The sequence below is a fragment of the Zooshikella ganghwensis DSM 15267 genome, assembly GCF_000428585.1.
In the GTDB taxonomy this organism is placed as follows: Bacteria; Pseudomonadota; Gammaproteobacteria; order Pseudomonadales; family Zooshikellaceae; genus Zooshikella; species Zooshikella ganghwensis.
Genome location: NZ_AUAF01000017.1, coordinates 1 through 57,671, shown reverse-complemented (window position 1 = coordinate 57,671; position 57,671 = coordinate 1). Strand labels below are relative to the sequence as shown.

47 protein-coding genes, 1 tRNA gene and 1 pseudogene (1 of these 49 running past the window's edge) are annotated in these 57,671 nt (G+C 39.9%); 30 read left to right on the top strand and 19 right to left on the bottom strand.

The window, feature by feature from the left end; genetic code table 11:
* From F607_RS0106205 to F607_RS0106195, 3 genes are all read left to right on the top strand, one after another.
* Positions 1–350, top strand: the final stretch of a protein-coding gene (locus tag F607_RS0106205; protein ID WP_027707396.1) for an aminotransferase class V-fold PLP-dependent enzyme. It extends 787 nt beyond the left edge of the window; 350 of the gene's 1,137 nt are visible here — the last part of the coding sequence; its start codon lies beyond the left edge, outside the window; the stop codon is at positions 348–350.
* 83 nt (positions 351–433) lie between these two features.
* On the top strand, positions 434–1,231 hold the full coding sequence (tcdA, locus tag F607_RS0106200) for a tRNA cyclic N6-threonylcarbamoyladenosine(37) synthase TcdA (protein WP_027707395.1): 798 nt from the start codon (positions 434–436) through the stop codon (positions 1,229–1,231).
* A gap of 197 nt (positions 1,232–1,428) precedes the next feature.
* Positions 1,429–1,710: a hypothetical protein gene (locus tag F607_RS0106195; protein WP_027707394.1), complete on the top strand. Its 282-nt coding sequence runs from the start codon at positions 1,429–1,431 to the stop codon at positions 1,708–1,710.
* A gap of 189 nt (positions 1,711–1,899) precedes the next feature.
* On the opposite strand, the gene F607_RS0106190 is transcribed toward F607_RS0106195, so the two are convergent.
* The gene (locus F607_RS0106190; RefSeq protein ID WP_084611128.1) at positions 1,900–2,613 is read right to left on the bottom strand and encodes a DUF4184 family protein; all 714 of its coding nucleotides are present in this window, start codon (positions 2,611–2,613) and stop codon (positions 1,900–1,902) included.
* Between the two features lie 307 nt (positions 2,614–2,920).
* The gene (locus tag F607_RS0106185; protein ID WP_027707392.1) at positions 2,921–4,627 is read right to left on the bottom strand and encodes a SufS family cysteine desulfurase; all 1,707 of its coding nucleotides are present in this window, start codon (positions 4,625–4,627) and stop codon (positions 2,921–2,923) included.
* 208 nt (positions 4,628–4,835) lie between these two features.
* Here F607_RS0106185 and F607_RS0106180 point away from each other — a divergent pair, with 208 nt between their 5' ends.
* Positions 4,836–5,282, top strand: coding sequence for a VanZ family protein (locus F607_RS0106180; protein WP_027707391.1), 447 nt, complete (start codon positions 4,836–4,838; stop codon positions 5,280–5,282).
* Here F607_RS0106180 and ubiT read toward each other — a convergent pair.
* A complete protein-coding gene (ubiT, locus tag F607_RS28375) occupies positions 5,279–5,761 on the bottom strand; it encodes a ubiquinone anaerobic biosynthesis accessory factor UbiT (protein WP_051310984.1) in 483 nt (160 codons plus the stop codon). The two genes, F607_RS0106180 and ubiT, sit on opposite strands and share 4 nt — an antisense overlap.
* A gap of 143 nt (positions 5,762–5,904) precedes the next feature.
* Here ubiT and ubiU point away from each other — a divergent pair, with 143 nt between their 5' ends.
* From ubiU to F607_RS0106160, 3 genes are all read left to right on the top strand, one after another.
* Positions 5,905–6,903: a ubiquinone anaerobic biosynthesis protein UbiU gene (ubiU, locus tag F607_RS0106170; protein ID WP_027707390.1), complete on the top strand. Its 999-nt coding sequence runs from the start codon at positions 5,905–5,907 to the stop codon at positions 6,901–6,903.
* 8 nt (positions 6,904–6,911) lie between these two features.
* Positions 6,912–7,799 carry a U32 family peptidase gene (locus tag F607_RS0106165; RefSeq protein ID WP_027707389.1) on the top strand — a complete coding sequence of 296 codons (888 nt, stop codon included), beginning with the start codon at positions 6,912–6,914 and terminating at the stop codon, positions 7,797–7,799.
* Between the two features lie 630 nt (positions 7,800–8,429).
* Positions 8,430–9,302: a DUF4123 domain-containing protein gene (locus F607_RS0106160; RefSeq protein WP_027707388.1), complete on the top strand. Its 873-nt coding sequence runs from the start codon at positions 8,430–8,432 to the stop codon at positions 9,300–9,302.
* Positions 9,303–9,380: 78 nt separating this feature from the next.
* Here the strand turns inward: F607_RS0106160 and F607_RS0106155 are convergent, their stop codons facing one another.
* Together F607_RS0106155 and F607_RS0106150 are read right to left on the bottom strand one after the other, a co-directional pair.
* Positions 9,381–9,563 (bottom strand): PA3496 family putative envelope integrity protein, encoded by a 183-nt coding sequence (locus F607_RS0106155; RefSeq protein ID WP_027707387.1) that lies wholly within the window; start codon positions 9,561–9,563, stop codon positions 9,381–9,383.
* Positions 9,564–9,709: 146 nt separating this feature from the next.
* Positions 9,710–10,567, bottom strand: a complete 858-nt coding sequence (locus F607_RS0106150) for a MurR/RpiR family transcriptional regulator (RefSeq protein ID WP_038290326.1) — start codon at positions 10,565–10,567, stop codon at positions 9,710–9,712.
* A 311-nt stretch (positions 10,568–10,878) separates the two neighbouring features.
* Between F607_RS0106150 and uvrD the strand changes: the two genes are divergently transcribed.
* From uvrD to F607_RS0106130, 4 genes are all read left to right on the top strand, one after another.
* Positions 10,879–13,053, top strand: coding sequence for a DNA helicase II (uvrD, locus tag F607_RS0106145; RefSeq protein WP_027707385.1), 2,175 nt, complete (start codon positions 10,879–10,881; stop codon positions 13,051–13,053).
* Positions 13,054–13,524: 471 nt separating this feature from the next.
* On the top strand, positions 13,525–14,634 hold the full coding sequence (locus F607_RS0106140; RefSeq protein WP_027707384.1) for a TRAP transporter substrate-binding protein: 1,110 nt from the start codon (positions 13,525–13,527) through the stop codon (positions 14,632–14,634).
* A 116-nt stretch (positions 14,635–14,750) separates the two neighbouring features.
* Positions 14,751–15,032 (top strand): polyhydroxyalkanoic acid system family protein, encoded by a 282-nt coding sequence (locus tag F607_RS0106135; protein WP_027707383.1) that lies wholly within the window; start codon positions 14,751–14,753, stop codon positions 15,030–15,032.
* Between the two features lie 135 nt (positions 15,033–15,167).
* Positions 15,168–15,809, top strand: a complete 642-nt coding sequence (locus tag F607_RS0106130; protein ID WP_027707382.1) for a TetR/AcrR family transcriptional regulator — start codon at positions 15,168–15,170, stop codon at positions 15,807–15,809.
* A 66-nt stretch (positions 15,810–15,875) separates the two neighbouring features.
* On the opposite strand, the gene F607_RS32570 is transcribed toward F607_RS0106130, so the two are convergent.
* Positions 15,876–16,340, bottom strand: coding sequence for a phasin family protein (locus F607_RS32570; RefSeq protein WP_051310981.1), 465 nt, complete (start codon positions 16,338–16,340; stop codon positions 15,876–15,878).
* Positions 16,341–16,728: 388 nt separating this feature from the next.
* Between F607_RS32570 and F607_RS0106120 the strand changes: the two genes are divergently transcribed.
* Both F607_RS0106120 and phaZ read left to right on the top strand, forming a co-directional pair.
* Positions 16,729–18,537, top strand: a complete 1,809-nt coding sequence (locus F607_RS0106120) for an alpha/beta fold hydrolase (protein WP_211233602.1) — start codon at positions 16,729–16,731, stop codon at positions 18,535–18,537.
* A gap of 8 nt (positions 18,538–18,545) precedes the next feature.
* Positions 18,546–19,451 carry a poly(3-hydroxyalkanoate) depolymerase gene (gene phaZ / locus F607_RS28365; RefSeq protein ID WP_211233601.1) on the top strand — a complete coding sequence of 302 codons (906 nt, stop codon included), beginning with the start codon at positions 18,546–18,548 and terminating at the stop codon, positions 19,449–19,451.
* 58 nt (positions 19,452–19,509) lie between these two features.
* Here the strand turns inward: phaZ and F607_RS0106110 are convergent, their stop codons facing one another.
* Together F607_RS0106110 and F607_RS0106105 are read right to left on the bottom strand one after the other, a co-directional pair.
* Positions 19,510–19,989 carry a MaoC family dehydratase gene (locus F607_RS0106110; RefSeq protein WP_038290324.1) on the bottom strand — a complete coding sequence of 160 codons (480 nt, stop codon included), beginning with the start codon at positions 19,987–19,989 and terminating at the stop codon, positions 19,510–19,512.
* Between the two features lie 340 nt (positions 19,990–20,329).
* A tRNA-Gly gene (locus F607_RS0106105) sits at positions 20,330–20,403 on the bottom strand.
* Between the two features lie 141 nt (positions 20,404–20,544).
* Here F607_RS0106105 and F607_RS0106100 point away from each other — a divergent pair.
* Complete coding sequence (locus tag F607_RS0106100) at positions 20,545–21,069, top strand: RDD family protein (RefSeq protein ID WP_027707379.1); 525 nt, start codon at positions 20,545–20,547, stop codon at positions 21,067–21,069.
* 134 nt (positions 21,070–21,203) lie between these two features.
* Here the strand turns inward: F607_RS0106100 and F607_RS28360 are convergent, their stop codons facing one another.
* Complete coding sequence (locus F607_RS28360; RefSeq protein ID WP_084611126.1) at positions 21,204–23,720, bottom strand: glycoside hydrolase family 15 protein; 2,517 nt, start codon at positions 23,718–23,720, stop codon at positions 21,204–21,206.
* Between the two features lie 771 nt (positions 23,721–24,491).
* The gene (locus F607_RS28355) at positions 24,492–25,742 is read right to left on the bottom strand and encodes an FAD-dependent oxidoreductase (RefSeq protein WP_038290319.1); all 1,251 of its coding nucleotides are present in this window, start codon (positions 25,740–25,742) and stop codon (positions 24,492–24,494) included.
* 1,206 nt (positions 25,743–26,948) lie between these two features.
* On the opposite strand from F607_RS28355, the gene F607_RS0106085 reads away from it, so the two are divergent.
* Positions 26,949–27,239 (top strand): MarR family transcriptional regulator, encoded by a 291-nt coding sequence (locus F607_RS0106085; RefSeq protein ID WP_027707378.1) that lies wholly within the window; start codon positions 26,949–26,951, stop codon positions 27,237–27,239.
* 426 nt (positions 27,240–27,665) lie between these two features.
* Here the strand turns inward: F607_RS0106085 and F607_RS0106080 are convergent, their stop codons facing one another.
* The gene (locus F607_RS0106080; RefSeq protein ID WP_027707377.1) at positions 27,666–28,625 is read right to left on the bottom strand and encodes an RsmB/NOP family class I SAM-dependent RNA methyltransferase; all 960 of its coding nucleotides are present in this window, start codon (positions 28,623–28,625) and stop codon (positions 27,666–27,668) included.
* Positions 28,626–28,941: 316 nt separating this feature from the next.
* Here F607_RS0106080 and F607_RS28350 point away from each other — a divergent pair, with 316 nt between their 5' ends.
* From F607_RS28350 to F607_RS0106060, 4 genes are all read left to right on the top strand, one after another.
* Positions 28,942–29,850: an SdiA-regulated domain-containing protein gene (locus tag F607_RS28350; protein WP_038290317.1), complete on the top strand. Its 909-nt coding sequence runs from the start codon at positions 28,942–28,944 to the stop codon at positions 29,848–29,850.
* 93 nt (positions 29,851–29,943) lie between these two features.
* The gene (locus F607_RS0106070; protein WP_027707376.1) at positions 29,944–31,353 is read left to right on the top strand and encodes a carotenoid oxygenase family protein; all 1,410 of its coding nucleotides are present in this window, start codon (positions 29,944–29,946) and stop codon (positions 31,351–31,353) included.
* 148 nt (positions 31,354–31,501) lie between these two features.
* Positions 31,502–32,350: a glutamate racemase gene (gene murI, locus F607_RS28345; protein ID WP_157365387.1), complete on the top strand. Its 849-nt coding sequence runs from the start codon at positions 31,502–31,504 to the stop codon at positions 32,348–32,350.
* Between the two features lie 172 nt (positions 32,351–32,522).
* Positions 32,523–34,022 carry an aldehyde dehydrogenase gene (locus F607_RS0106060; protein ID WP_027707375.1) on the top strand — a complete coding sequence of 500 codons (1,500 nt, stop codon included), beginning with the start codon at positions 32,523–32,525 and terminating at the stop codon, positions 34,020–34,022.
* A gap of 14 nt (positions 34,023–34,036) precedes the next feature.
* Here the strand turns inward: F607_RS0106060 and F607_RS0106055 are convergent, their stop codons facing one another.
* The 3 genes from F607_RS0106055 to alr form a co-directional block, all read right to left on the bottom strand.
* On the bottom strand, positions 34,037–34,717 hold the full coding sequence (locus F607_RS0106055; protein WP_027707374.1) for a TIGR00153 family protein: 681 nt from the start codon (positions 34,715–34,717) through the stop codon (positions 34,037–34,039).
* A 151-nt stretch (positions 34,718–34,868) separates the two neighbouring features.
* A complete protein-coding gene (locus F607_RS0106050; protein ID WP_027707373.1) occupies positions 34,869–36,233 on the bottom strand; it encodes an NAD-dependent succinate-semialdehyde dehydrogenase in 1,365 nt (454 codons plus the stop codon).
* Between the two features lie 196 nt (positions 36,234–36,429).
* A complete protein-coding gene (gene alr / locus F607_RS0106045) occupies positions 36,430–37,515 on the bottom strand; it encodes an alanine racemase (protein WP_027707372.1) in 1,086 nt (361 codons plus the stop codon).
* 299 nt (positions 37,516–37,814) lie between these two features.
* Here alr and lrp point away from each other — a divergent pair, with 299 nt between their 5' ends.
* The gene (lrp, locus tag F607_RS0106040) at positions 37,815–38,306 is read left to right on the top strand and encodes a leucine-responsive transcriptional regulator Lrp (RefSeq protein ID WP_027707371.1); all 492 of its coding nucleotides are present in this window, start codon (positions 37,815–37,817) and stop codon (positions 38,304–38,306) included.
* A 94-nt stretch (positions 38,307–38,400) separates the two neighbouring features.
* Here lrp and F607_RS0106035 read toward each other — a convergent pair whose 3' ends face one another.
* Positions 38,401–38,733, bottom strand: coding sequence for a PilZ domain-containing protein (locus F607_RS0106035; RefSeq protein ID WP_027707370.1), 333 nt, complete (start codon positions 38,731–38,733; stop codon positions 38,401–38,403).
* Between the two features lie 469 nt (positions 38,734–39,202).
* Here F607_RS0106035 and pdhA point away from each other — a divergent pair, with 469 nt between their 5' ends.
* From pdhA to F607_RS0105995, 8 genes are all read left to right on the top strand, one after another.
* Entirely contained in the window at positions 39,203–40,306 is a 1,104-nt protein-coding gene (pdhA, locus tag F607_RS0106030; RefSeq protein WP_027707369.1) for a pyruvate dehydrogenase (acetyl-transferring) E1 component subunit alpha, read from the top strand.
* The gene (locus tag F607_RS0106025; RefSeq protein ID WP_027707368.1) at positions 40,299–41,288 is read left to right on the top strand and encodes an alpha-ketoacid dehydrogenase subunit beta; all 990 of its coding nucleotides are present in this window, start codon (positions 40,299–40,301) and stop codon (positions 41,286–41,288) included. Before pdhA ends, F607_RS0106025 begins: the two co-directional genes overlap by 8 nt.
* Complete coding sequence (locus tag F607_RS0106020) at positions 41,285–42,391, top strand: dihydrolipoamide acetyltransferase family protein (RefSeq protein WP_027707367.1); 1,107 nt, start codon at positions 41,285–41,287, stop codon at positions 42,389–42,391. The genes F607_RS0106025 and F607_RS0106020 overlap by 4 nt, the downstream gene beginning before the upstream one ends.
* A gap of 114 nt (positions 42,392–42,505) precedes the next feature.
* Entirely contained in the window at positions 42,506–44,428 is a 1,923-nt protein-coding gene (locus tag F607_RS0106015; RefSeq protein ID WP_027707366.1) for a PrkA family serine protein kinase, read from the top strand.
* 24 nt (positions 44,429–44,452) lie between these two features.
* A complete protein-coding gene (locus tag F607_RS0106010; RefSeq protein WP_027707365.1) occupies positions 44,453–45,727 on the top strand; it encodes a YeaH/YhbH family protein in 1,275 nt (424 codons plus the stop codon).
* The gene (locus F607_RS0106005) at positions 45,724–47,256 is read left to right on the top strand and encodes a SpoVR family protein (RefSeq protein WP_027707364.1); all 1,533 of its coding nucleotides are present in this window, start codon (positions 45,724–45,726) and stop codon (positions 47,254–47,256) included. The genes F607_RS0106010 and F607_RS0106005 overlap by 4 nt, the downstream gene beginning before the upstream one ends.
* 339 nt (positions 47,257–47,595) lie before the next feature.
* Positions 47,596–48,072 (top strand): hypothetical protein, encoded by a 477-nt coding sequence (locus tag F607_RS0106000; RefSeq protein WP_157365386.1) that lies wholly within the window; start codon positions 47,596–47,598, stop codon positions 48,070–48,072.
* 547 nt (positions 48,073–48,619) lie between these two features.
* On the top strand, positions 48,620–49,630 hold the full coding sequence (locus tag F607_RS0105995; RefSeq protein WP_027707362.1) for a tryptophan--tRNA ligase: 1,011 nt from the start codon (positions 48,620–48,622) through the stop codon (positions 49,628–49,630).
* 70 nt (positions 49,631–49,700) lie between these two features.
* Here the strand turns inward: F607_RS0105995 and F607_RS0105990 are convergent, their stop codons facing one another.
* The 4 genes from F607_RS0105990 to F607_RS28340 form a co-directional block, all read right to left on the bottom strand.
* Positions 49,701–51,491, bottom strand: a complete 1,791-nt coding sequence (locus F607_RS0105990) for an alkaline phosphatase D family protein (RefSeq protein ID WP_027707361.1) — start codon at positions 51,489–51,491, stop codon at positions 49,701–49,703.
* Between the two features lie 196 nt (positions 51,492–51,687).
* Positions 51,688–52,812: an ABC transporter permease gene (locus F607_RS0105985; RefSeq protein WP_027707360.1), complete on the bottom strand. Its 1,125-nt coding sequence runs from the start codon at positions 52,810–52,812 to the stop codon at positions 51,688–51,690.
* 1 nt (position 52,813) lies between these two features.
* The gene (rbbA, locus tag F607_RS0105980; protein WP_051310975.1) at positions 52,814–55,549 is read right to left on the bottom strand and encodes a ribosome-associated ATPase/putative transporter RbbA; all 2,736 of its coding nucleotides are present in this window, start codon (positions 55,547–55,549) and stop codon (positions 52,814–52,816) included.
* 222 nt (positions 55,550–55,771) lie between these two features.
* Positions 55,772–56,746 carry an HlyD family secretion protein gene (locus F607_RS28340; RefSeq protein WP_038290310.1) on the bottom strand — a complete coding sequence of 325 codons (975 nt, stop codon included), beginning with the start codon at positions 56,744–56,746 and terminating at the stop codon, positions 55,772–55,774.
* A 141-nt stretch (positions 56,747–56,887) separates the two neighbouring features.
* Between F607_RS28340 and F607_RS28335 the strand changes: the two genes are divergently transcribed.
* Both F607_RS28335 and F607_RS35970 read left to right on the top strand, forming a co-directional pair.
* On the top strand, positions 56,888–57,412 hold the full coding sequence (locus F607_RS28335) for a DUF924 family protein (protein ID WP_051310973.1): 525 nt from the start codon (positions 56,888–56,890) through the stop codon (positions 57,410–57,412).
* Positions 57,413–57,494: 82 nt separating this feature from the next.
* Positions 57,495–57,671: pseudogene (locus tag F607_RS35970) on the top strand (IS4 family transposase); the annotation flags it as partial.

Below are 57,671 nucleotides of genomic sequence, written 5' to 3'. Positions count from 1 at the left end.
TTCAATCGTTTGCTGTTGCAGCATCTGCAATACGTCAGTTAACGAATATTGGTCTATTAAACATAAGGGCGCATAACCTGCATTTAGGCGATGTGCTCATGGAGGCCATGCAGGCAAACAGCTTTAAAGTAATAACGCCAAAACCTAAGGAGCAGCGTGGGGGAACTATTTGTATTGCTATGGCGCAACCTGACGTCGCGATTGCCTTCTTAAAGCAGAAAAATATAGCTGTGGATTATCGACCACGATTTGGAGTGAGGGCTTCCCCTCACATCTATAATACGGATGAAGAACTAGGGCAGCTAATTACTGCCATTCTACAGCTTGATCCTGCAGTAACAGGAAGATGACTGTGGGTATCAATCGTTAGGGATGACGGTATAATCAGTAGCCAGATAGTTAGCACATAATGCATCACGACCAAAGCTGTATCATGAATAAAGACGTATTTAATCAAAGGTTTTCTGGAATAACTCGCTTATATGGCGAGCAGGCAACTAACATCATTGCTAATGCACATATTTGTGTAATTGGGATCGGTGGGGTTGGTTCTTGGGCCGCAGAAGCATTAGCACGTACCGGGGTTGGCAAGTTAACCTTAATCGACTTAGACGATATTTGTGTTACAAATACCAACCGTCAGGTACATACCCTGCAGGAAACAATTGGCCATAGCAAAGTGGCTGTTATGGCAGAAAGAATACGTCAGATCAATCCTGCATGTCAGGTTGAAGAAGTGGATGACTTTATTACAGAGGAAACACTTGAAGAGTATATATCAACGGATTTCTCTGTCGTGATTGATGCCATTGACAGTGTAAAAGCCAAAGCTGCACTCATCGCGTTTTGCAAAAGACGTAAAATTCCAATCATTGTTACTGGAGGCGCTGGAGGGCAAAAAGACCCAACTCAAATTACCTATGGTGATTTAAGTAAAACATACAATGATCCTTTGTCTGCAAAAGTGCGCTCTCTACTACGAAGAAAGTATAATTTTACCCAAAATCCAAAACGTCGTTTTAGTGTAGAATGTGTTTATTCCTCAGAGCAACTCGTTTATCCACAGGCAGATGGCTCTGTTTGTCAACAAAAGTCATTACAAGAAGGCAGTACACGGCTCGACTGTGCCAGTGGCTTTGGTGCTGTGACTATGGTAACGGCAGCATTTGGTCTGACTGCTGCCGCACGTGCAATAGAAAAAATCTTAAAAAAAGCATCGCTTGCTCATTGAGCGCATTGCTATTAGCTCAGTACTTTAACCTGAAGCACTAAAAAAAATATGGTTGCTATTGTTAAACAGACAGTAGCTGTCTGGAGCTTATGGATATTTTAATTTTTTAATATACTTTTCATACTCTAGTATATTATGTCAGAGAGACGTTCATTAATAGTTATGTTTAATCGCAGTATCAAAATTAGGGTTTGAGCTTGAATAATGAAAAAGTTGTTGCTTGGTGTTACTTCTCAACAGCTTGCATGATATTACTATTAGCAGTGTTTAGTGCGTATATAGATCGATCAGATCCGTCACTTGGTGGAGGGAAAGGTTTATTAATTATGAGCTTAGCTACTGCAGTTGGTGACTTAGTCAAACCACTCTTTGGCTCTTATTCCACTGCTGTGATATTTCTTATTTTATCTGTACCATTTATCTGCATATGGAAAAAGAAATTAAGTGAATATCAGGAAAAACATAACAAAGCCAGTTAGCCTTAGCACACAAAACAAGTGGCTAAGGCGTCTAACACTTTGTTTTGTCAGTTTACTTTAAATTAACCCTAATATCAGTATGATGACAGTTTCTAGCCAAAACACGGTGAATAAAATAGAAATTAGTAAAGGCTTGACTCCCTTTATATAAACTGAATTCATTGATTAATGCACTTAAATCTTAACTGATTAGGGAGTATTTGTTCGTTTCTGCAAATTGACCACGAGCGCATAAATAAACATGCCGACAAAACAACCAGTGATGGCCCCATTAGCAGAACGAACAGCGTAATCTGTAAGCGTACTGGAGCCATGGATAACATTTGCCAGTACTATAAAAAATATGGTGCATGTTCCATAGATGCTGAGACCCAAGGTTAACTTGCCTTGATATTTAGCTTGGTGATTACTAGCCACAGTATATAAATACCAAGAGGACAACGCTATCAGGCCCAGGATACCACTGCCGTATTGATTCCATTTATACAGTGGTAGGGAAAAAAACGCTTTGTTCCAGAATTCACTGTTAATAACAAATGCTCCATCAGCATGGCTTGTTGCATCCCACAATACATGACTGTATGCACCAATTAGCACTCCAAATACAATCATAAAAAAAGGCATTACACCGAATGACTGTGACTCTTTTGGCAATCGCAACAGGTCCAATGTAGGGCCTGCTAACCAGAGGTACCATGCAAGTAACATCAAAAGAGAAGGTATAAGACAATGGGTGAATACTCCGAGCACAGAATGCCCCGGGGCTTCTGTTGGAGTAAGTGCTAACAGATACGGAAAATCTGGTGAAATGCTACCAACAACTAATGCTGCAAGCGGAATCTTTCCTCGCGTCATTACTGATACAGGAAGGCTGATTATTGCATGTGAAAGTGTGTACGGCATTGCTTTATTCAACTATTAATAAACGTTACGCTGATTTTTCAACCTCTTGCTAATTTAAGGCAGTCCTAAAAATAATAGAGGTCACATATATACACCAAGGAAAGCACTAATAGCAATTGCGACTGCATGATAAGACATCAGGTTTAGTAAGTAAGAGATAAAAGTGCAGTTTAGTTTAAATATTGTTTAGGAATACGCCGATCAGCCTATCCGCGAATAGACTGTGTCACTCTCAGTGAACATGCCTGAAAGCAAATATTTAATTCGCACGATAGTCAAGGAAAAATTCTGTTTCACACTTTATTACTTAAATTTCGCTAACATAGTCTCGTGCTATTTGTTGAATAGTATGTACGATACTATTTAAGCCATTGCTTCTTGATGGACTTAAATGGTGAGCTAAATCGAGAGTGGAAAATAACACTTGGAAGTCAGTTGTTAGAATATCTTCAGGAGTTTTATGATTAACATAGCTTATGACTAGTGTTAGTAATCCTCTTAAAATACGCGCATTACTGTCAGCCCAAAATTGAAGCGTTTTACTTTGTTCATCAAAACTTGAAATCAGCCACACCTCACTTTCACACCCTGATATTCGGTTCGCTTCAGTTTTATATTCTGTAGGCAATGGCGGTAATTGTTTGCTATTTTGCATAATAAGTCGATAGCGGCTTTCCCAGTTTTTCTGCTGTAGAAGTTTTGAAGTTATTTGTTGGCTATCGAGTACAAAAAACTGTAAGCCTTTAGGCGGTGTGTTTGGACAATAAATCGGCTTATCCTCTGCATGTTCTAAAATGTTATGCAGTGACTCAATTAGCCAATCAATTTCTTGTTGGGTGTTATAAAATGAAAGTGAAACTCTCAGCGTTCCCGAAACACCTAAATATTCCATAAGTGGCATAGTACAGTGATGGCCCACTCTAACCGCTATGCCTTTTTGATCAAGTAACAGGCCAATGTCTTGAATATGTGCATGAGAAAACGTCAGAGCTGCAATGGGTATTTTATCTGGTTGCTCTACTTGCTTTGAAGACCCGATGACATGTATATCAGAAAAGGTGTTTAATGAATTCTGCAGGTAATTCATTAATTGGTGTTCATAATTTATCAACTGTGCTCTATCATGTTTTTGTAAGTAATCTATGGCGGCTCCTAAACCAACAGCACCTGCGATGTTGGGGGTGCCGGGTTCAAACTTGAAGGGAAGTTGGTTATAGGTTGTTTTATCAAAACTGACTTGCTGGATCATTTCACCACCTGTTTGCCAGGGGGGCATAGCTTCAAGCAAGTCATAGCGACCATAAAGCACTCCTATACCTGTTGGACCATACATTTTATGACCTGAGAAAACGTAAAAATCACATCCTAGTTGTTGTACATCAATGGGAAAGTGCCCGACAGCTTGTGCACCATCTACAATTGTTATGATGTTATGCTGTTTGGCGAGTTTACAAAGAGCAGCAACATCATTGATGACTCCTAGTGCATTGGATACATGCGTCAGGATAAGTAATCGTGTTTTTTCAGAAATGTGTTGTTGTACTATCTGAGTATCAATGTGTAGTGCATTATTAAGTGGCAAAACTTTAAGCTGAGCGCCGGTTTGTTGAGTAACTATTTGCCAGGGAACAATATTCGCATGATGTTCGAGCGGTGATATGAGTATTTCATCGTTTTTTTGTAAGGTGGATAAAGCATAACTTTGTGCAATCAAATTTAAGCTTTCAGTTGCACCTTTAGTCCAGATAATCTCTTCGGGTCGATTGGCATTAATAAAGTGTTGAACTTTGTGACGGGCATTTTCAAAGCGCTGGGTAGCGATACTACTTAGGTAGTGGCTGGCACGATGAACGTTGGCATTACACTGTTGATAAACATCCATCTCAGCCTTTATAACATCTGTTGGCTTATGTGTTGTAGCGGCATTATCAAAATAAACTAAAGGGTGTCCATGCACTGTATGGTGAAGTCCTGAAAAGTCTTGCCGTACTGTGTTAACGTCAAATAAGCTCATAAAGTCTGTCTGTTATTTTCCCTATGGGTTGAAAGGGGGATTAGGTGTTACTTTAATGTGTAGTTGTTGTTTTTGAAAGTATAATCTTTGTTATGAGTAATAATTAAGCAGTAATTTAATTGTTATTTCTATGGTGCGAATCTACTCTTCTGAAATATGCACATCAAAATATTTTTTCGTACCGAAATACATTCAATAATAAATATTCATGATTAAGTTTGGCTTTTTTGTACTTTCTTGCCTAATTGTTTGGATTATTTATTGTGCGGAACAAGGCACTCTGCCTTATGTTCTGTATCGAGTTTATAAGTTTCCTGGGGGGGATAAATTAGGTCATTTTTTAGCAATGGGGTTTATTGTTTTAACGCTGGGTATTAATATTTTGGGTGTTTTAAGAAAGTGGCGTATTTTTAGTGTTTGTTTAGTTGCAGTTATAACGGCAATTTATGCAACGTATGCGGAGTTTTCCCAACAGTATATTTTTTATAGAACGTTTTCTTACTATGATTTAGTGAGTGGCTATTTGGGTATTGTATTCTTGGGAATGATACCAAGTATATTGGTAGCCCAGGCACGTTATGGTAATGAGTGGGCTACCGTGTTTTATTGGCTTAATTTAAGAGTAAAGCTGGTTTTTATTAAGTTGGAGAATTAAGTCTGTGGTTGAGGGAAAGCTCTCGACAGCAACTGAATACCGTGGCTAAGTGGAAAGCCAAGTTGGTCAAGCTCAACAGTGTCGAGTATATTTTTGAAGCCATGACTTAGCGCTGTATTGCCTTCCAGTAAAAGTCGCCGTTGAAAGAATAATGTGTCAGGGTCAACCTGTTGTGTTATCAGTAAGATGGCATCAGTTAATTTGCAGCTGATGCTGGCGTCTGCTGCTCCTTTATCTTGCACAAGACAACGTTGAGCTTGTGAGTTATAGCCTAAAAAATAGCTTAAATCGCAATCTAGCAGCTTAAGTTCAATCCACTGATCTTCAAGAAAGTCGAGCTCCCCTTCATCAATAACTGAACTCAATAAATGGTTGAGAAGCTTCTCCAATACATGTGTTTGTATCATTGTGGGGCACAAGTGCACAGGTTTTGTTAAGAGTGCTGCATGCTTCTCAAGAGCAGTAAACAGTAAGTTCATGGTAAGTAATGGTTATCTTCGTTGTCATCAATAGTGCTTCAATCTAGAAAACCCGTAAAAGAATTGCGTTGATATCAATCAACTGTAGTGTGGGCAGACTATGTTACTTTGCTGAACATTTTCCTGCTGCTTGAGGTATGTATATGTTAGAGCTTGTGTGTCCAGCGGGTAATTTGCCTGCCCTAAAAGCAGCAGTTACCCATGGAGCCGATGCCGTTTATGTTGGCTTTCGTGACCAAACCAATGCACGTCACTTTCCGGGCTTGAACTTTTCCACAGGAAAGTTGGAAGAAGGTATTCAGTTTGCTAAACAGCAAGGCACTAAAGTCTTTCTGGCATTGAATACTTATCCACAAGGGGCACAAATCACACCATGGTTGCAGGCTATTGATAAAGCAGCATCACTGAATGTTGATGCATTAATCATTGCTGATATAGGGCTTATGGCATATGCACATCAGCACTACCCTCACTTACCATTACATTTATCAGTGCAGGGCTCAGCAACCCATCCTCAAGCATTAAGCTTTTATCAGGAGACATTTGCTGTTAAACGAGCTGTTTTGCCCAGAGTACTGTCTGCCAAGCAAGTTGCCCAAGTGGTAGCCAACTCACCTGTTGATATTGAGGTATTTGCATTTGGTAGCTTATGTATTATGGCTGAAGGACGTTGTCACTTGTCGTCTTATTTGACGGGAGAGTCACCTAATAAAAATGGCGCTTGTTCACCTGCCCATCATGTGCGTTGGGAGCCACAGGAGCAACATCTTGATGTTCGCCTAAATGGTGTTCTTATCGATCGTTATCAACCGGATGAGCCAGCAGGCTATCCCACTTTGTGTAAGGGACGCTTTCAAGTCAATCAGGAAACCTTTCATGTGCTAGAAGAGCCAACCAGCTTGAATACACTGAGTTTGTTGCCTGAGCTTTATCAAATGGGTGTGAAAGCAGTAAAAATCGAAGGGCGCCAACGCAGTCCTGCTTATGTGGCCAATGTTGTGCGCATTTGGCGCGAAGCCATTGATCAGCTTAATACTAACCCTGAAAAGTTTTTAGTACAGGAGCAGTGGGCTCAACAGCTATGTAAGCTGTCTGAGGGTGTACAAACAACACTAGGAGCTTACTCTCGGCCATGGCAGTAAGAAATAATATGAAACTATCTTTGTCTGCAATACCTTTTTACTGGACAAAAGAAAAAGTCATCCATTTTTATGAGCAAATAGCGCCAAGTGCCGTAGACGATATTTATCTTGGCGAGACGGTATGTGCTAAGCGTAATGATCTGTCACTAGAGGATTGGCTGGCTATTGGAAAAAACTTACAAGCTGCAGGGAAGCAGGTTTATTTATCCAGTTTGGCATTAGTCTGTGCAAATAGTGACTATAAATTGATTGAGCGAGTCTGCAATGCGGGGATAACGGTTGAGGCGAATGATATGTCTGCCGTTGCTTTGCTCGCACGAATGCAAGTTCCTTTTGTGATAGGTAGCAGTATCAATATTTATAACCATCTAAGCTTGTCTGTATTATTGGATAAAGGGCTGATTCGCTGGGTACCACCAGTTGAAATGTCCGGTCAACAGATTAAAGAGACATTGCTTGAGCTTGATAAGACAGAGCAGGCACGACCTGAAGTTGAAGTATTTAGTTATGGATGGTTACCATTGGCATTTTCTGCCAGGTGTTTTTCTTCAAGAGCGAAAGGTGTACAAAAAGACAATTGTCAGCGTAATTGCTTGGATGATCCGGAAGGGCTGAGCGTTCAAACCAGAGAAAAAGACCAGTTATTTACACTCAATGGTATTCAAACGTTATCAGGTAAAAAGTGTAATTTGTTACCATTAATAAATACATTGGCTGACGTTGGGGTTGATATCGTTAGGGTTTCACCTCAACTCGAAGGTACGTTAGAAGTGATAAATGCTGCGCAACAAGCTTTAAATGGTCGTTTTGATAGTACTGAGACTTTAAGTAATTTGGCTGAAGATGAATGCAATGGTTATTGGTATGGGGAGCCGGGACTGATTGTAACTGGATAAAATATTTCCAATAATTTATACATTGCATGAGTGTAATCGCTAACCATCACACACATATTTTATGTGCAATTCCTTTAGGGTATTCAATTACCTTATTCTTCTAGCAGGCTTTTAAATAAATCATAGGACGCCAAAATAAAACATTCGTTTTATTTTGGCGTTGAAGAATCAGCGAGTAATGTGTCCAAGCCTGGAGTAGTCTAATAGCTTACTTTTATATTGCTTAATCCAGTGTATTCTACCACTGATCTGAGTAGTATGTTTTTTATAATATACGTATAATGTCTTATATATTAAATTTAGCTATGCTTGTGCGAGGTCGTATAAAATTTTTTAAATAAAATAGTGGTAAATATAGGTATTGTGTATCAGTGATGAGTAACCTTGATTCTCGTAGAGAGTAGGGTGAGCTGATACCATATAGCTTTTGAAAGTGGATTTAGATTCACTACTTGACATGGCGTAGTTTATAAGTTGTGCTAGGCTAAGGTGATGATCGTACGAAGTACGTTATGGCTAGTATATAAGTAAAGATCAATAAGAAAAGTAAAAAGGATCAAACCAAATTCTGTTTGCGGATAATATGATCAAATAAAAGCAAACACGCATAAAATGCCAACGGAGGGAGTAATGCTGCTCGTAGCCTATCGGGATAAGATGTCTGCAGCAATAAAAGAAGAGGGGGCAGATAACCTGTATTTTGTATTAGACTCAGCTTGCGAAGCTGAATTACCTGACAAAATATGGGAGCTTGATGATAACTTCAACCCTCAGTGTGAATCTTTATTCAGAGGGACACCTGCAGAAGATTTGTTTGCACAAGCACCTTACCTGATTAAACTGGAGCCAGATAGCACATTATATGAGTGGCTTCTTAATAAGTCATGTCTGGAACCGCTAGGTTTTTTTGCTTTTTGTACAGAAGATATTGCAGCTTATTTTGTACACTTACAACGTGTATTGGAATTTATTTTACCTAATAAGCATTGGATACATATCCGGTATTATAACCCAACTTTATTAAGGTTATTGAGTCGTACATTGGCATGCTACCAGTTTAATCAACTCATTGGTCCTGCCTCTCGGCTCATTGGTGCAGACTTGATGACTAATGAGCTGTTTGATTTGGCTAAGGAAGGTGATAATGCGGATATTTATGAAACAAGAACTTCATTAATTATTAGCCGGCAGCAGTTTTCAATATTAATCAACCAGGCTTTAGCTTATGCTTTAACCCAGTCGATACAAAATAATTTATTGGATGAGCTGGATGGACTGAATGAGGGAAAATCCAGCAAGACAATAAAACTTTTTAATAAATTAAAAAGAGCTGCCACGACGATTGATGCTCAGTCGCTCATTGAGTTTGGTTATATTAATAGTTTAGTAGACTTTTTGACACCTATTAGTGCAGAAGGCACTATTTTGAGTCAGGCAATTTTGAATTACTGGGAAAAAGTCAGTACGAAGGACAGAGGTGTTTTACTCAATAGTGTTGCTTAATAAATATGCGTAACAATAGTTGCCTGTAGGCATCTATTGTTACTAGCTCAGTTTGCGTACTATGGCTAATGTTAGTTTTTAATTACTCTTTCCCCAGTAGTCATCACCAATGAGCGAATTTAATCGTTTGTTTTCAAAGTAGTCTTCAATAGCCCTCCGCGCTAATAAAGAACGCTGAGAAGATTTCTCTCGGTTAGATTTAACAGGGTGTTGCGTTGAAAATTGATTATTATTGTTAGTTTCTGCTGTTTCAATACGCATAGCCGCACCTTTCTGTTGTATCGTTATTGGTAAGATGCAATATTCAAATGACGAAATTATGAAATTAAAGTGACAACCTCATGAAGAAAAGTGGTAAATATCAATGTTTAATACTACTTCCTATGAAACTATTTTAATAGTGTGAATTATTTCTCTTTTTTATTTAATCGTAGCTTTCTTAAGTTTTCTTTAATTTGCTTGAGTTGGTTATTAATGCCTGGTTCTTTAGTCAATGCAACTCCCATTGCTAGCATATCTATGACGACTAAGTGGGCAATACGTGATAACAAAGGTGTATAGCGATCAGTATCTTCTTGAATACCAATATCTAATACCCAGTCAGCCAAGAGTGCTAAAGGACTTTGTTCCGGACACAAACCAATCACTTTGGCTGATGCTTGTTTTACTAACTGTGTCGTTTGTAGTAATGCGTCAGTTCTCCCCGTTTGTGAAATAACCACCACGGTATCATCGGGTCCCAGTGTGGCTGCAGACATTGCCTGCATATGGGGGTCTGTATATGCCGCACAATGTTTAATTAAACGAAAGAGCTTATGCTGGGCATCTTGGGCAACAATTCCTGATGCACCAAAACCGTAAAACTCAACCCGTTCACTGTTTGCCAGCCTGATAATAGCCTGTTCAGCTATAGCGGCAGAAACTGTATTTTTAGCCTTTAATAGGCTTTCAATGGTGTTATCGAAAACGGTTTCTAATGTAGCGGGTGTGTAAGTTTGCTGAATGCGATAGGCACCAAAATTACTGTTTTGAGCCAGATTTTGGGCTAGCTGTAGCTTAAAATCCTGAAACCCTTTACAACCTATCGCTCTACAGAAACGTACAACAGTAGGCTCACTCACTTCTGTGGCTAATGCGAGATCAGCAATACTCAAATGGATCGCTTCAGATGGATGTTTTAGCACATAGCTAGCGACTTTTTGCTCAGACTTTCTTAATGCCGCAAACTGTTGTCTGATTTGATTGAGTAGGCTGTTCGACTGCATTATCAAACTCATTCCTATTAACAATGTATATACCCTTCACGAATCATTTTTAGGGTTTGTTGTCAGCGCTCTTCACCCCAGTCACTTATTAATATAAGCTCCGGGGGCTTCATCGCTTGACGGCCGCCCCTAAAAACCCTTCGTTTTGGGTATAGTAATACTACAAAATTCTTGTATTAAACGACAATTATCACGCTATAGGTCATGCTGCACTCTTTACATAAGAAACTGGTCAATGTGAGTAAAAGAGGCCAAAATAGGCTGATTTCTGGCGATTCAAGCTAAGTAGCTAAAGGTTTTCTCCACCGCTTATGGATATTTCACACATACTGAATGACTTAAACGACGCACAACGTGAAGCTGTAACAACGACAGCAGATACCGCATTGGTGTTAGCAGGTGCTGGGAGTGGCAAGACTCGTGTATTGGTACACCGAATTGCTTGGCTGGTGCAAGCTGTTGGCATTTCTGCCCACAGCGTGTTAGCGGTGACTTTCACGAATAAAGCGGCAGCCGAAATGCGTTCGCGTATTGAGTCGTTACTGAATATTCCAGCGAGAGGCATGTGGGTTGGCACTTTCCATGGTATTGCACACCGTTTATTGCGAGCACATTGGCAGCTAGCGGGTTTATCAGAGCAATTCCAGATTATGGACAGTGATGATCAACTTCGTTTGATTAAACGACTGATGAAAGAAATGGGGTTAGATGACAGCAAATGGCCCCCGCGACAGGTGCAGTGGTTTATTAATAGCAAAAAAGACGACGGTCTGCGTCCAGAAAATATTGAGGATTATGGTGATCTGCAAACTCGTACCTGGTTGAAAGTGTATACAGCTTATGAAGCTGCATGCCAAGCCGGTGGGCTGGTGGATTTTGCTGAGTTGTTGTTACGTTCCCATGAGTTATGGTTAAAGCAGCCGGAATTGCTTAAGCATTATCAGCAGCGTTTTTCCCATATTCTTGTTGATGAGTTTCAGGATACCAATGCGGTGCAGTATGCATGGCTTAGAGTGTTAGCGGGCCAGCAAGCCAGTGTGATGGCTGTGGGTGATGATGACCAGTCAATTTATGGGTGGCGTGGCGCTAAAATTGAAAACATCCGACAGTTTAGTAATGATTTTCCAAGCGCTGTTACCATTCGTCTTGAGCAAAACTATCGCTCTACCAATACTATTTTGAAAGCAGCGAATGCATTGATTGCCAATAATAATGATCGCCTGGGTAAGGAGCTTTGGACGGCAGGTGATGATGGTGACAAGATTAATGTATATGCTGCCTATAATGAGGTTGATGAAGCACGCTTTATTAGTGAGCAGATTCAAGCCTGGGTTGATGAGCATGGTAGTTATAAAGACATCGCAATTTTATACCGCTCTAATGCTCAATCGCGGGTTTTGGAAGAGGCAATGCTTCGTTCCAGCATTCCTTACCGAATATACGGTGGCCAGCGATTCTTTGAACGAGCTGAAATTAAAAATGCCCTTGCGTATCTTAGGTTGCTGAGTAACCCTGCTGATGATACAGCTATTGAGCGGGTTATTAATGTTCCTGCTCGGGGTATTGGGGAAAAAACAGTCCAAGTTCTTCGCGATTTAGCCCGAGAGCAGCAAATACCTTTATGGCAGTCAGGGCAAGAGGTTATTACACGGAAGTTGTTACCTGCCCGTGCACTCAATGCACTCCAGCAGTTTTATTCGCTAATTCAAACGATGCAGCAGGCAACAAGGGGCTTGCCATTACATGAGTTAACAGATCATGTGATTGCTGTTAGTGGGCTTATTGAACACCACCGGAAAGAAAAAGGTGAAAAGGGTCGAGCTAGAATTGAAAACTTAGAGGAGCTGGTGACTGCAACCCGAGAGTTTGATCCTGTAGAAGCTATACCGGATAGTGAAGATGAGTTAAGTCCCCTTGCTCTTTTTCTTGATCATGCGGCATTAGAAGCAGGGGAAACTCAGGCTGCACAATATGAAGACAGTGTGCAAATGATGACCTTTCACTCTGCCAAGGGGCTTGAGTTTCCATTAGTGTTTATGGCAGGTTTAGAACAAGGTCTTTTCCCCCACGCTATGTCACTAGAAACAGCTGATGGAATGGAGGAAGAGCGGCGGTTGTGCTATGTCGGCATTACGCGAGCAATGAAACAACTGTATCTTACCTATGCCGAGACTCGTCGTCTGCATGGTACTGAAAACTTGAATCGACCCTCACGTTTCCTGAAAGAAATTCCAAAAGACTTACTACAAGAAGTACGCCTGGCGACTAAGATTTCTCGTCCTGTTTCTTTAACAAGCAAAACAATGAAAGGTGCAGTGCCCAATACAGAGCTATCCCTTGGACAACGAGTGGAGCATAGTATTTTTGGTGAAGGCGTTATTTTGAACTACGAAGGCCAAGGGGCACAGGCGCGTGTACAAGTAAACTTTGATCGTGAAGGGGTTAAGTGGTTGGTGGTTTCATACGCAAAACTACAGGTGATTTAGGGCCTGTTTACACTATTTGAATTACTACTGCCGTAGGCTATTTTTTCGCCTAGCAAAGCAGAATGAATGCCGGGTAGTCATTCTACATAAATGACTTGTAACACGGCTAGGTGGAAACATAATTACGGCCCGAAGGGTTATGATGGTGATATTCAAATAGTATTAACAGACCCTAGCACGCTATCTTTCGATATACCCAGTACATTGGGTATATCCTTCAGGAAGTTGAAATGTGTACTTCCTGTTTTGTTTTGAGCAAGGTAAATTAATATGAAGTGACGCCAAGGGATAGGAATCTCGTTGGTTAAAAGTACTTGCAGGTTAATAATGCCTGTAGATCAATAATAAAAGTAACAGTGCTGACTAAATAACAAAAAGACGCAAAAATAAAACTGAGTACCCTCACAGCTATAAAAATAACTCATCATTCAGCTAAGGGTATAAATGAGCAGAGTATAGGGAGTCATAAAAATGAAACGTCGTGATTTTATGACTGCAGCCAGTTTAGGTGCAGTTGGGGTTGCTGTTGCGGGCTGTTCTCAGCAGTCTGAAAAAGAGTGCACCCAAGTAGTTAAGCCCGAAGAAAAAAGCACGATACACTGGAAAATGGTAACAACCTGGCCAAAAAACTTCCCAGGCTTGGGCACTGCACCTGAGCGATTTGCAAAAAATGTCAAAATTATGAGCAATGGGCGCCTGGAAATTAAGGTATATGGGGCTGGTGAGCTAGTACCTGCACTAGAAGTATTTGATGCTGTTTCAAATGGTACTGCAGAAATGGGACATGGCGCTGCCTATTACTGGAAAGGGAAAGCTGAAGCAGCACAATTTTTTGCAGCTGTGCCGTTTGGCTTTAATGCTCAGGAGATGAATAGCTGGCTACATTATGGAGGTGGGCAGGAGCTATGGGATGAGGTGTATGCGCCGTTCAATCTTAAGCCTTTTGCTGGAGGTAATACTGGGGTACAAATGGCGGGTTGGTTTAATAAAAAAATTGAGTCAACAGCAGACTTGAAAGGCTTGAAAATGCGTATACCGGGCCTTGGTGGAGAAGTATTAAAACGACTAGGAGGGGTGCCTGTTAATATCCCTGGAGGGGAGTTATTTACTGCACTACAAACGGGTGCAATTGATGCAACAGAATGGGTAGGTCCTTATAATGACCTGGCATTTGGCTTATATAAAGCCGCTAAATATTACTACTATCCAGGCTGGCATGAGCCAGGTACTACGCTAGAAGTCATTCTCAATAAAAAGGCACTTGAGGCATTACCTGCTGATTTGCAGGAAATTGTCAAACAAGCTGTGCGAGCTTCTAATCAAGATATGCTTGATGAATACACGGCTAGGAATAATAGTGCATTAGAACAGTTAGTAAACAAGTATAATGTTACCCTGTTGCGATTGCCTGATGATGTACTGAAAAAGCTAAAAGAGACGTCGGAAGTGGTTGTTAGTGAGATAGCTGAAGCTAATGATTACACAAAACGCATTTATACATCATTCACTCAGTTTGCTAAACAGGTAAAGGATTATCATAAAATTTCTGAGCAAGCATACTACGAAACACGAGCACTATAGTTGAATCATGAATTAGCCTTGTATATTCTTTGCTGTAGATATTCATCAATAGTGAAGGATATACCCTTCGAATGATGCAAAGTGGTTAATGTTGTATTTGAGGATCTAATGGGTCGATGGCTAATATTGAAATAAAACGCACTCATGGCACAACTATTGAGAAAGCGAAACAAGCTGTTCAGCAAATTGCCGATGAAATGCAGTCGTCTATGGGATTAACCTGCCAATGGGATAGCGATTATCACTTAACCTTTAAGCAAACAGGTGTTCAGGGTTCAATTAAGGTGACTGAAGAACGTGTAGAGATTGATGTAAAGCTCAATGCTATTATGAAAGCATTTAAAGGAACAATTGAGCAGCAGATAAATCAACGTCTGGATAAATTGATAAAATCATAGCTCATTTAGCGCTTCTACATTATATATGCTTACCGTTATCTAGGATATTGTATAAGGAAATACTAACGGTAAGTTATACCCTTCATGAATTGAAATCTATTTGCTCTGATTTCTTAACTTAACAAGGCCGTATACATGAAAACCAGGGAGCGGATTTTAGTCACTAGCTTAGCGTTATTTAACCATCATGGTGAACCCAATATAACAACAATCGATATATCCAATGAAATGGATATTAGCCCTGGTAATCTTTATTATCATTTTCAGGGAAAAGAAGAAATTATCACTGAGCTTTATCTTAGATATGAGAGTGAAATTCTAGAGCTCTTAGACTCTCCAAGTAGACACTCATTAGCCATTGATGATTACTGGTTATATTTGCATTTAATTTTTGAAACTATACATAATTATCGATTTCTATATAGAGACTTATTAGATCTACTAGCTAAAAATCAAAAAATAAAACCACGGTTTACGCGTGTCTTAAGTAAGAAAAGAAAAACATTTACAGAGATTTGTGAGTACTTGAGAGATGCATCATATTTAGTAGCAACGGATGAGGAGATTGGGGTATTAGCTGATAATGCAACAGTAGTTGCAACTTTTTGGCTGAATTACGAGGTTATGCGTACTAAGAAAGGATACGACACTCGTTATATCAACCAGGGAATTTATCAAGTTATTTGTTTAGTTAAGCCTTATATGACTGATGATCAACAAGAAATTTTAGAAAAAAGAAGTCAAATTTATAAGTCAACAGTAAACTTTCCGATCTAAAGGCAACCTTTTACCCTTCGTGAAATACTATACTGCACGAAGGGTTTATTATATGATGTTTTTACACTATACAGCAGCAGGTTTTTTAGCTGTTGATGTGGTTGAGCTCTTGGATGTAGATCCGGTGCTGCTGGATGTAGCTGAGCTTTTGCTACCCACAGTGCGGTCAGAACTTAGGGCTTTAACAGCTTGACTTAATTCTTCGATCTGGTGACTTAGCTCTTTGAGTTCATCACGAGACCCACTTGAAAGTTTATCCCGCAACTGTTTTATTCTACTTTCCAAGCGGTCAGTTGTTTTAGATTTTATTTTTTCCTTTACTTCGTCTACTTTATGCTGGGTTCGAGCTTGTACTTCTTCACCATCTTTTACCAGGTTTTCAAATAAACGAATACCTTCCTGGCCAAGCTTTTCATACTGAGCATAAGCGCCAAGCCCTGCTAGCCAGATTTTATGGGCAGAATCACGAATGCCTGTAAGTAAAGATTTTTCTTTATCAGTTGATTTATCAGCTTTTTTTGTGTCTGACATGGTAGCGTCCTCGTTGCTTGGGTAGGGTAACCCTTTGCGATATGTGTCGGGGGTATAATAAAACTTCTTCGGTTTATCATTCATCAATAGCTCGACTATAGCAATGAAAATTAGAATGAACATACTAAATTTGCCAATTACAATAGTCAGAAAGGAACATTAAATTCACTCTTAATTGCTCTTTTGCAGTCATTATTATAAGTCTTCTATAAGTAGTGAATGTGTTGTGTTAGTTCGATGTACGCTATATAAATCACTTGATTTATATAGTTAAAGTTTATAAAACCATTATTCTGTCATCAAAATTTGATACTTTTGAGATGATTGGCTTTAACAAAAATGTAATAAAGCCATGGTTGGTAAACACAGCACAGGGAAATATATATTCATGAAAAATGAAGCTGCGATAAATGACATTAGCCAACGTATAGAAGTATTAAGAGAGACTATTCAGCGGTTAGAGAAAACAGATCGAAGAGCAGCTGAACGGTTGAAAAAAGCATTGCAGAGAGAGTTAGGGGCCGAGCATCAGCCCCGCAAGACGAATGGGCGGTCAAATCCTGATAGTGCTGCAATGGGAACTCCCATTGTAAGGTTACATAGTAAAGATTTATTTTCTACAGCAGGGACGATTGTCAAACAAGCTGTTTCTCATCCAACGGCTGGATTTAAGCAGTTATTTGAATTTGGTAAAGATATGTCTCAAGTTATATTGGGTACCTCAGAGTTTTTACCAAAACGAAATGATCGTCGTTTTAGTGACCCTACCTGGTTTGAAAACCCAATTTACCGTCGTTATATGCAGGCCTATTTTGCATGGCATAAACACCTTAACGACTGGGTTGACGATGCAGAGTTTGATAATGATGATAGTCGTCGAGCTAAATTTATTATTTCTTTATTTGCTGAAGCTGTTGCCCCTTCAAATACATTAGTAAATCCAGCTGTCATTAAGCGCTTTTTTGAAACGGGAGGGATGAGCCTGGAAAAAGGCTTGTTACACTTACTTGATGACATTCGTCATAATGGGGGGATGCCAGCACAGGTTGATAAGTCGGCATTTTCAGTCGGAAAAAATATAGCGACTTCAGAAGGAAATGTGGTTTTTAGGTGTGATATTTTAGAGCTTATTCAGTATAAGCCGACAACAGAAAAAGTGTTTAAAATTCCTCTGTTTATAATACCACCACAAATCAATAAGTTTTATGCTTTTGATTTAAGTCCAGAAAAAAGCTTTATTCGGTTCTGTACCTCCATTGGTCTACAGGTATTTATTGTTAGCTGGCGAAATCCAACTCCAGAGCATAGGAACTGGGGACTAGACCAATATATACTTGGATTAAGTGAGGCAGTTCATGTTATTCACGATATTGCAGAAGTTGATAATATTAACATTTTAGGTGCATGTTCAGGGGGATTAACTTCAGTACTGCTGTCCAGCTATTTACAAAGTCTGGATAAGCCAATAATAAATTCAATTACCCAGTTGGTGAGTATAATTGATACACAGGTTAATTCTGATATAGCGCTCTTTGTTACTGAAAAAACCCTAGAAACAGCTAAGCAAACTTCTGCTGCAAAAGGTGTGTTGGAAGGCCGAGATATGGCTCGTGCGTTTGCTTGGATGAGACCGACTGATTTAATTTGGAATTACTGGGTTAATAATTATTTACTAGGGAAAGAACCCCCAGCATTTGATATTTTATATTGGAATAATGACACAACTAGACTTCCTGCAAAACTCCATGCAGAATTTATTGATATTTATAAAGAAAATAGCTTGATGCATCCTAACACCTTAAAAATTGCTGGCCAGCCAGTTGATGCTAAAGCCTTGAAACAAGATGTATTTGCGGTTGCCGGATTAACTGACCATATTACGCTGTGGGATGCTTGTTATCGGTCTACACTGTTATTGGGAGGTCAGTGTGAGTTTATTTTGAGTAACAGTGGACATATCCAAAGTATTCTTAATCCTCCAGGGAATCCAAAGGCACACTTTTTTACAAATAAAGCACATGTAGAAGATCCAAGTGAGTGGTATCAGGGTGCAACACGCAATAATGGTAGCTGGTGGGAACACTGGCAAAAATGGATCATTGCTCATTCTGGTGAAGAAAAAGAAGCACCAGTGAGTTTGGGTAATGAACAACATCCTCCTCTAGAACCAGCACCTGGTTTATATGTACATGATTAGGTGATCCATTGGAAACAACATTTTCAACCAATATTCGCGAACCCATGCGGGTTCGCTTTAAAACACTGAATATTAACGGCCAGGTAATACGTGCAGCTATTAGGCCTGGTAATGAACCTATATTGCCATTATTAGTTTTCAATGGTATTGGAGCTAATCTTGAGCTTATAAAGCCCTTTGCTGATGAATTGCAAGGTGTTGAGATTATTGCATTCGACGCTCCTGGTACGGGTGGATCATCTACACCAACTTTACCCTATCGTTTTTCTGGGCTATCTCGGCTTATTGGTAAAATGTTAGATGAACTGAATTATGGACAAGTTAATGTTTTAGGCGTTTCCTGGGGCGGTGCGCTTGCACAACAGTTTGCCTATGATCACCCATACCGATGCCGGCGTCTTATTTTGGCTGCAACCTCTATGGGCTCAGTTGCAGTGCCTGCGAAACTCTCAGTGCTATTAAAGTTGGCAAGTCCAAGGCGATATGTGCAACCAAGTTATATGCAGCGTATTGCAGCTTCTATTTATGGTGGTGCATTTCGACGAAATGATAATTTAATTAAGAAGCACTCATTAAAAATCCGTTCGCCTAGTGGGCTAGGTTATTATTATCAGCTATTAGCGGGAGCGGGTTGGACTAGTTTTCACTGGCTTCATAATATTCAACAACCTACGTTGATTTTAGCCGGAGATGATGATCCTATTATTCCAATAGCAAATGCCAAACTTATGGCAAAACGAATTCCTAATGCTGAACTTCGCGTAATACGGTGCGGGCACTTATTCTTGTTGACAAAAACTAAAGAGATTGCGCCTATTGTCAGAGACTTTATAACGGACAATAAACGGCGATTAACCAGTCCTCTTCCGTTGGAAACGGTTTCTTTTGATGTGAGTAATGAAGTTATTGAGTAAACTGTTGAGGCCACACTCCATTTTCATAATGTGAAATGTGACCTTTGATACTTTTTTCTTAGTAGATTAAGCGCACTAAAACTTCAGCAACACAGGCAGGTTTGGATTGGCCTTCAATTTCAACGGTTACTAACTGTTTTATTTGTAGTGTACGTTCATCTTTTAGCTCAGCTTCCAGTAAGGATCTTTGAGCTCGAATTTTAGCGTTTACGGGCACTGGATTCATAAATCGAAGCTTGTCCAACCCATAATTAACCATCATTTTTAAATTTTTGAATGCTTCTTGGTAAGGTGCTGTAATTGATTCCGTCAAGTGTGGTATTAATGACAGTGTCAAGTAACCATGAGCGATAGTTGTTTTAAAGGGGGAAAGCTTAGCCGCTTTTTCTGGATCAGTATGAATAAACTGGTGGTCTAATGTTGCATCAGCAAACTGATTGATTCTTTCTTGATCAATAGTTAACCACTTGCCTGTTCCTTCTGGCTGATTAAGATATCCTTTTAGTATTTCCAGTCCTAACTCTGCATTATTTGCCATATTGATTAACCATCCTAGTTATCGTTTTGGTGTACTAAGAATACTTATACCCTTGATTCTGTGTGTATAAAGACAATTATATTATGCTATGAATAACCTCTGTGTAATGGGTCAAGTTACACAGTGTCTGATTGTCATAATATAATCTTGAATCGGCTATGTAACAAAAAGATGACAGGGCAGTGGAAAACAAAGAAATGAATAACGGCTTTTATACTCAATACGAATGGTTTTTAGGTGCGGCCATCGAGTGACGAAGCCCCATGAGCCTATATTAATAGGTGATTGGGGTGAGGAGTGAAGATAACAAAACCTAGAGATCATTCGTGAAGGGTATATTTGGAGCGGATGATGGGAATCGAACCGACGTATTCAGCTTGGGAAGCTGATGTTCTACCATTAAACTACACCCGCTGTATGCTTCGCCTACTATTATAGTAACTATATATACGTAAGAGCAATAGATACAGTTCGTGTTCACGGTATTGTAAAATACATAAAATGTGGGGCTAAAATCAATTTTATTATTTATGAGCGTTTAAGGTGAATAGTAGTATGTCAGATAGTCATAATGTATATCAAACACCCTCTTCAGATTTGGCAGCAGCAACGCCTATGCCAGAAGATGGTGAACTTGCAAGTCGTTGGAGTCGATTGGGAGCTTCGCTCATTGATGCGTTTATTCTAAATATAATCAGTATGCCTGTGTTGTATGCTGCCGGTTATTTTGATGGAGCATTGAGTGGGCAACAACCTAGCTTTACGAGTCAGTCAATGGCGATGCTATTCAGCCTCGTGCTTTTTATTATTTTGCATGGGTACTTTCTAGCAAAAAGTGGTCAAACAATAGGGAAAAAAATTCTTGGGATTTCAATCGTATCATATAGAAATAACACTATTCTAGGCTTAGGTAATGTGTTAGCACTACGCTATTTACCGCTATGGATTGTCTTAATGATACCTTACGTTGGCATGATTGCTGCGTTGATCAATCCACTTTTTATTTTTAATAAAGAAAAGCGTTGTCTCCATGATTTTATTGCAGGTACAAAAGTCATAAAAATAGCTAAAAAAGCTTAATCTTAAAGTAAACAACCCAACTTTAGTTGGGTTGTGTCGATAAAAATGAGCACTATGCTATACCCATCATGAATCATTTTTAGGTGTCAAAATCGATGGTAACAAAGCCTAAAAAATCATTCGCGAAGAGTATATTAAAAACGTGGCCAAAAATGGTTGTCTTTACAGGGTTTAACCGTAAAGTTTTCTTGCTTCTGCCAAGTCTTATCGTTAATTAATGCTTTCATTTTAAATGATGATGTTTGCTGTGGCAGTGTTAAGCGCCATACATTGCCCTCTGTCCAGCGAGCTGGTGCGCCTTCTTTCCAGTTTAGCAACTCTGCTTCACCTCTAATAGCTATAGAGTTTCCCCAACCAGCGTCATAATGTACATTAACTGTTGTCATACAGCCTTGATAACGTTCTGCAACAATATCTGGTGTATCAATAATGCGTTGCTCACGTTTTGATTTTAACAGTTTTATATACTCAGCATGTGACCAAGCCAGAGGTGTAGCACCACCTGTGCCTTCACCAAACTGGTATGGCCCTTCTGTTTTATCCCAGACTTGTTCTGGAAGCATATTGCCTTCATTTGCAAATTTTTCCATAGCGTGAATATAACGATCAACATTCTGTTTTTTCGCTATTTCCAGGTGTGCGCGTTCACCTGTTAGTAGTGGCCATAAACGCCCCTTTCCTTGTCCGGTATAATCACTACCACCTAGCTTTTCTCCATAACCATCATGATTGTATCGGTAAAAAACAGGGCCATTTGGTGTCTCAACCTTGATTGCTTGCTCGTAGTTTTCAAGTGTCTTGGTTATCGACGTATCGAAAGGACTTTTGACGCCAAAGCGCACAAGTTCAATAAAGCCGCCATCCATTACATTACGCTCTAAGTGCTGACCACCACCATTAGCGATATATAAGATACTATCATCATCAGGGTTATAACTTGATTGACAATACTCAGCACCTTCAGTGCGTTGATAGTACTGACCATCACCTAATTCACCTTGGTGAGTAAATGACCAGTCTGCAATGCCATCAGCCCATAAGTCTGCTTTTAAACGATAGGAACGTGCTGCTTCTTTATCACCTTGATGGTCAGCAAAATCAGCGGCTGCGATTAAACCCGCAATTGCTGCAGAGATGGTTGAAGGCGATATGCCACTTGCTTCTTCCCATCTTTCTTGATCTGTCCATGGACCCACTTTGGCGACAAAGTCGGCTGCAGGTTTTACAAATGAGCTGTAATAACTTGCTGGACTTATCACTCCTTCTTTCCATAAACGCCAAGCTAAGACAATGGGCATTGCAGTTTCATCGAGCTGCATACCTTGCCAGTGAGCTTGCCCAGAAAGCCAGAAATTTTGTGGGAACGAGCCTTTTTTACTGACGGAGTTGCCACATAGTTGCCAGTTACCATCTTCGGCTTTGAATTGAACTTCTTTTAAGTAACTAAGTGCTTCTTTTGCCGTATGTTGATCTCCAGCTGCAAGAAAAGCGGTGGCAACCTGATATAAATCTCTGGGCCAAACGACATGATAGCCAATAGGACCATCTTTATATCCGTCAGCACTAGAGCCGGGCAGGATACCTCGTTGATCTCCGGAATCTTTATCAAACTGACTTTGACCCCAAGGCACGCTTAAAGACGCGATCATTGCACCATTGTAGGTTTTATCCTCATGAGCTTTAAGTACCATGGCTGAAGCATAATAGAGCGCGCCATTATCAAAGGACTCTGAGCTTAAGTCCTCTAAACCATTACAATAGTTATTCCATTGTTGATTATAGAGAGAAAGTGCAGTATCAAACGATTTTTTAAGGCTATTATTGGCTGTTTGTTGGGCTTTAGCTTTATCTTCGGCAAACCCGATCGCAACAGTAAAGGTATATTCACCTGCTTTTGATGGTAAATCAAGTTGCCCTGTTAGGGCTACATTGCCATTGTTTGCATACCGGTAATTCCAATCCATACGATAATTGTCGTTTAAATCCTGCCAGCCATCACTTTTGCCAACAAAACCTGCGGATGTACGTTTGAAGGGAATACTTGCTGTTAGTGCCTGGTATTGAGCAACATGATTGGTGCCATTATCATATTTTGCTCGATCATCCCAGGCAAATAAAGTATCTTTTGTGGCTTCAGCATAATCATATAAACCAGTATTACTCACTGCGGGGTTGAGTAAAATAAATAAGCCCAAGTTATCCTCATAGGCTTTAAAGGTTACTTTTAATAATAAGCTATTTGTTGTAGGGTCTGTAACTATTTTTTTACTAATTTCGTACTTTCTTTCTCGATCAATATTGACTTGTTCAAAAGCAAGCGTTTTTTTGTTCAAGGAGCGTATTTCATGCTCCGTATGTTTCTTTTCTTCATCAAAAAAAGTCTTACCATCACTTACCATAAATTGTAAGTCTGTAATTTGAGCCATATCGATTTGTGGCCAGTACACTTCAGAAACAATACCATCCACCAAACTAAACCAGACTTTGGATTGCTTACTATTGGCTGTTCCTATTCCTGTTTTACTGGCAGAACTCCAGTGATGATCAATACCTGGGGCTCCTGGTGCAACACCGCTGTTACTCCAGGCAAGACTAGTCGTAATACTTGCAATAACAAGTGTTAACGCCTTTTTTTTAAGGCTTTTCATCATTTATTCCTCTCAAATTGCCATCTTTGTTTTTATAACAATAATTTTATAGGTATAGTTATTATTATACTTTGTATCGTTTTTCGGGACTGCTTAGTATTGAGTTGTTTGAAATATATTTTTTACATTATGCGATAATTTTATTATTTTTTGTGATAAATATTTTTTAATAACACCTCCCTTTATGTGTTAACTATACACTGTGATCTTTGGTGTGGCGCTTTTTTGTTTATACAAAAAACACTATTTTTTAGAGGTGGCCATATACTTATAGCAAAGTATATTAATCAAAAAATAATTAGCCAGATTAATATTAAACGGGTTTGAGTGTATAGAAAAACATTACCACAGCACTCTAGCTAGCACACTAAGTTAAGGGAAAGATAGTTAATTAAGCAGTTGTATTATGGTGGTGTATTGTAGATTAACTTCATATTTATGACTTCTTTTTTTGTTAGGATAAATAGCCATCAGTATAATTATATATTTTGTAACTGGTTGAACCTTGATGCAAGTCATTTATGCAAACTAAACAGATTTTAATACAAAAGTAATAGTTGGTTACATTGTGAATTGTTTTTTAACAAAATATTTTTTCAAGGGTAAGGCAATTACAAACCGGTTTTTTTACAGTCTTCTGATAGTGCTTAAATAAACAATAACGATAATTCAGATCTGCTAAGCAATGGTTAGAGAATTAATGTTGATGAGTTTGTCTCACCCAGAAACTATCCGCATTGGCTATAGATCAGCAAGCTTAGGTGGTCAGTGCTCTTATTGGAAGCTTGCAGGCAGCTGGTGGGATAAGCCAGATGCATATTTGATAACCGGTTTGTGGAACGGCCTTGCTAGGTTGGCAAGGGTCAGTCCTGTATTTCGTATTAATTTAAGAGGTGTTTTATTATTGCTAAATAGATAATAGAACATATCCATTATATGCATCATTCGTGTGTTATCTGGACGTCGGCGCTTTTCGTATATTGATAGTAGCCTTGATATACTTGTTGTCGTAAAGTTAAATTGTTCATTTATAATACTATCCGCTAACACCGCAGCGTCCATAAACCCTAAGTTTGCCCCTTGTCCGGCTAAAGGGTTAATGGTGTGGGCTGCATCCCCGATAAGAACAGTATTATGTGAAGAATAGGTTCGAGCATGTCTTTTTGTTAACGGAAAGCTGCCAGTCGCGACTATTTGTTCAAGTGCAGGCAGTTCTTCGGGAAAAGACTGTTGTATTGTTCGTAGCAACTGGTTTGAATTTAGCTGTTTAAGTTGCTCAACGGTTTCAGGGTGGTTATACCAAACAAGTGACGCATAATTTTTACCATTCACTCTGGGTAATGGTAGAAATGCTAAAGGTCCTGTGGGTGTGAATGCTTGCCAGGTAATATGTTGTTGGGGACCATCTTTCAGGGCTACTGTGATTACAAATGCATGTTGCTCATAATCACTTTGAACAATACCTATATTAGCAGCTTGACGAACAGCGGAAGAAGCACCGTCAGCACCTACAAGCAGATTGGCGGTTAGCTGAGTTTGATCGCTGAGCTGCACTATTGGATTCTGCTTTTCTAATATAAATTGCTCAATATGAGCGGGGCAAAATAAGTCAAGTGTAGTTTGTTTTTGTACTACTAAGTGAAGTGCACGTTGAATAATATTGTTTTCAATAATGTATCCAAGCTCTGATAACTTGGCTTGTTTTGCTGAGAATAACGTTTTATTCAAGCGGCTACCACTGATACTCAGTTTATGACCAGCCAATTGCTCCCAAACAGCCATTTCATTGTAAGGACATGCTCTCATCGCAAGAATATGAGGCCATGCACCAACATGCTTTAGGATGCGAATACTTGCTTGACTAAGGGCCGATACCCGCAGATCTGGTGTAGATAGAGGGTCAAATTCGGGGTAGGGTTGTTTTTCGACCAGTGCGATGCGGAATCCTTTGCTGCTTAAGGCGAGTGCCAGTGTTGTACCGACCATGCCAGCGCCAATAATGATAATGTCGTATTGTTGTTGCATCACCTACTGTAATCCTCACATCAACTGCAAGTGTTCTGTCATTATACCCTAGTTATGACTAGTATAGAGCGAGATATATTACCATCGTTAAAATCATTCGTATTGGTATGTCTGAAAGAAATCAACTGTTGTCTATATTCTCAGTGGATATTTTTACTAAAAATAGTTGTTGCTAATTCTCGTTTTACCAGCTCAGACTAGCTCACCTACAAAACCTTTGTTTAGGTATGACTACCATTTACTCTCGCACTCATTCAAACTTTGATCTGTCAATCATTGTTCTCTTGCTGTAGATATACCCAAATATGGTAGCGACTTTAATTGATAGAACAGCGCCGCTAGGCGACTATATTAATTAGTGACTGGAATATACCCTTCTTGGTGGTCAAGATCGTTGGTCTCGATGCCCTTTAGAGTTCAACAAACCCTACTAATGTGTCAGGAATACATTAGCACAGCTGCACTGACTCGTTAAGGTAAGCGCTATTGATTGTGTGCAAAGGATATAAAACCTTGAGTCTTGTAATAAAAGACTTATAACGCCCAATATGGGTGTATTATTCATAATTTGTATATTTACATATTGTTTAAATAAATAGCTAAATATGAATAGTTGATAAAGAAAATGTTAACAAATGAATTTAGAGGGATAGAGAATTAATAGGCTGCTTTGGTGTGGCATTTTTTATATCAACGCAATATAGCTTCCAATATTTACTAATTACTCTTTTATAAAGCTATACATAAACTGATTTCTAATAAATAATTTGATATATAAGTAACTTATTGATATAAAAGATAAAAGGTATGATCAATTATCACTGTAAAACTAAACATGTTACACGAACTGAGGGCAAGGTGGCTTTCTAAATGGTTGGTTTAACAGGCTGTTTAAGTGATAGATAAAGTTAGAAAAGATCAGGTTTTGCTATATAGCCTGGTATTATCTATTTCAATAGGGCCTTAAACTCTGGTGGAAAGGATGAAAGCCACAGTTTAGGTGTTTAGAATAACAACTGATTTCATGATTTTAATCTGAAGTACATTTAATACATTGCAAAAATATACATACTAGACCTTGTCATTAGACTATAATAATTATGTTATTGCTACTGGCATGGACTGTTGTACGTCTAAACCGCGTACATTTCTCCAACGAAGCATTACCTAGTAATACAACATTGACCAATTAGCTGATAGACCACTATGAACACTAAAAAGTTGATTAATCTGTCCAATCAGTACCCACGGCTAACCGTGCGTACGCTGGCGACACTCATGGCTATCGGAGAAAATGAAGGTTGCTCCGTGTCAGAGCTTTCGCACTATATGGGTGTCAATGAAAAAAATGTTGCCACCACCATAAGGCGTTTAGAGGAGGGTCGTGCAGGTAACCCGGGTGATAAGTTAATTCGGGTTAAGCAATATCCTGATGATAAACGCTATAAGTTAATTCATTTAACAGCAAAAGCAAAACGAATTTTAGCTAAACTCTAATAGCTAATAATGCAGGTGATGTAGATCCCCTGCATTTTTTCGCCCACTAATATTCATGATATTTATTTTTACTTGTTGCAGATATTGTTATTAATGATTTTGGGTAAATTATTGACTATTAAGTTTGCCTAAATTTACTGAAGCTATTTTACCTTGAAAGATTTCATCGCTGACTTCCACCACTTCAATACAACGTTCACTAATGGACCACTAGATAATTTTTATTAGAAAGTAACAGCATCCGATAGTTTTATTCTTCGCGATTCATTTTTATTTGAATAGACGTATATCCAAAACGGAAGCTATAAGTGGCACTTATCTATCTCTCTTCAGCAACCTTCAGTGAGTCAAACTGTCACCGTTTGACTCATTAACCATTGACAGTACTTTTAATACAGAACATATACCAACAGCGAAGAATATAAATTAACAAGCAGCTTGTTTCCTTAGCTTACAAATGAAAAAGCCATCCATTATTTCGTTAGGTAGTATTCTTCGGCATTGTGTTAATGCATCATCATATGTCTTTTTTTGCCAATGGGTGATACCTGCCATAGTATTTGAAAATGGTAGGTCAATTGACTCAATACTGACACATGAGCCGTACTTTTTGAGGAGATGATTCACTACATGCTCATTTTCTTCAGGTGAAAATGAACATGTGCAATAAATCATAACACCTCCTACTTTTAAACTAGTAAAAGCTGACTGCAGCAAGCGCTTTTGCTTGCGAGCGACCTCGGACACTTTTCGCGTAGACCAATGTTCCCAGCTTGAAGGATCAAGTAGTGAAAATCTGGCCTCAGAGGAGCATGGGGCATCCAGTAACACACGATCAAACATTTCAGGACACTTGTTGCCAACAGAGCGCCCATCAGTCAAGTAGGTTTTCACCATAGTAGCGCCTTGTTGATCAAGGTTTGCTTTGAGCTTAAAAAAGCGATTTTTGACAGCTTCTACAGCAGATAATCGTCCTTGGTTTTCCATCATTGCTGCTATTTGAAGTGTCTTTCCGCCAGGAGCTGCTGCCAGGTCAAGCACAGTCTCTCCAGGTTGAGGGGCTAATAAGAAAGGCGCAACCATACTGGATAAATTTTGGATATAAATACGTCCTTGGTAAAACGCATCTGTTTCTGTCAGTGCTCTTCGCTGTTCTGGTGGTATATGAAATGCGGTAGGTAGCCAAGGCACGGGGGTGAGGCTGAACTGTGCTGCACAGAGTTCAGCAGTGGTATCCTGAATGCTTCCTTTTAAGGTGTTGATACGAAAAGTAGTGGGTTTTTCTCTACTAAAGCTATTCAATACTTGCTCAAGTTGAACTTCATCTAACAACAAGGAGAGCTTGTCCAAAAAGGCTCGTGGTAATTCTGGGGTTGGACTATGCATTGATTATCCAGTCTGTCAAAAGTGTATCAGTTACAGCCTCAGTTAACTGAGTAAGCATCTAGGCTCCTTTGCATTTAAAGAAAAACCGCCAATGAATCAGCTAGAGCTAGTTAACACTATTGAGACTGTAGAGTGCTCAAGTGTGGAATTATCTGATTAGCCCAATCTCTAAGCAAGCATAGTGAATTGCTACAAAGTTTTCTTTTGAAGTAAAACAAAAGTTGTGCCTGCCATGAAATAGTACTCTGCAACCAGAGAGTAAAGCTTTCAGTGTGTAAGCACGTTTTGCAGGGGCAGTTGTCAGCTGGAATAAGACATGATGAGGTTGTTAAAGCGAAGTATTGTTGTGCTATTAGCATTGTTTTTATGTTGGACTGGAGAATATGTATTTGGTTGGGGGTCAAGGTTGCAATCAATAATGTTATCTCTGACGACTTCAGAGCAGCAGAAACAGCAAAGTATATGGCTGCCCAGTTATAGCGTGGATATAGAAGCACTGCCACTGAGTGGTGTGGATAATAATGTTTCGGGTATTACATACTCACCCAAACAAGACAGCTTATTTGTCATTGTTAATCAGCCACCAACAGTGCTTGAACTGGATAAGCATGGAGGCGTTGTCAGGAAGATAGCCCTGGAAGGATTTCATGATACAGAGGCGATAGCCTATATTGGTGGTGATCAGTTTGCGATTGCGGAAGAGCGTGAGCAGCGTATTACATTGGTGGAAATCACTAAAGATACAGACAAGATTAAGCGTGACAGTCAGCCACAAATCCAACTCGTATTTGGACCTAAGACCAATAAAGGTTTTGAGGGGATTGCTGCAGACCAGACAGCCAACAGGATTATTGTAGTTAAGGAGCGGTCGCCATTAAAAATATACGAAATCTTCCGTCTCAAGCATGAAGAAACAGGTAACTTCAGCTTACGTGTTGAAATGCCAGACAGCTTGCGTTGGTCTTCTTTGTTTATGGCTGACTTATCAGGTTTGCACTTTGATCATAAAACACGCAACTTACTGTTGCTCAGCGATGAGTCCAAGCGTGTGACTGAAGTGAATGCATCAGGTGAGACAGTGAGCATGCTAGAGCTACGCCATGGTTATGGTGGACTGGCACGCCATATACCTCAAGCCGAGGGGGTGACACTGGATGATGAGAATAATCTGTATGTTGTCAGTGAGCCTAACCTGCTGTACCGATTTCGTAAAGTTGTTCAGTGAGAATTAAACCTGAGGTATCAATAAGCTTTATTTAACGACGGGGTAATGGGTAGTTAGTCACCCACGTTATTGCAATGAATGGGGAAATAAAACATGGATCGTTTTACTTTCGCTGGTCATGATGATAATCCTTTTTTACAGGGACCATATGCTCCTACTGTTACAGAGCGTGTCATCACCGATTTTAAAATATTTGGCCAAATTCCTGATGACTTAGCAGGAGTTTATTTGCGTAATGGACCTAATCCAAAATACAACCCAGCGGGTACTTATCACTGGTTTGATGGTGATGGTATGGTACATGGCTTTTATTTTCAGAATGGGAAGCTAACGTATCGAAATCGTTGGATAAAAACTCAGGGGCTTATTCAGGAAGAGGGGCAAGGTAAAAGCACTTTACCGGGTGTATTCTCGCTCGTTAACCCCGCAGAGACCAAAGATACTGCGAATACGGATATCATCGTCTTTAATAAGCGGGCCTATGGACTTTGGTATAGAAGTGGAATGCCTTATGCCTTGGATCCAATAACACTTGAAACGCTGGGTATAGATAGCTTTTCAGACACACTCCAATCACCTATTTCAGCTCACGCTAAGGTTGACCCTGTGCACAATGAGTTGAGAGTATTCAGTGTCAGCATGAAACAACCCTATTTGTCTTATGGGGTCATTAATGAAGAACATAAAGTCAGGCATTGGACGCCTATTGAGCTACCAGGCTTACGCCTTCCTCATGATATGGCTATTACGACAAACTACTCCATTGTTATGGATTTGCCACTGTACTATGTCCATTCCCCCAAAGGATTACGCAGTTACTTTGATCATACATTACCTGCCCGGTTTGGCATTCTCCCTCGTTTAGGTAATGAACAACATATTCAGTGGTTTGAAGCTGAGCCTTGTTATATTTATCACGTTATTAATGCGTGGGAGCGAGAGCATAAAATTGAAATGTTGGTGTGTCGGGTGACAGATCCTGTGCCACCACTCAAAGATAAAGCTCATGATCCACTGCTTAACATGGTTAACTTTCTTGGTAAAACTTTAAAAACAGCGCAGTATTACTACTACTGCTTTGACTTAAAGAGCGGTACTGCAGAAGAACAGCCCTTGGATAGTCGTAATAGTGAATTCCCTGTCATAAACCAACGTTATATGGGGCAACCAAGTCGCTACTCTTATCATGTACTATTGGATGAAGTTGACCTCCCCTTGTTTTCAGGCCTGATTAAGTATGATTACTTAGGCAAGCACACAGAGGCAGTGACGTGGCCAAAGCCTTATGTAGGGAATGAGCCTGTATTTGCACCTAAGGCTAAAGCAAGTAGCGAAGATGATGGCTATGTATTGACCATATTAACAAGCTGTCATCAAGATCAAAGCCGGTTGCTCATCCTGGATGCTAAGCATATAACTGCACCCCCATTGGCAACCATTGATATACCTGCTCATATACCTATAGGGTTTCATGGTTGTTGGGCGGAAATGAGTCAAATTTAGTCAGTATAAGAGAATCAACCCATTGGTATCAGCAATCACTCACGCTAAAATGCTTGCTTAAAAAATAGCAGGAGGCACATGAGTGGCTAATCACTCAAGTATGTGACTTCAGGCATCTAGTTCATCTTTGTTAGGGTCAGTTGTATCTGTGGCTAAAGTTGTAATTTTTGATTCAGGTGTTGGTGGACTCAGTATTTTCAGTGAGCTTGTACGATTAATGCCTGAAGTCTCTGTTGTTTATGCTTCAGATAATGCTGCTTATCCTTATGGGGATAAAAGCGAGCGCTATTTGAAAACCCGCGTAAAAGCATGTTTGGATACCCTTGTTCAATATCATCAGCCAGATATGGTTGTTGTTGCCTGTAATACCGCAAGTACAGTGGTATTACCTGTGCTTCGTGCTCATTTCTCAATACCTGTCGTAGGGGTTGTACCTGCCATTAAAACGGCTGCTCAGGTGACTAACAATGGTGTGATTGGGCTGCTGGCAACACCTGGTACCGTGACCAGAGTCTACACTGATGACTTAATTATTCGTTTTGCTAAACACTGCGATGTTATTAAAGTTGGCTCCCGTGTATTGGTTGATTTAGCAGAAGCCAAGTTGCGGAGCCAAACAGTTGATTTGAGTCGTCTCAAACAGGAATTGTTACCATTCGAACAAGCACCTGTTCGTCCTGATACAATTGTATTGGGTTGCACTCACTTCCCACTATTATTGAGTGAATTACAACAAATTTCTCCATCTATTCATTGGGTTGATTCAGGCTCAGCCATCGCGCGTCGTGTCAGAACACTACTGGAACAGCAAAAAAAGCTTAAGCCAGAACACGCGGGTATTTATCAGGCAATGTTTACTGCTAATACCACATCAGTGACTCAATTAAAGCCTTATTTATTTCAACTTGGATTTAGTGCTTTAAGTATTTTACCTATTGATGAAGCATTTACTGTTTTTTCTGAGCCTATGGCGATAAATGCGGTAACTGTCTCCTAGGGCCTGTTAACACTATATGAATATCACTGTTATAACGGTAAAAGCGCTAATCTAGGCCCTAAGCAGTGATGTTGAGTCTTTGCCAACAGCGCTTTTTTCTTCCATATAGTAAGAATATCTCCTTTATTGTGATGCTATGGTTGCAGGAGATATTTTTATAAGGAGAAGACCGATGGAATTGGGTACAAAAGCAATGTGGGAGCAGGCTGTTGAGCAACTGAGTATTCCTAATCAAGCTTATATTGGTGGTGAATTTGTTTGCTCCCAAAGTAAGCAAACCTTTTCCTGTATAAACCCTGCGAATAACCAGCTATTGTCTGAAGTAGCATTATGTGATGTGGCTGATGTACATAATGCGGTAACCAGTGCATCTAAAGTATTTCAACAAGGATACTGGAGCCGTCAATCACCACAGCAACGTAAAAAGAGCTTATTAAAACTCGCTGACTTAATTGATAAACATGCTGATTCATTAGCGTTGCTTGAAACGCTTGATATGGGTAAGCCGATAAAAGATAGCCGACTGCTGGATATTCCTTCTGCTGCAAACTCTATCCGTTGGTATGCAGAAGCTATTGATAAAATATATGGTGAAATTGCACCAACTGCAGAAAATCAGTTAGGTCTTATTACCCGTGAACCTATAGGTGTAGTCACCGCAATTGTTCCCTGGAATTTTCCATTGCTTATGGCCTGCTGGAAAATAGCCCCTGCTTTAGCGGCAGGCAATAGTGTTATTTTAAAACCTTCTGAAAAGTCACCTCTTACAGCCATCAAACTGGCAGAGTTAGTTGCCGAAGCTGATTTCCCACCAGGCGTATTTCATGTATTGCCTGGTTATGGACATACAGTGGGCAAGGCACTGGCTCTTCATCCTCATGTTGATGCTCTAGCATTCACAGGGTCCACCACGGTAGCCAAACAGCTATTAATGTATGCTGGGCAGTCAAATATGAAAAGAGTATGGTTAGAAGCTGGAGGTAAAAGCCCCAATATTGTATTTGCTGATTCGCCAGATTTAGCCTACGCCGCTGAGGCTGCAGCGAGTGCTATTTGCTTTAATCAAGGAGAAGTATGCACCGCAGGTTCAAGGCTATTTGTGGAAAAATCTATAACTAAAGAGTTTTTGTCGCTTGTTAGAAAGGCAATGAATAAATGGCAACCAGGTAATCCACTTGATCCTGAAGTAACACTTGGCGCTATTGTTGATGCCCAGCAGCTGAAAAAAATTCAACAATATATTGAATTAGGCGAAAAAGAAGGCGCTGAACTTTTACAAGGTGGTCAAAGAGTACGACAAGAGTTGGGTGGTTTTTTTATACAGCCAGCGCTGTTTGGTAATGTTGAAAACACAATGCGTGTAGCGCAAGATGAAATATTTGGACCGGTGTTAGCGGCAATAACATTTACAGACAGTAATGAGGCGGTCAACCAGGCTAACGATAGCCAGTATGGTCTAGCAGCAGGCATATGGACTAGTGATTTAAATAAAGCGCATCTTGTTGCTAAACAATTAAAGGCTGGTTCAGTTTGGATTAATCATTATTTTGGTGGCGATATGACAGCACCTTTTGGTGGGTATAAACAGTCTGGAATTGGCCGAGATAAATCTTTACATGCGTTTGATAAATATACTGAAATAAAAACCACATGGTTTTCATTCCAGGGATAATATCTTTTTTAAGTCTATAACTTAACTAACATGACCTCCAAACACATGGCGATATTTCTGGCAGTGCGGGCTAACTCGTCTAGTCGGTCAATCATTTGATATAAAGTAATAGCATCTAACGCTGAAAGCTCATGTTCTAAGTTGTGAGTCATACGACGTGAGCTTCTAACTTGTGAGCGAATTTTATCTTCATGTGTCTCTAATGAATCAATGATTTTTTGGACAAGTATCGATTCCTTGCCTCGAAATCCAAGCTCTAATAGTTCATCTAATTCTGACACACTTTGGTGGGTTAGTTTGACGGCTTCAATACACAAATTCAGCAGGCTTGTTATTGAGGGTTGTAATGTACTGGGGATATTCACTTGCCTGGCCGTTATACGGCCAACAATATCGTCCGCTGTGTTCGCGGCAGCATCTTGTTGATAAATAAGATTGCATAAAATCTCTCGAGGAACGGGGGTTAAAATACCTGAGGGCAAACGCGATAAAATTTCTCGCTTTAAGAGGTCCGCTTCGTGCTCCAGGTTAATCATTTGCTGCTCGAAGCTTTCGGCTTTTTCCCAGTCTCTTGCCATTACGCTCTGGAAAAATGGCGTGAGTAAATTAACGCAGGACAATACAATGTCCATATGCTGTTGCATAGGGCCAAATGGGGACTTGGCAAACAGCTCTGAAATGACGCTTTTAAACATAAGCGCTAATCTCCATAAAACGCTTTTTTATGAGATTAGCAGTAATCAAGGACTTTCACTTATGTCGTGTTATTTAGTTTGAGGTGTTAGCGTTTAATATGCTGATTTTAAACAGCTAACACTTTGCTAATGAGCCAGATTTTTAGTGATATTATTGAACCCAAACGGTTTTGATATTGGTAAACGCTTGTATGCCTGGTACACCTAGCTCTCGTCCATAACCTGAGTTTTTGATACCGCCAAAGGGCAGTGCACAGTGGCTTTTTACAAAGCTATTAATAAAACATGAGCCTGCTTCTATCTGTAAAGCTATCTCTTCCGCTTTATTAATGTCTTTGCTCCAAATACTTGCCCCTAATCCATAGTGACTTTGATTCGCAAGCCGAATGGCTTCATCAGTATTTCTTACCCGAATAATACTGGCTACAGGCCCAAAAAGTTCCTCCTGAAATGCACCCATATCAGGGCTGACGTTATCCAGTATTGAAGGCAAATAAAAGTTTCCATCGCGGTCAGGAATGTGACAACCAATGATATTTTTTGCACCTTGATCGAGGGCGCAGAGCACCTGGTTGTGCAGATCATTCCTTAGATCAGTTCTAGCCAAGGGGGCTAAGGTTGTCTGATCATCATTTGGGTCACCAATCATCAGCATTTGCATACGATTGATGAGACCTTGGATGAAGTCATCTGCTATGGCCGGTGTTACAAAAAAACGCTTGGCAGCAATACAGGTTTGACCAGCATTCATACAGCGAGAGGTCACTGCGGCATCAACAGTTTGCTGTAAATTAGCATCATCACAAACTATAAATGGATCTGACCCTCCTAGCTCAAGCACAGATTGCTTTAAGTACTGGCCTGCGAGTGAGCCAACACTTCTCCCAGCAAACTCACTGCCAGTTAATGTGACGCCTCGTATGCGTTGATCTGTAATTAATTCATTGGCTGCTTTTGCGTCTATGAGTAGTGATTGTAAACAGCCATCAGGAAAACCGGCTTCCTGCACAAGGTGCTCAATGGCCTGAGAGCACTGAGGGACATTGGAGGCGTGCTTTAACAATAGTGTATTACCTGCCATCAAATTAGGTGCTAGGGCACGAAATACCTGCCAAAAAGGATAGTTCCAGGGCATGATGGCCAATAGGGGACCTAACGGTTGATAGCAAATATAACTACGCTTGGCTTCTGTACTAATGACTTGGGGGGCAAGGTAACTTTCTGCATGATCAGCATAGTGCTCGCATACCCAGGCACACTTCTCCACTTCGGCCAGTGCTTCATGGTGTAACTTGCCCATTTCCTCTGTAATCATGGTAGCCAGCGTTTTTTTACGGTGTTTGAGTTGTTCACATAGCGCACGCATTGGTGTGGCACGTTGGCAGATGCTTCGTTTTGACCATAAGCGAAAGGTCTGTTCTGCCAATTGCAGCTTTGTTTCCAACTCATTAGGTTGCAGCAATGGGTATGTAGCGATGACTTCGTTAGAGAAAGGATTAACGGTTTGTATACTCATAAGAATCTATTTGCTGATGTGTATGTGTACCCTTATTAGGGGAATATTTTATGATTTTTGTTCTCTACAGCAGTTTCCATCTCATGCTGCACCCTTGCTGAGTTATGAGTCAGAAGCTGCAAACGATACGCTTCACTATAGCTCTACATGAACATTAATGTATTGGTCGCTTGTGTTTTGCTTACACTATTTTTGGCTACCAAATATAGTGGCGGGGTACTCGTTGAGTAATCTTTGTGAGTAGCTCATAACTGATAGTGTTTGCATATGTGGCGACTTCATTCACCGATAATTGACTTCCCCATAACTCAACTGAGTCTCCAATGCGCGCTTGAGGATAGTTACTGAGATCAACCGTGATCATATCCATGGAGACACGCCCGACAATGGGGCAGCGTATGCCATTAATGACCACAGGTGTACCTTCACTAATATAACGAGGATAACCATCGCCATAGCCAATACTCACAACTCCCATCAGTAAAGGTTTGCTAACGTTATATGTTGCTCCATAGCCAATAGTTTCGCCTGCAGCTAAATGCTTAATCGCAATCAACTCCGCAGTGAGTGTCATAACTGGCTTGAGGGCGGCGGCCTGGTTGTGGTTATGTGCAAAAGGTGATGAGCCATACAACATAATACCTGGTCTTAACCATTGGTAGTGACTTTCAGGCATAGCCAGTATGGCGGGTGAGTTAGCTAAGCTGGCGGGTGGACTACCTAATGTTTTTAGCGCTTGAGAAAAACAGTCAAGCTGTTTTTTATTCAGGGGGTGATCAGGCTCATCTGCACACGCAAAATGTGATGTACAAATGACATGTTCAATATAAGGCAGCTGTGTGAGTTCTGAATAACGTGCTATGAATTGATCAGGTGAAAACCCTAAACGGTGCATACCTGTATCGAGTTTTAGCCATACTGTAAATGGCGTTTTTGGGGGGTGTTTGCGCAGTATTTCAATTTGCTTATTAGAGTGGATTAATGGCTGCAAGTCATGGTGATTAATAGCATCAAGCTCTTCAGCAGAAAAAAAGCCTTCTAGCAGGATAATGGGCGCTTTTATGTTCGCCTGTCGTAATTGGAGTGCTTCTTCGATGCTGGCCACAGCAAAACCATCAGCTTCTTCTTCCAGGGCTTTTGCTGTTGCAATCGCACCATGCCCATAAGCATCAGCCTTAACCACAGCAAGTGCCTGAGCGTTATAGCCCGACATCTGTTTTGCATAAAGGTAATTAGCTTTCAAAGCATTAAGGTCTATAGTGGCGCGGATTGGGCGAGTCATGCTACTTCACTGTTTTACAGGTTAAAGGCAATACATTAATCGGTTTTGTGTTGATAGGAAACCCTATGGGGGTATTAGTCACTATAAATGTGTAGCTGTTGTAATGGCCTGCCATAAGGCTTCAACAAACATCAGTTCAAACCTTTTGTTATGAGTATAATAGGGTCCAGTGATGGTAGCTTTCCAGCTTTTGCGACACCCTCTTTTTAGAGACGGGAAGTGAGTCATCGCGTGATGAGCAGAGCATATTAACTTTGGAGGCGACTGTCTCCTTCCTGGTGAGTGAAAGTTAAAACAGAATGCGTAACAAGAAAGAAACAACAAAACAGATCGATCGCATTGATAGAAAAATACTTAAAATATTGCAACAAGATGGACGCATTTCTTATGTTGACCTGGCTGAACAGGTTGGCTTAAGTACAACACCTTGTATGGAAAGAGTGAAGCGTTTAGAACGAGAAGGCTTTATTCAAGGGTATGCTGCTAAAGTAAATCCCCAGCTGTTACAAGCAGGGCTACTGGTCTTTGTCGAGATTAGTCTTTACTCAAAATCGGCTGATATATTTGATGAATTTCGACGGGCTGTAGTCAAGTTGCCCCATGTTTTAGAGTGTCATTTAGTTTCAGGTGATTACGATTACTTAATTAAAGCCAGAATTTCAGAAATGGCATCGTATCGTAAACTGCTGGGTGATATTTTATTGAAGTTACCTGGTGTGAGGGAGTCTAAAAGCTACATTGTCATGGAAGAAGTAAAAGAAACCTTAATAATACCTGTTTATGATGATTAGGTGATGCGTTATGAGGTAAATTTCCAAGATTAAAGCTGAATCAGTATTGTTAAAACCATATTAAATCTATGGGATTAGAGCTCATACACTTTAGCTAGTAGCCGTTGATATAACTATCCAGTGTTTTTGAGTTTTGATCATCAATCTGCTCAATGTGAAAACCGGCGCCAAATTTACTGGCAAAATTTGAATTTTGGCACCACATGCACTCTGCCTTTAAGCTGACTGTATCATGTGAAAGTGTGGGTTCAGGAATGTGAAGAATCAGATTTATCGTTTGTTTGGGCTGTAATTGGTGATCAGTCAAAACCATAAAGTGGTCAATGTTTAAGTCTAGAATTCTGCCTAAATACTCTCCAGTGTCAGCATTCTCAACTGTGACTGGGTGTCCTTCTCGACGATGTCTTTGTGAGTGGGTAAGAGCCATATAACGAAAATCCTGTCATCAGTATTATAAAAATAGTTCATCAAAATTTAACTTTAACTTTTTCTTTTCAAAATTCTATCCTTAACCAAATATTCTTTCCAAAAAATAATCTAAAACATTAAGCTCCTAGTCAAAAATAGCAATATAGAATTAACATATCTTTATTATTTATTTTACTTATTACTTAGGTGGATTATCCCGACGATAGTTGTAACTTTCGTGTGTTTAGAGTCTTCGAGTTTATATTTTGGTAGGTGTAATTGATTAAAGTAAAGTTGCAACTAAGTTATTTACTTTGAATAGCTATAAATTTAATTTTTTTATGAAATCAAAGTTTAATAATTGTATCGCAGCTATTAATAAACAGCATATACCCAAGAGTAATTTACCCGTTTGCTCAATGGGCTGAAGGCTAATGGTCCGTTACCCACAGATCATTAGCTCCTAATTATAACAAGAGGGCTGGCTTATGAAGCGAAACCCGGCATGTGCCATTGAATATGTGCAGTACTTAAATGACAAAGGCGAGTTAACACAGCCGTTACCTCAGTGGGCAGAACAGCCTAAACAGCTTCTGCACTACTATCGTGAAATGGTAATGGCTCGTCACGCAGACCAAAAGGCAATTAGTTTACAAAGGACCGGTAAGTTAGGTACTTATCCTTCAATATTGGGCCAGGAAGCTATTAACGTGGTTATTGGTTCAGTACTTAACAAAGAAGATGTCTTTGTTCCTTACTACCGTGATCATACTGCAATGGTTATGCGTGGAATGAAACAGGCAGATGTTTATCGATATTGGGGGGGGGATGAACGAGGCAGCACTAACCCTGAGGTAGGTAAAGACTTACCTTACTGTGTGCCTATAGCGACACAGGTTTCTCATGCTGCAGGTGTGGCTGCGGCAATTAAAATTCGAGGTGAACAGCGTGCTGTGCTTTGTACCTGTGGAGATGGTGCTACCTCAAAAGGTGACTTTCTTGAAGCCATCAACTTAGCAGGAGTATGGCAGTTACCCGTGGTGTTTCTTATCAATAACAACCAGTGGGCAATATCGGTTCCCCGAAAGATACAGTGTGGAGCACCAACTCTTGCTCAAAAAGGAATAGGTGCAGGTATTCCTGCTCTGCAAGTGGATGGCAACGATGTTATTGCACTTCATGAAGTAATATCTGAGGCTTTGCTGAAAGCAAGGCTTCATAAAGGTGCTACAGTCATAGAGGCAATAAGCTATCGATTGAGTGATCATACTACGGCAGATGATGCAACACGTTATAGAACAAATGAAGAGCTGCGAGAGGCCTGGCAGAGAGAGCCCATTAAGCGCCTGCAGCACTATCTTCATCAGCGGGGGGAGTGGGATGAAAGCAAAGAGCAGCGCTTGCAGGCCCAAGCGGCTGACCAAGTACAGCAAGCGGTTGATGAGTACTTGCAAACCCCACAACAGTCCTTAGATGACCTCTTCTTTTACCACTATGAACAACTCCCTGCGGATTTAGCAGAACAGCTCAGTGATGCTGATATGGCAAATCAATTACAAGGAAAGGCAGTACAGGGGGGGAAACATGACTGAGCAGAATCGCATAACGTTGGTAGAAGCTGTAAATCAGGCACTTCATTTCGCCATGAGCAAAGATGAAGATGTGGTGGTGTTAGGAGAAGATGTTGCGGTTAATGGGGGCGTATTTCGGGCAACAGTTGGCTTGAGAGAGCGTTTTGGTATTAAACGTGTAATGGATACCCCTTTGGCTGAAGCATTGATTGCAGGTGTCAGCATTGGCATGGCAACACAAGGTTTAAAGCCTGTCGCTGAAATTCAGTTTCTTGGTTTTATTTACGCAGCTATGGAACAGCTGGTATCACATGCAGCCAGAATGCGGAACCGCACCCGCGGCCGATTAACCTGCCCGTTGGTGGTGAGAGTTCCCTTTGGTGGTGGCATTCATGCGCCCGAACACCACTCTGAGAGTACAGAAGCATTGTTCGCCCATATACCTGGTTTAAGGGTGGTGATTCCCTCTTCGCCACGTCGAGCTTATGGCTTACTGTTAGCGGCTATAGAAAATCCGGATCCGGTCATTTTTATGGAGCCAAAACGGATTTATCGGGCAACAAAGCAAGTGGTGCCTGATGATGGTCAGTCTTTACCTCTGGACACCTGCTTTACCTTACGTCAGGGAACCGACATAACCTTAGTTAGTTGGGGTGCCTCAATATTAGAAACCATGCAGGCGGCTAAGCAGCTAGCTGAAAGGGATATTTCTGCTGAGGTGATTGATGTGGCCTGCATTAAGCCGTTGGATATCGAGACTATTCTTTACTCGGTCAAAAAAACAGGTCGTTGTGTTGTTATTCATGAGGCCGCTAGAAGCTTTGGGGTGGGCGCTGAGATTGTATCGCAACTCCATGAACAGGCTTTTTTTGACTTACTTGGGCCTGTTAAGCGTGTGACAGGTTACGACATCACAATGCCCTACTACCAAATGGAAAAGCATTACATTCCAACGACTGAGCGCATTATTTCTGCTGTTGAACAAAGCATGGAGCAAGCATGAAATTTTTTAAACTACCAGATTTAGGCGAGGGGATTCCTGAAGCTGAGATTGTCACCTGGCATGTTAAGCCTGGTGACACAGTTGAGGAGGACCAGCCACTTGTATCAGTAGAAACTGCCAAAGCTATTGTTGAAGTACCCTCGCCACAAACGGGGCAAATTGCAAAACTCTTTGCAAAAGAAGGGGATGTGGTTCATACCGGAGAACCTTTGGTTGAGTTCGCCAACGTAGAAGACGAAGACACAGGCACAGTCGTTGGTAAAATCGAGCAAGCCATTAAACAAGATGATGAGGAAGAACAGTTTTTTATCGGTGCTCCACCCGAGTCTCGCGCTGAACAAACCCCAAAGGCAGCCCCTGCTATTCGCGCATTAGCCAAAAAAATGGGGGTGGATTTACGCCAAGTAACCGGCACAGGGCCAAACCAGCAAATTCTTTCTGCGGATGTTGAGACAGCAGCAGCTTCAACCGCTATTGGTGGCGAGCCAGTGCGTGGTGTCAGGCGGCAGATGGCTATTAATATGGCCAAAGCAGATCAAGAGGTTGTACCTGTCACAATTTTTGACGATGCCGACATTGAACATTGGCAAGAAAAGGAAGATATAACCATTCGTTTGGTTTCAGCAATTGGTCATGCATGTGAGGCTGAACCTGGCTTAAATGCTTGGTTTGATGGGGTTCGGATGACTCGTGTACTCCATAAACATATTGATTTAGGTGTGGCTGTAGACACTGAAAAAGGACTTTTTGTACCAGTGTTAAGGAATATTACAGGTCGGTCCCGTGAAGACTTACGAGAAGGTTTAAATCGATTACGTGCTGATGTTAAAGCAAGAACAATCCCTCCATCTGAGCTACAAGGTGCTACACTAACTCTTAGCAACTTTGGCACCATTGCAGGACGGTATGCAAGTCCTATAGTTGTTCCTCCAACCGTGTGTATTTTGGGAACAGGTAAAATTCGGCGTGAGCCTATTGTTGTAGCCGATCAAGTTAGTATTCATAAAATTATACCCCTTTCCTTAACATTCGATCACCGCGCAGTTACTGGGGGAGAAGCGGCGCGATTTCTGCATGCAATTAAAATGCATCTTGAGTCCTGAAAAATCGAAAAACATATATACTTAATTTAAAAACAACATTTCTTTAAAAAACTAGTCTAACGGGTTGAGAAGCTAGGTCATTTCTAATCAGTAGGGTTTCAGTGGGTGAGTGCAATGGATATTTTTGATACTGTAAAAAGCAGGTATATCAATACCCAGCAGGAAGAGATCTCATTACATGAATATCTCGAACTTTGTAAAAAGGATCCAATGGCGTATGCAAATGCTGCCGAACGTATGTTAAATGCGATTGGAGAACCTGAATTAGTTGATACGTCATTTGATTCAAGGTTAAGTCGAATTTTTTCTAATAAGTTAATAAAAAAATACCCTGCCTTTGAAGAGTTTTATGGCATGGAAGAATCAATTGAACAAATAGTTTCTTATTTTAAACATGCTGCGCAAGGCTTGGAAGAAAAGAAACAGATTTTATATTTATTAGGTCCTGTCGGTGGAGGTAAGTCATCACTTGCAGAAAAACTCAAACGTTTAATGGAAAAAGTACCTTTTTATGCCATTAAAGGTTCACCAGTATTTGAGTCACCTTTGGGTCTATTTAATCCTGATGAAGATGGAGAAATATTAGAAGAAGAGTATGGTATTCCAAAGCGCTATATAAAAGGAACTATGTCCCCATGGGCTGTTAAACGTTTGAAAGAATATGGCGGAGATATTTCTAAATTCAGAGTGATAAGGCTTTATCCATCTTTAGCACACCAAGTCGCTATTGCAAAAACAGAACCTGGTGATGAAAATAACCAGGATATTTCAAGCCTTGTCGGGAAAGTCGATATTCGACAGTTAGAAGAATACGCACAAAATGATCCTGATGCATATAGCTTCTCAGGTGGGTTATGTCGGTCTAACCAAGGCTTGCTAGAATTTGTGGAAATGTTTAAGGCACCAATTAAAGTGCTTCACCCTTTACTCACTGCAACCCAAGAGGGAAATTATAATAGTACAGAAGGTATGGGTAGTATTCCTTTCGAAGGAATAATACTTGCGCACTCGAACGAGTCAGAGTGGCAAAGTTTTAAAAACAATAAGACGAATGAGGCATTTATCGACCGGGTGTATATCGTTAAAGTACCTTATTGTTTACGCGTCAAAGAAGAAATCAAAATTTACGAAAAATTATTACTACACAGTTCTCTGCGTGAAGCGCCTTGTGCACCTGATACACTAAGGATGCTTGCACAATTTTCTGTATTGTCTCGTCTAAAAGAGCCTGAAAATTCGAATATTTTCTCTAAAATGCGAGTTTATGATGGGCAAAATTTAAAAGACACTGACCCTAATGCGAAGTCGTTGCAAGAATATAAAGATGCAGCGGGTGTTGATGAAGGTATGGAAGGGTTATCAACACGTTTTGCATTTAAAATTTTGTCCAAAGTCTTTAACTTTGATCCTAGTGAAGTTGCCGCTAACCCAGTACACCTGTTGTATGTATTAGAACAGCAGATTGAACAGCAGCAATATCCACCTGAGGTGCATGAACGTTACTTACGTTTTATTAAAGAGTTCCTGGCACCTAAATATATTGATTTCCTCAGTAAAGAAATCCAGACCGCCTATCTTGAGTCTTACAGTGAATATGGTCAAAACATCTTTGATCGCTATGTAACTTATGCGGACTTCTGGATTCAGGACCAAGAATATCGTGACCCAGAAACTGGCGATATTTTGGATCGGGGTGCTATCAATGACGAACTAGAGAAAATTGAAAAACCTGCGAGTATTGCTAATCCGAAAGATTTTCGTAATGAAATTGTCAACTTTGTGCTTCGTGCTAGAGCGAATAACAAAGGTAAAAATCCTTCATGGCTTAGCTATGAAAAAATGCGTACTGTTATTGAGAAAAAGATGTTCTCAAATACAGAAGACCTACTACCTGTTATTTCTTTCAATGCGAAAGCATCTAATGAAGACCAGCGTAAACATGGAGAGTTTGTCAAGCGTATGATTGAGCGTGGTTATACTGAGAAGCAAGTAAGGCTGTTGTGTGAGTGGTATATCCGGGTAAGGAAATCACAATAAAATTAGACCATTACGGGTGCCGCCATGACTCATATTATTGACAGACGTTTAAATGGAAAAAATAAAAGTACGGTAAACCGACAGCGTTTTTTAAGGCGTTACAAAAAGCATATCAAACGTGCAGTAGCAGATGCTGTCAACAAGCGCAGTATTACTGATATCGAAAGCGGTAGTCAGATTACCATTCCTAATAAAGATCTGTCAGAGCCAAACTTTCAACATGGTCGTGGTGGTTTTAACAATATTGTTCACCCTGGTAATAAAGAGTTTGTAAAGGGTGACAAGATTAGACGTCCAGAAGCTGGAGCAGGTCAGGGTCCTGGGAGTGGTAAAGCCAGTAACCAAGGTGAAGGCATGGATGAATTCACCTTTCAGATCAATCATGAAGAGTTTCTTGAGTATATGTTCGAAGACCTCGAGCTTCCAAATTTAGTCAAGAAGCAGTTAAAAGAGACGATTGCATACAAATTCAGACTGGCAGGTTTTTCAAGTAAAGGCACGCCTGAAAAATTAAATATTATTCGTTCTTTGCGTAGTGCTCATGCTAGACGAATTGCACTTAGTGGCTCTGAACGCAGAGAAATCAGGCAGTTAAAACGTGAACTCAGAGAAATGGAAGTCAGTCCGGAAGAAGCAGATCAAGAGCGAGTTGAGTTTTTAAGGGAGCGCATTAAAGAACTCAATGCAAAGCTGAAACGTTTGCCTTTTATTGATGAGTTTGACTTGAAGTATAACAACTTCATTAAAACCCCCGTTCCTAGCACAAAGGCGGTTATGTTTTGTGTAATGGATGTTTCTGGCTCAATGACTCAAGAAATAAAAGATATCGCTAAGCGCTTTTTTATTTTGTTATATTTGTTCTTATGTAGAACCTATAAAGAGATTGAAGTAGTTTTTATTCGGCATCATACATCAGCAAAAGAAGTTGATGAAAATGACTTTTTTTATTCAAGGGAAACTGGTGGGACGATTGTTTCCAGTGCGCTTGAATTGTCAAGAGATATCATTAGGGAGCGCTACTCTCCTGCTCAGTGGAATATTTATATAGCCCAGGCATCTGATGGTGATAATTGGGAGGGTGACTCAAGTATATGCAGTAATATTCTCGTTAATGGAATTATGCCTTTAGTGCAGTATTTCGCTTATGTAGAAATAACTGATAGACACCATCAAAACTTATGGCGAGAGTATGAAGCAGTTTATGAAGCCTTTCACGAAACGTTTGCTATGCAGCAAATTAAGACGGTCAGTGATATTTATCCTGTCTTCCGTCGATTATTTGAAAGGAAGGAAGCATGAAAAAAAAGCAGCCTATTTCTACAGGGTCAGAATGGACGTTTGAACAAATTGAGCTGTATGACAAAGAAATTGGCAGGGTTGCTGAGCATTATGGTTTAGACACTTACCCAAACCAAATTGAGATCATTAGCTCTGAGCAAATGATGGATGCTTATGCTTCTACAGGTATGCCTCTGATGTACTCTCACTGGTCTTTTGGTAAACATTTCTTACATACACTACAAAACTACCAGCGTGGGCACATGGGGTTGGCTTATGAAATAGTTATAAATTCAAGTCCATGTATTGCCTACCTGATGGAAGAAAATACTATGACGATGCAAGCGTTAGTAATTGCTCACGCTTGTTATGGTCATAATTCATTTTTCAAAGGAAATTATTTATTTAAAACCTGGACGGATGCGACATCAATTGTCGATTATCTGCTCTTTGCTAAAAATTATATTGCACAGTGTGAGGAAAAATACGGAATAGATGCGGTAGAAGACTTATTAGATTCATGCCATGCATTGATGAATTATGGCGTTAACCGTTATAAAAGACCTGCACCTATATCCACTGAAGAAGAAAAAGCACGGCAAATTGAGCGGGAAGAATATCGTCAAAGACAAATTAATGAACTATGGAATACTATCCCAAAAAATTTAGATAAAGATAAAAGCATAGAAGAAAAGAAATTCCCTGAAGATCCTGAAGAAAATATTTTATACTTTTTTGAAAAGAATGCACCTTTGCTGGAAACCTGGCAACGGGAAATGATTCGTATTGTTCGTAAAGTGGCCCAGTACTTTTATCCACAGCGTCAAACACAAGTTATGAATGAAGGATGGGCCTGTTTTTGGCACTATACTTTGCTCAACCATCTGTACGATGAAGGTCTCGTAACAGATGGTTTTATCATGGAGATGTTGCACTCACACTCAAATGTTGTCTTCCAGCCAGCGTTTGATGATCCTCGTTATAGTGGTATTAACCCATATACACTGGGTTTTCATATGATGATGGATATTAAGCGTATTTGCGAAAACCCAACCAAAGAAGATAAACGCTGGTTTCCTGATATTGCCGGATCAAACTGGTTAGAGACTTTGAAGTTTGCCATGGAGAATTTCAAAGATGAAAGCTTTATTCTGCAATTTTTATCGCCAAAAATTATGCGTGATTTGAAGCTATTTGCCATTACTGATGATGAAAATCTGCCTTACCTTGAAGTTTCAGCTATTCATGATGATGAGGGCTATCGCTTGGTTCGTGAAGCTATGGCATCACAGTATAATATTGGTAATCGCGAGCCCAATATCCAAGTTTATAATGTAAATGTAAGAGGAGACCGTTCTCTAACATTAAGGCATTATCAGCACCATCATCGTCCCTTGGGCAAAACAACGGCGGAAATGCTGAAGCATGTACATAACTTGTGGGGGTTTGATGTTCATTTAGAATCCATTCGAGATGATAAAGTCCATAGTAGCTTCCATTGCCCCCCAAAGGAGGTTGAAGAAGAGCGCAGTTTAATAGAACTTACCTAGCTTTTTACTCAACATCGGGCATCCAGTAAGTTGGTTGGGTCGATAAGAGGCTGCTTGTAATGTGAGTGTTGTGTACAAAGTGGCCTATTTAGGTGCTAGTTTTGATAAAACTACTTCAAGAGAGTGCTCTCCTCCTAATTTACACTTGATTGTCGACCATAGTCGAGCATAAGCTGTTGCTTTGTGACAAACTATGTAATTAGTGGTCTATGTTTTTAGTACCTTTCTTTTTTAGTTATACCCGAAGTGAAGGGTATATACCCAGTGATTGCTGAAGTTTGAACAGCTATGGGTGGGAAACGTGTTGGGTATTTTGACCATGTTTGGGGAATCAATGTTATGAAACTGAGTTATGCCATCTATACTGCTGTCATTACAGTGTTGTTGGCAGGTTGTCAGACTGGCACTCAAGTAAAGCCTAAAGATAATGCCGAGACAGCAACAAACCAGCCTGAGGCTGTAAACCAGGTACAAGATATTTGGAGTTATGATCGAACGCACATTGTTAAATGGACCCTATGGAGTTATGACAGTGAGATTGATCTAACCACAATATCGAAACTTGAAGAGCAAAGTATTCAAGATGCCTTTAATAGCTTCAAGGATGGTGAATACCGACAATGGAAAAATGAGAGCCTGGGAACTATGGGATTTACTGCTGGGAGCAAATACCAAAATAGTGAAGGGCTTAACTGTCGTAATTACAGCATTACTGTTGAAACGATAGGTGATACTGGCCAGGTTCAGCAGTTACAGCGACCAGCTATTGCTTGTTTTAATGAGGGTGCGTGGGAATTTGATCGTTCAATATTATAAGTCTGAGAAACTGATACTGATCAGCTTCAATGTTTAGTGAAGTTGATCACTTTATTAAGTTAAAGAATATTTCTGATAAGCTTTAACTAATTTACTGATAATTTTTAGAAAATAGTGTTAATTTACAATTAGTTAGAAACTGGACTGGTTGGTTAGATTGGCGAGAGGAAGAAAAAAGACTAGACCTGCCAGGGAATTGTAGTTATAGTTCGCGAATATAAAAAAACAGCCCTGACCGATTTGGAGGGGATCAGGGCAATGAAAGTGTACCAATTAGGAGTCAAGCGAGTAACTTAACTGGGTATAAGTATAGATAATCAAGTCAAACAACAAATTCGTACATGTACCCAATTGTTTGTGGAAACTACCTATCGTACGTAAATAATGATTAAAATCCCTTTCTTTTGGTGGCCTTGAGGCCATTTACACTTCTAAGAAATCTACGAGTTTTCATTGTAGACCTCATATATCTTTTCTAGTTTAGGTATAATTTCCCACCTGAATAAAAAGAATTATTTCCAGCAGGTTTCAGCAAAAAGAATATGTTATGAAAAAGACCCGTGTTTTAACTGGTATTACGACCTCAGGGACACCACATTTGGGTAATTATGTGGGAGCGATTCGTCCTGCAATAGAAGATAGCCGTAAAGAAAATGTAGAGTCATTTTTCTTCTTAGCGGACTATCACTCGATTATTAAAACCCGAGATCCCATCAGAGTTCATCAGTCTACTCGTGAAATTGCAGCTACTTGGCTGGCACTGGGTCTTGATGTTGATCGTGTTACTTTTTACCGGCAGTCTGATATCCCAGAAATCACTGAGTTGTGCTGGATCTTGAACTGCATGACAGCAAAGGGTCTGATGAACAGAGCGCATGCCTATAAAGCCGCTGTTCAACAAAACATCGATGATGAAGAAGCTGATCCTGATAAAGGAATCACAATGGGGTTATTCTCTTATCCTGTATTGATGGCGGCGGATATTTTGATGTTCAATGCGCACAAAGTACCTGTTGGTAGAGACCAGATTCAGCATTTGGAAATGGCACGGGATATTGCCGCACGTATGAACCATCATTATAAGGTGAAGTTTGCCTTGCCTGAGGCCGTTGTCGATGAAAATACGGCCGTCTTAAATGGGTTGGATGGACGAAAAATGAGTAAAAGTTACGATAATGTGATTCCTCTTTTCGCTCCAGAGAAAAAGTTGCGTAAGCTCATAATGAAAATTAAAACGAACTGTCTTGAGCCAGGTGAACCAAAAGACCCAGACACCTGTACACTGTTTCAGATTTTTTCTGCATTTGCGGCACCCAGTGAAATTGAAGAAAAGCGCCAGCAGTATTATAACGGTGCTGGATGGGGTGAGTTAAAACAAACGTTATTTGAATACCTCAATGAACAATTACAAGGGCCAAGAGAGCTCTATGATGCACTTATGGAAGACCCTCAGTATGTAGAAACAATACTAAAAGCTGGTGCAGAAAAAGCGCGAGCTGAAGCGAAGCCGTTTTTACAAAAAATTCGTCATGGTATTGGTATTAGACCCATAGAATAAAAGTCTGATTGATAGTTAAATTAAAAAGGCTGCTACTGGCAGCCTTTTTTATGGTTAAACAAAAGCTAAATTAGTTGATATTCCGAGTGGATTTTTTGAATAGCCAAGGTAGCTCAGTATATTTATGCACATGTGAAATAGGGCGTTTAGTTAAACCATGTCCAGAGGTCTCCTTGCTAACACCATATACAACCCACTCACAATGATCATGGAAAAACTCTAATGTCGCATAACCATGATCATTCGCATTGAAAGTTTTAATATGTGGATTATTGATACGTACTGCACCTTCGCTAAATAAACGAAGTAATTCTGGTTTTTTAACTTTATACTTAAGATGTTGCTCTATACCATCTAAAAATGTTGTCGATGTGACAGATGGTGTCATGAACTCAACACCTACGAGATTATTATCTAATCCTGTATTGAGCGATTTTTCATAATCAACTTTTAAATATGAAGATATATTACAGTGTAAGTCTCCTGTGAGTACAACGAAATTATCAACATTATAATTTCGAATAAACTCTGCTAATTGCCGGCGCTCATATTGAAAACCATCCCATGAATCAACTGTAAGTAAAGCTAGCTCCTGCCCAAGCAGTGTTGCTGCCAGTCGTCCCATATAAGTCTGGTTACCCAAAACATTCCACACTGTTTTAGAACTGCTCAAATTATTAAATAGCCATTCTTTTTGTTGATACCCCAACATAGAGTTTTCAGCATCATATTGATCTGTGCAGCCAATTGGAAAGTAGCGTTCAAATACACGACGATCACCACACGGTGGGGCTGTTCGATAGGTGCGTGTATCCAGCATGTTTATAGTGACTAAGTCCCCGAATGTAAAATGACGATAAATACGTAAAAACTGGTGAGGATGTGTTTTATCATAAGTCAAAGCAGCGCGTGTCGGGGTATATTCAAACCAGGCTTGTTGTGCTGACAGCTTGAGTGACCGTAATAAATCCTCATTATTACCAAACTCACTGTCTTTGGTATATGGGTGGTCTGGTGCACCTAGTGTATCTCGGGCATAATCCCAATAACAATCATTAGCGGTTTCATGGTCATCTGTAGTCATTATCCAAGTGTGGCTTTCTAAGCAGGTGGTAAGATATTCATCTTGCCTATATCTACGATAAATATGTCGATAATCATCTAAATTAGACGCATAGCCAGACTCACTAGGTAACTTTATTTTTCTATCATCGTATTTATTTGCTTGAAAACTTTTATCGCCTGTACTTTCATAAACAAAGTCACCTAGGTGTACAACAAAATCAATTGAACTATCCTTTGCAATAAAGTCATAAACACCATAGTAACCATTGGTAAAATCCTGGCAAGTTAAAACTGCTATTTTAAGACTTTTTAGGGTGCTATGGTTTGAAGACGTTGTTCTACAGCGCCCAATTTTACTTGACGTATTTTTATAAATAAAACGATAGTAGTACGTTCGATTTGGTTCAAGCTGGCCATCTAAATCAATTTTTACAGTATAATCTAATAAAGAACTTAATTGTTCAGGGTGGACTTCACCTTGCAAATAGAGTGACTCGCAACGATTGTCTAGGCAAACTTGAAAAATTAAAGGCTCATATTCACTATACTTTACAGGATTAACCCTTGTCCAAAGAATGACCCCACTATCCGTTGGGTCACCCGAGGCAACTGACTGAGGAAATATTTCATTTGCGCTATCAATATTTATTAAACTATTATCTGGCAGTGGATAATCATTGTTATTAGAAACTAAGTTTGGCTGTAAGGTTTTTGCTTGAGTGGAACTAATTATATAAGGTGAAGCTAATCCAGCACTCATTAGGCCTATAAACTTTCGACGGTTTAGGGCTGACATACTTTTTCCTTTATTATTGTCATTTTGCTTGGTGACCGAAAAGGAAAGTAGCAGCTAAATGTTAATGTTTCTTTAAATAAATATGATTCTTATGTATGGACTTGCTGCCAAATAAATTGCAATTTACTTTCAGTAAAAGACTAATTTGTTCGTATATTATGTATTGGTAATAAAAGTAGGCTGATAAAGGGTATATTTACGATAAATTTTTGCCAACTGTTTTTCTAAGTCGTTGTAGTGATACTGAAAAGAAAACTATTCCAATAGCAATAATAGTAAGTAAGGGCTGCCAAACAATCGCTACGTCTGCTTGACGAAATAGTACGGCACTACTGAATTCAACAAAGTGAGTAGATGGAAATATTTTCATAAGGTACTGAATGGCAGGTGGCATGTTGTCTAAAGGCGTTATTCCTCCTGATAAAACATTCATCACTACGACTATAGGCAGAAAAAGTAGTCCAAGCTGTGGCATTGAATTAGCTACTGTACCTAAGAAGATACCAAGTGAAGTTACTGCAAATAAGTAACTGCATGTGCCAATAATAAATAATCCTATTTCTCCTCGAACAGGAATTGCTAATGCCTCGCCAATAACTAGCTTTAAAGAAAGTAATGATGCCAAAACTATGACTAGCCCATTCGACCAAATTTTAGCGAGCATTATTTCTGCAGGTGTTAAAGGCATTACTAATAAATGTTCAATTGTTCCATGCTCTCGTTCTCTAATTAAAGCTGCACCTGTCAGAACTATAGCAAGCATACCAATAACATTAATATACTGATTTACTGCCATGAACCAGCTGCTGTATAGGTTTTCATTGAATCTAATTCTAATATTTAAGTTAATAAGAGGATTTTCTGAATCTTCTTGATTAAAGAACTGCGTAACTTCGTTGGTTATTATATTTTGAATATAATCTAAACCAATAACAGCCTGACTCATAGCGGTTGCATCAATATAAACTTGTACACTTTCTTCAAGCCCATGGGCTAGCTTTTGTGAAAATTTGCTTGGAATGAGCAAAACAAAGGTATAAATACCTTGATTCATCGTTTTATCAATATCATTAAACGTAATGAAATGTGGGTTTTGAAAGTAAGGAGGGAGAAGTGAAGAAATTATTTGACGTGATAATGGTGAATTATCTTCATCTACAACTGCAACAGCTGCATTTCGCATTTCCAAACCAGTCTCTTTTGCAGGGACATAAATAAAAACAGTAAATGCAAATGTCATCAGAAAAAGCATGACTTTATCTTGACGTAGGCTGGCTATTTCCTTTAAACCCAGCCAAAAAACAGATTGCAGAAACTTCATATTACCGTTCCTGTTTAGGTAAAAAGAGTACGCTAAGTAGCGTAAAGGTGATAAAGAAGCCAATAACTGCTGCAAAATTTAGTTTGAGGTCAGCCCAAGAAGTAGCTTTTGTAAAAATACCTACAGTGATATCTAGGTAATAAGCGGCAGGGAAATAGGTTGACATAATTGAAGCCCCACCAGAAAGAGATGCAACAGGACTAATTAAACCAGAAAAATTAATAGATGGAATGATGGTAATAATTAAAGTACCGAATAAAGCAGCTACTTGAGTTGTGGTGAAGGTTGAAATCAGTAACCCCAAAGCAGTGGTGGCTATAACATACAAACAAGAACCAACAAATAATAGCCAAAAGCTACCTTTGATTGGAACCCCAAAAAATAACCAGGTTACAAGAAAAAGCGACATGAAATTAATAATAGACAATGCAATATAAGGTAGTTGCTTACCCCATAAAAACTCAAGGCGAGTGGTTGGGGTTGCATAATAATTAGTGATAGAACCTAACTCTTTTTCTCGCACGACGGCAACAGCCATAAGCATGGCTGGGATAAACGTTAGTAGGGTGGCCATAACTCCAGGCACAATAGCATAGATGCTTTCAATGCTCTGATTATAGCGAAAGCGCGGTTCAATTTTTAACTGTTGAGGCGTTGTATGAGCGTTGGTTTTGGCTAACTGCTGTAGATGGTTTTGATGAACACCTTGTACATAACCACGAATAGTTTCGGCCCGAAAAGGCATTGCCCCATCAATCCATATTCCTACTTCAGGAGATTCTCCTTTTAGCATTTGCCGTCCGAATTGAGGTGGAACTTCAATGACTAGCTCGACTTCGCCCCTGACAAGGACAAGTTCAGCTCGTTGGTCGTTGCTTATCACAAGCTGCTGTTGAAAATACTTAGAGCCTTCAAATGCTTCTAGGTAGTGGCGACTATATTGGGTTTGATCGCGATCGAGTACAGCGTATTTCATATGTTTCACATCCATAGAAATGCCATACCCCATAACTATCAACAAAAAGATAGGACCCAATAACGCAAATAAAAACCGTATGGGATCACGCTGTATTTCCATCGCTTCGCGTTGTGCATAAGCCCATAAACGTTGCCAGGATAGTGAATGAGTTTTAATGAGGTTTTTTGGAGATGCAATGGCTTTTTGGGGCGGCTGTACTGTTGAATCTTGGTTTTTTTGAAGCTCTTCAGTCTGCTTGCTTTCTTGTAGGTATCGAATAAATGCAGCTTCTAAATTCGTCGCTTGCTTTTCACTGATAAGCACTTCAGCCGTACCTGCAGCTAAAACTTTTCCGGCGTGCATCAGCGAAATTCTGTCACAACGTTCAGCCTCATTCATAAAATGGGTGGAAATAAAAATAGTTACGTTCTCATTGCGGGATAGCTCCGCCAGTAATTGCCAAAACTGGTCCCTGGCGATTGGGTCTACACCTGAAGTAGGTTCGTCCAGAATCAGAATTTTAGGACGATGAATAATAGCTACAGCTAATGACAAACGTTGTTTAATACCAAGCGGTAAGTCTGCAGTTTGCTCATCAGCTACATTTGTTAATGACATACGAGAGAGTAATTCATTAATTCGATGATTTGCTTCGGTACTTGGCAGCTGAAACAGACGAGCATGTAATAAAAGATTTTGTTTAACTGTAAGTTCTTGGTAAAGTGAAAAGCTTTGCGACATAAAGCCAATATTTTTACGATGAGAAAGACTTCTGCTATTCATAGGTTCACCAAATAATGTTGCTTTACCTTCAGTTGGAGGTAATAAACCCGTTAGCATTTTCATCGTAGTGGTTTTTCCACAACCATTGGAACCTAAAAAACCAAATATCTCACCTTGGTAAATTTGGAAATTAACCTGATCAACTGCAGTAAAATCACCAAAGCGCTTTGTTAACTGTGTAGCCTCAATAGCAACTGGTTTACTATTTTGCTGATAAGGCGGAATGATTAAATTAGCTTGTGGTGTGCATTCAGGCTGTAGTGCCTTAAAAGCTTCATCAAGGCTTGTTGTTTGTGTTTGCTCACAAAGTGCTTTAGGGCTTCCTGTGGCTAAAAGTCTTCCTCCATAAAGAGCTGCAAGCCAGTCATAGCGCTCTGCTTCTTCCATGTAAGCAGTAGCGACCAAAATGGTCATATCTGGGGTGCGTGACTTTATACGCGTAATCAACTCCCAGAATTGCATACGTGATAATGGATCAACACCTGTCGTGGGTTCATCCAAAATAAGTAAATCAGGGTCATGAATCAGTGCACAGCAAAGCCCAAGTTTTTGTTTCATGCCCCCAGATAATTTACCTGCAGGTCGTTTGGCAAAGGGTGCTAAACCAGTAGCTAACAACAACTCTTCTATATGTTGTTTACATTGCTGTTGGTTTTGACCAAAAAGCTGGCTAAAAAACCGTAAGTTTTCATAAACTGACAATGTTGCATAAAGGTTTTTACCAAGCCCTTGCGGCATATAAGCTATACGATGGCACAACTGATTTCTGACAGCACTTAGCTGGATGTTCTGAGAAAATAAATGAACTTCACCATGTTGTATCTTTTTTACCCCAGCGATCAAACCTAATAATGTAGACTTACCAACTCCATCAGGTCCTATTAGGCCAGCGATGGTTCCTTTAGTAATGCTGAGTGTAATATTGGACAGGGCTATCTGTTGCTTATAATAATGAGTGACTTGATCAACAATTACGACTTCACTTGGCCTATTCATGAGAATGCCTTTATTGCATCGTGATAAACAGCAGCGCTAAATCGTACTTATTACAGAAATTACATTTATACCCTTCGCGAATCGATTTAATGCGCGCTAATCATATTGTCCTAGCACTTTTAAGACAGTTGTGGTTGCTATGCGCTAGCCTTAACAGAGCTGGCTAGTCCCTCTAAAATCCTTCGTTGTGGGTATATAAATGATCACTTTATACAGCTGTGCTTAAAGAATATCAGACCACTCTGCTTCAGGATTAAGCTTTATATAAGCCATACCAGGCATGCCAGGTTTAATTAAATCAATATGGTCTTGTAAAAACGCGTTGTTTACACTGACTTTTACTCTAAAACGTAACTTACTGCGTTCTTCTCGGGTTTCTACAACCTTAGGTGTAAATTGCGCAAGAGGAGAGATAAAACTGACTTCAGCAGGAATGGGTAACTCAGGTACAGCATCCAGAATAATCCGTGCACTACTTCCCATAGAAATTTTACCTGCATCCATCTCACTTAAAAAGATGGTCATATAAACATCTGAAAGATCAATTATAGTTAAAATTTTACTACCACTAGCCACAATTTCGCCTGGCTCAGCAATGCGATAAAGTACTCTGCCTGATATGGGTGAAGTAATGCTACTGTCTTCTAAATCGGCCTTAAGGCGTTCTACAGATGCTTGGGCTGCCTGTATTGAAGCCTCCGCTACCTCAACCATAGCTTCTGCTGCGGCACAGGCAGCTTGTGTCGTTTCCACTTTCAATTGTGCAGTATCTAAATCATCTTCAGAGGCAAAATTTCTTTGGATTAAGTCTTGTGTACGTTGTAGCTGTTTTTTTGCGTATTTACACTCGCTGTTTCGTTCTTCAACAATAGCCATTGCCCGTTGACGTTCGACTTTGGCTTTTAATACTTGTGACTCTGCTTGCTTAAGTTGAGCCTCAAGTGTTTTAGTGTCCATTTTAACAACCAGTTGGCTTTTTATAACCTGATCACCTTCCTTGACGGTAACCTGTTCTATGCGTCCTGGAAGCTTGCTGGCAATGTGAACATCATTAGCTTCCAAGCGACCATTGCCAATTGCAAAGTAGACAGGGGCACTTGCATAGTAGAACGTGTAATAGATGGCGCTTAGCACTGCAGCCAGTACTAGCAAGCCAAAAATCCAATATAAAACAGGTGATTTTTTGGTCGTACTCATCAACTTGACCACCTAATAGTCCGTTATAGCACTCTAACGATTATATGATTTACTCTGTATATCTATTATTGATGTTAATCTTGTATAGAGCTTATTAATACCAAACAAGTCGTCTATATACTACTACCTGGAGCAACAAGTATGGAAGAAAAGCAACCTGAAAAAGTAATTACTGCCTGGTTTGGAGAGTTAGACTCTGAAGGTAATGTGTCTGTCGAAATACGTAACAAATGGTTTAATGCGACAGCTGATCATGATAGTGAGTTACGTATTACATTTGAATCATGGGTTTTTGCTGCTGAGAATGGCGCTCTCAAGCATTGGGAGGAAAGCGCAGAAGGACGGCTAGCGCTAATTATTTTGTTAGACCAGATTCCAAGGAATATTTACCGATCAACAGCCAGTGCCTATAAATATGATGCAGCAGCGCTACATCATGCTAAACAAGCTTTACTGAAAGGGCAGCACAAACAGCTCCCGTACTTAATGCGTATATTCTGTTATATGCCTTTTGAACACGCTGAATGTCTTTTAGAGCAAGAACAAGCAGTAAGGTTATTTAAAGAAGTAACAAGTGAAGTTGAAGCTTCATCACCACTTTACTCTCAACTGTATGCTTTTTATGACTATGCAGTCTATGTACAGGACAAAAAGCTGAATAAATGAGAAAAATCAACTAGTTAGAAGTGAATTAATCCCTCATTGGTATTACAATTCAGGCTGCGAAACCATGAAGAATTGTAAAACAATGAAAGAGATCAATTCACTCACCAAAGAGCTTAAAGGGGTTTTTGGTTGGCATCAAGCCCGAGTCACCTTGCTAGCCCAATTTATTCTAGCACTGGTAAAGGTTCGTTCAGTCAATCTCACACGTATAGCCCAAGTGTTTTATGGTACGACCTTACCGGCATCGAATTATAAGCGT

Excerpts from the sequence above, each read along its gene's own strand:
- tcdA (WP_027707395.1), top strand. The coding sequence starts at position 434 with ATGAATAAAGACGTATTTAATCAAAGGTTTTCTGGAATAACTCGCTTA.
- F607_RS0106190 (WP_084611128.1), bottom strand. The coding sequence starts at position 2,613 with ATGCCGTACACACTTTCACATGCAATAATCAGCCTTCCTGTATCAGTA.
- F607_RS0106185 (WP_027707392.1), bottom strand. The coding sequence starts at position 4,627 with ATGAGCTTATTTGACGTTAACACAGTACGGCAAGACTTTTCAGGACTT.
- F607_RS0106180 (WP_027707391.1), top strand. The coding sequence starts at position 4,836 with ATGATTAAGTTTGGCTTTTTTGTACTTTCTTGCCTAATTGTTTGGATT.
- ubiT (WP_051310984.1), bottom strand. The coding sequence starts at position 5,761 with ATGAACTTACTGTTTACTGCTCTTGAGAAGCATGCAGCACTCTTAACA.
- ubiU (WP_027707390.1), top strand. The coding sequence starts at position 5,905 with ATGTTAGAGCTTGTGTGTCCAGCGGGTAATTTGCCTGCCCTAAAAGCA.
- F607_RS0106165 (WP_027707389.1), top strand. The coding sequence starts at position 6,912 with ATGAAACTATCTTTGTCTGCAATACCTTTTTACTGGACAAAAGAAAAA.
- F607_RS0106160 (WP_027707388.1), top strand. The coding sequence starts at position 8,430 with ATGCTGCTCGTAGCCTATCGGGATAAGATGTCTGCAGCAATAAAAGAA.
- F607_RS0106155 (WP_027707387.1), bottom strand. The coding sequence starts at position 9,563 with ATGCGTATTGAAACAGCAGAAACTAACAATAATAATCAATTTTCAACG.
- F607_RS0106150 (WP_038290326.1), bottom strand. The coding sequence starts at position 10,567 with ATGCAGTCGAACAGCCTACTCAATCAAATCAGACAACAGTTTGCGGCA.
- uvrD (WP_027707385.1), top strand. The coding sequence starts at position 10,879 with ATGGATATTTCACACATACTGAATGACTTAAACGACGCACAACGTGAA.
- F607_RS0106140 (WP_027707384.1), top strand. The coding sequence starts at position 13,525 with ATGAAACGTCGTGATTTTATGACTGCAGCCAGTTTAGGTGCAGTTGGG.
- F607_RS0106135 (WP_027707383.1), top strand. The coding sequence starts at position 14,751 with ATGGCTAATATTGAAATAAAACGCACTCATGGCACAACTATTGAGAAA.
- F607_RS0106130 (WP_027707382.1), top strand. The coding sequence starts at position 15,168 with ATGAAAACCAGGGAGCGGATTTTAGTCACTAGCTTAGCGTTATTTAAC.
- F607_RS32570 (WP_051310981.1), bottom strand. The coding sequence starts at position 16,340 with ATGTCAGACACAAAAAAAGCTGATAAATCAACTGATAAAGAAAAATCT.
- F607_RS0106120 (WP_211233602.1), top strand. The coding sequence starts at position 16,729 with ATGAAAAATGAAGCTGCGATAAATGACATTAGCCAACGTATAGAAGTA.
- F607_RS0106110 (WP_038290324.1), bottom strand. The coding sequence starts at position 19,989 with ATGGCAAATAATGCAGAGTTAGGACTGGAAATACTAAAAGGATATCTT.
- F607_RS0106100 (WP_027707379.1), top strand. The coding sequence starts at position 20,545 with ATGTCAGATAGTCATAATGTATATCAAACACCCTCTTCAGATTTGGCA.
- F607_RS28360 (WP_084611126.1), bottom strand. The coding sequence starts at position 23,720 with ATGATGAAAAGCCTTAAAAAAAAGGCGTTAACACTTGTTATTGCAAGT.
- F607_RS28355 (WP_038290319.1), bottom strand. The coding sequence starts at position 25,742 with ATGCAACAACAATACGACATTATCATTATTGGCGCTGGCATGGTCGGT.
- F607_RS0106085 (WP_027707378.1), top strand. The coding sequence starts at position 26,949 with ATGAACACTAAAAAGTTGATTAATCTGTCCAATCAGTACCCACGGCTA.
- F607_RS0106080 (WP_027707377.1), bottom strand. The coding sequence starts at position 28,625 with ATGCATAGTCCAACCCCAGAATTACCACGAGCCTTTTTGGACAAGCTC.
- F607_RS28350 (WP_038290317.1), top strand. The coding sequence starts at position 28,942 with ATGATGAGGTTGTTAAAGCGAAGTATTGTTGTGCTATTAGCATTGTTT.
- F607_RS0106070 (WP_027707376.1), top strand. The coding sequence starts at position 29,944 with ATGGATCGTTTTACTTTCGCTGGTCATGATGATAATCCTTTTTTACAG.
- F607_RS0106060 (WP_027707375.1), top strand. The coding sequence starts at position 32,523 with ATGGAATTGGGTACAAAAGCAATGTGGGAGCAGGCTGTTGAGCAACTG.
- F607_RS0106055 (WP_027707374.1), bottom strand. The coding sequence starts at position 34,717 with ATGTTTAAAAGCGTCATTTCAGAGCTGTTTGCCAAGTCCCCATTTGGC.
- F607_RS0106050 (WP_027707373.1), bottom strand. The coding sequence starts at position 36,233 with ATGAGTATACAAACCGTTAATCCTTTCTCTAACGAAGTCATCGCTACA.
- alr (WP_027707372.1), bottom strand. The coding sequence starts at position 37,515 with ATGACTCGCCCAATCCGCGCCACTATAGACCTTAATGCTTTGAAAGCT.
- lrp (WP_027707371.1), top strand. The coding sequence starts at position 37,815 with ATGCGTAACAAGAAAGAAACAACAAAACAGATCGATCGCATTGATAGA.
- F607_RS0106035 (WP_027707370.1), bottom strand. The coding sequence starts at position 38,733 with ATGGCTCTTACCCACTCACAAAGACATCGTCGAGAAGGACACCCAGTC.
- pdhA (WP_027707369.1), top strand. The coding sequence starts at position 39,203 with ATGAAGCGAAACCCGGCATGTGCCATTGAATATGTGCAGTACTTAAAT.
- F607_RS0106025 (WP_027707368.1), top strand. The coding sequence starts at position 40,299 with ATGACTGAGCAGAATCGCATAACGTTGGTAGAAGCTGTAAATCAGGCA.
- F607_RS0106020 (WP_027707367.1), top strand. The coding sequence starts at position 41,285 with ATGAAATTTTTTAAACTACCAGATTTAGGCGAGGGGATTCCTGAAGCT.
- F607_RS0106015 (WP_027707366.1), top strand. The coding sequence starts at position 42,506 with ATGGATATTTTTGATACTGTAAAAAGCAGGTATATCAATACCCAGCAG.
- F607_RS0106010 (WP_027707365.1), top strand. The coding sequence starts at position 44,453 with ATGACTCATATTATTGACAGACGTTTAAATGGAAAAAATAAAAGTACG.
- F607_RS0106005 (WP_027707364.1), top strand. The coding sequence starts at position 45,724 with ATGAAAAAAAAGCAGCCTATTTCTACAGGGTCAGAATGGACGTTTGAA.
- F607_RS0106000 (WP_157365386.1), top strand. The coding sequence starts at position 47,596 with ATGAAACTGAGTTATGCCATCTATACTGCTGTCATTACAGTGTTGTTG.
- F607_RS0105995 (WP_027707362.1), top strand. The coding sequence starts at position 48,620 with ATGAAAAAGACCCGTGTTTTAACTGGTATTACGACCTCAGGGACACCA.
- F607_RS0105990 (WP_027707361.1), bottom strand. The coding sequence starts at position 51,491 with ATGTCAGCCCTAAACCGTCGAAAGTTTATAGGCCTAATGAGTGCTGGA.
- F607_RS0105985 (WP_027707360.1), bottom strand. The coding sequence starts at position 52,812 with ATGAAGTTTCTGCAATCTGTTTTTTGGCTGGGTTTAAAGGAAATAGCC.
- rbbA (WP_051310975.1), bottom strand. The coding sequence starts at position 55,549 with ATGAATAGGCCAAGTGAAGTCGTAATTGTTGATCAAGTCACTCATTAT.
- F607_RS28340 (WP_038290310.1), bottom strand. The coding sequence starts at position 56,746 with ATGAGTACGACCAAAAAATCACCTGTTTTATATTGGATTTTTGGCTTG.
- F607_RS28335 (WP_051310973.1), top strand. The coding sequence starts at position 56,888 with ATGGAAGAAAAGCAACCTGAAAAAGTAATTACTGCCTGGTTTGGAGAG.